This window comes from Streptomyces sp. AN091965 (genome assembly GCF_022698285.1).
Lineage (GTDB): Bacteria > Actinomycetota > Actinomycetes > Streptomycetales > Streptomycetaceae > Streptomyces.
The window spans coordinates 55,971-113,641 of the sequence record NZ_JALDMY010000001.1 but is presented as its reverse complement, the minus strand read 5'-3'; the positions used below and the strand labels follow the sequence as shown (position 1 = coordinate 113,641).

The window sequence follows — 57,671 nt, the reverse complement described above, 5'->3', positions numbered from 1 at the left end:
CCGGTCGGCGACCGGCAGCAGCGGCTTGGGCAGGTCCGAGGTCATCGGCCTCAGCCGTGAGCCCTCGCCGCCGGCCATCACAACAGCCTTCATGTCGGAGAATCTCCCTTGGGTAGCGCGGGTGGTGCGGGACGTACAAAAACAGGCACGGGACATACGGCAAAAAAGAGCGGGGGAAGGGGGCTGGGGGTCAGGCGGCGGCGGGCTCGTCGGGCAGGCTCAGCGAGCCCTCGATGAGGGTGACGGCCTGGGCGAAGCCGCTGGCCTGCAGCACGCGCCGGACGCGGTCGCAGGCGCCGTCCACCACGATCTGCGCGCCCGCGGGCAGCTGCTGCTGGGTGCAGCACAGGCAGCGCACCCCGGCCGCGGACAGCGAGGTCAGCCCGTGCATGCGCAGCACCAGCCGGTTCACCGGACGCGACAGCGCCTGGTCGATCAGGGTGCGCACGGCGGGCACCCGTTTGTCGGTCAGATCCCCGCTGAGGTAGATCGTGGCGGTGTCACCGGTGAACCCGAAGTAGGCCTCAAAACTCATCACGTCATCCCTTTGGGGTCGCTCATCGCGGTACGGACGAAATCAGCAGCGGACAAGGCAGGCGGGCGGGGTGTGCAGCGGCGCCCGGCGGCACGGAAAGAGCAGGAAGAACAGCAGGAGGAACAGCAGGAAGAACAGCAGGAAGGACAGCAGGAAGGACAGCGGGGGCGGGGGTCAGGGGCGGGTGGGGCGCAGGCGGACCTGGACGGTCACGCGCCGGCTGCGCCGGGGCAGGCGCACGGTCATCTCGGCGGCGTCGAAGCCGTCAAAGGGCGCGCCGTCGATCAGGACGTGCTCGATCTCGGCGCGCCCGGGCGGCAGCAGGTCGGGGGCCACCCGCAGCAGGCCGTCGGGGAAGTCGGCGTCGGCGTGCGGCTTGAACCACAAGTCCAGCGGCTCGCCGCGCACCAGCAGCCGGGTGTAGACCTCGGCGAGGTAGCACAGTTCGGCCTTGTGGTACATCGCCATGGCGTGGCTGCCCTTGAGGCGTTCGTTGCCCAGCAGGTAGGGGATGCCGCTGGCCAGGACGGTGAAGTGGACGCCGCCTTCGTCGTGGTCGAGGAAGAAGGCGTTGTAGAAGGCGGCCGCCTCGTCCGCGTGGCGGGTGTAGGTGTCCTGGCCGGTGGCGCCGGCCAGGACGAGGTAGGCGAGGATGGCCTGCTCCTGCTGCCACCAGGTCTTGCGGTCGTGCCAGGCGAAGGCGTGCCGGCCGTCCTCGGCCTCGCGTTCCAGGACGTCGTACCAGCCCCCGCGCTGCCCGTCGCGGCCCACCGGCGGCAACGCGGCGGCCAGCTGCTCGGCGAGCTGGCGGTATTCGCGTTTGGGCAGGGCGGCGTGCATCCGCATCAGGTTCCACACGATCTTCAGGTTGTGGCCGACGACCGCGCGGTTCTGCTGCCAGCCCCAGTCGTGGTCGGGGGTCCAGTCGGCGTGGAAGCGCTCGTTGACGAAGACGCTCGGGTCGCGGGAGCGGTCGGGCAGATGGGTGACGATCATGTCGAAGGTGTGCTCGAGCATGCGCCGGTAGCGTTCCTCGCCGGTGGCCAGGTACAGGTTGATCAGGTAGGCGGGGGCGTGGTCGCCCACCGAGTTCCAGTTCTTGCGCGAGCGGTTGGGGCCCAGGCTGTCGTGGTGGGGGCTGAGGGTGACCGGGTCGATGTGGGAGAAGTAGCCGCCCAGGCGCGGGTCGGCGAAGGCGGTGTCGAAGAGCTTGACGGTCCCCTCGATGTCCTGCTTGATCAGCGCGTCACCGGTGATGCGGTAGGTCTGGGTCAGCCCGACCAGCGCGTAGATCTGCTCGTAGGCGGGCAGGGCGCGGTAGTCGTCGCCGAACTCCGAGGCGAACAGCTTGCGTTCCACCGGCCCGGCCACGTCCACGCCGTGGTACCAGTACACGATGCCCTCGTCCGCGTCGTGAAAGCGCAGGTGCTCGTGCAGATAGCGCGAGCCGCGCTCGGCGACGTCCAGGAAGTCCTCGTTGCCGGTGAGCAGGTAGGCGCTGGCCATGCCGTAGACCAGGCGGGAGAGGGTGTCGGTCTCCTGGATGTGCTGGGTGGTCTTGTGGCCGCTGCCGTGGATCTCGGTGCGGTACTCGGCGAAGTCCACCGCGCCCGCGCCGAACTGCGAGCGCCGGTAGAAGCAGGCCAGCTCCGTGAGCTGGCGCGTCCACCAGCCGCGCTGCTGCCAGGGCGGCACCGCGCCCGCCCCGCCGGCGATGACCACCCGGTCGGCCTGGAAGAACAGGCCCGCCTCCGTGGGGTAGATAGGCCCGTAGACGAACACGTAGGTGCCCGGGGTGAGCAGCTCGGCCAGCTGCCCGCTCACGTCCTGGTAGGGCTCGCCGAGGTTGCGCAGGCGCTGGCCGGTGGTGGCCGCGCTCAGATGGATCAGCACCTCGCGGCCGTCGGGGGTGGTGAGCGTGAAGCGGTTGGCGAGCCGGCCGGTGACGTAGCCGGTGCTCAGGTCGGAGAAGGAGAACGGCAGGGCGGGCGCGCTCATGCGGCCGCCCTTGCCGGGATGTCCAGGCGCTCGATGACGGTGCGGGCCAGCAGATGGCAGTGCTCGACCGTGCGCGAGGTGATCAGGTCGCGGTCCACGACCAGGTCCTGGTTGAGGTAGACCGCGCCCATGTTGCGCACATCGCCGGCCACGTTGTTGTGGCAGGTCACCGGCCGGTCGCGGAGCAGCTCGGGGGCGGCCGAGAGCAGTTGCAGACCGTGGCAGGAGAACGCCTTGAGGACACTGGGCACCCGAAAGGCGCGGCGCAGCAGCTCCAGGGCGGGCGAGATCTGCTCCACGTCCTCGCTGTAGCGCAGCCGCTCGGCGACCAGCCCCGAGGGCACGATCAGCGCCGAGTACTGCAGCAGTTCGTGGAAGTCGACCGCCTCCAGGTCGCCCTCGACGGTGAGCGGCGCCTGGTGGCCCTGGCCGGTGAAGGTGATCGACGACAGTCCCCACAGCCGGGTCAGCAGCGTCACCTCGGCCCCGTCCTCGGCGAAGCGGCGCTGGTAGTAGGCGATCTCCTCCTCGACGTAGCCGCTTTCCAGCAGGATGCCAAGGCGCTTGCCGGCGAGCCGGCCGGTGGGCAGGGGTTTGACGATTCCCATGTGGACGATCCCGAAGTCATAGGGGGCGTGGCAACGACACGAAAGTGGGGCCGCGGCCCGGGGGCCGGGCGCGGTTACAGCGCCGGCGAGCCGGGCATCGGGGCCAGCGCGGTGACGGTGTAGGTGCGGATGCGCCAGCGGGCGCCGTCGTGGGCCACCGTCCAGCGCTGGTGGGCATCGAAACCCAGCCAGGTGCTGCGCGCGGCGGGCGCCTGCCACACCTTGGTCTGCCAGTTGACGACGAGGTCCACCTCCGCGCAGGGGCCCGCGGCCGGGCGCACCTCCAGCGAGGTGAGGGTGTGCTCCTCGTCGAAGAAGCGGTGGGTGACGGCCTCGTACCACTGGGCCAGGCCGCTGTGGCCGTGCACCGCGCCCTCGGGCAGGTGCAGGACCACGTCGTCGGTGACCAGCGCGGTCAGCACCGGCAGCGGATCGTGCCGGTCCAGCGCCCGGTACCAGTCGCTGGCCAGCTGGCCGATCGCCGCGCGGGCGGTGTGCTCGGCGGGAGGGGTCCGCACAAGGGACATGGGCAGGCTCCTTGGGCTCCACTAGGACTTGCCGCCCCCACCCCCCTCTTTGCCGGGGGTGCGCACGCGGGCGCGTGACGGACCGCAAGCAGGGGGCGGGGGCAGGAGAGGGAGGGGGGCTAGGCGGTGTTGAGGTCCACCAGGTACGGGCCCCGGTGGGCGAGCAGGGCGCGCACGGCGCCGGGCACCTGGCCGGGCTTGTCCACCCGCCGCCCCGGCACGCCCAGGGCGCCGGCCAGGGCGGTGAAGTCGATGTCCGGCCCGGACAGGTCGAAGGCCTCGGGGTGGGCGTGCGGGGCGATGCCCAGCTCGGCCCAGTAGCGCTCGATGTTGTCGTCCAGCAGCTGGTAGCGGCGGTTGTTGCAGATCACGAACGCGGCGCCGATGCGGTAGCGGGCCGCGCTCCACAGCGCCTGGATGGTGTACATGCTCGCCCCGTCGCCGGTGAAGGCCACCACCGGCAGCTCGGGGCGGGCCAGTTTGACGCCCAGCGCGCCGGGGATGCCCACCCCCAGCGAGCCGCCGCGGGTCTGGAAGTAGCAGCCCGCCCGCCGCGGCGGCAGATGGCGCAGCAGCGGGGCGCAGGCGGTCAGCGCCTCGTCGAACACCACCAGGCCGGGCGGGGCCTGGGCGGCCAGTTCCCGGGCGAAGCACTCCATCAACGACCCCTCCCCGCCCGCCTCTTGTGCCGGCCCGGCCCGCCCCGGTCCAGCGGGCCCGGGGGCAGGCGCCCCGGCTGCCGGGCGCTCCGTGGCCGGGGCGGCGGCGGGTGCCTGCGCGGCCTGCGGCTCGCGTGCACCCCCCGCCGTGCCCGCCAGGAGGGCGAGATGCTCGGCGAGGCCCTCCAGGGCCAGGGCCGGGTCGGCGGCAAGCCCCAGATCGACGGGGAAGTTCTTGGCGATCTCATAGGCGTCGGCGTCGATGTGCACGATCGCCGCACCCGGGCCGAAGGGGCTGGCCAGCTGGGGGAAGACCTCGGGGAACACATAGGTGCCCACGATCAGGACCGCATCCGCGCCCGCCACCACCCGCGCACTGTCCGCACCGAACATGTGCCCGAGCAGGCCGGCGAACAGCGGGTGGGTGGCATCGAAGTTGACCTCCGAGGAGTTCACCCCCCACACCGGGGCGCCCAGCATCTCCGCGACCCGGGTCAGGGCCTGCTGGGCGCCGCTGGCGGCCACACCGTCCCCCATCAGGACCAGCGGCCGCCTGCCGCCCGCCAGCAGAGCGGCGGCCCGCGCCAGCGCGGCCGGCTCGGGCACGGCCCGGGTGTGGGGGACCGAGGCGGGCACCACCGGCTCGGCGGTGGGCTGTTCCAGGACGTCGGCGGGCAGCACCACCAGGACCGGGCCGCGCGGCGGCGTCATGGCGATCTTCACCGCGCGGCGCAGCTCCCGCAGCACCGAGGAGGCGTCAAGGACCCGGGCCGCGTACTTGGTCACCGGCCCTGCGATGGCCACCAGATCGGCGGCCATCTGCGCGTCCAGCGCCGCATAACGCACCCCAGCCTCCCCGGCGAGGACCACCAGCGGCGAGGCGCCGCGCTTCGCCTGGTACAGCATGCCGATCGCGTTGCCCAGGCCGACCGCGCTGTGCAGCTGGACGACCCCGGGGCGCTGGGCGGCGCGTGCGTAGCCGTCGGCCATGGCCACCGCGACGCTCTCGTGCAGGGCCAGCACATAGCCGACCTCGCTGTCACCGGCGAGGTCCAGCAGGCCCTGCTCGACCGTGCCGGGATTGCCGAACAGATGCCGCACACCCTCGGCGGCCAGCTGCTCGAACACCGCGGCCTTGGCGGGCCTGGCGGACATGGGCCTCTCCTCCTTCACCATCGCCGGGGGCGCTCACCAGCCGTAGCGGCGCAGGCCGTTCTCCAGGACCTCGATGAGCATCTCCCCGGCCGTCACCGAGTCCGGCGTGGAACGCGCGGTGATGAACGGGAAGTCCACGACCACCGAGACCTCCTTGCCCACGTTGCCGTGGAAGGCGCCCTCGGGGCCGGTGGCATCGCGCAGGATGTACTCCAGCGGGTAGGGCGGCGGCCCCATGTTGAAGTCCACGCCCACGAACCCGGTGCCGTCCTTGTAGTCGTACTCCTTGGGGTGACCGGTGACGTGCTTGCCCCACAGCAGGCTGGCCCGCGCGTCCCAGTCCCGGGCGAAGGCGAGCGCGGCCACGCCGTAGCACTCGGCCAGGATCGGCTTGTCGGCCCGGGCGAAGGCCAGGACCAGCTCGTGCAGCCGCTCGTTGTTGGCCAGGTCCACGATCGGGCCGCTGCCGCCGACGATGACCAGCGCGTCGAAACCGCCCAGCAGCTCCTGCACGGCCGCCGCCAGGTTGCTGTGGTAACTCTCCAGCTCCCGCAGGTGGTTCAGCGCGCTGTAGTACGGGCGCTCGGGGATCATCTCCGCCAGGCTCAGGGGATTGTCCAGACGGCTGGAGTCATCCAGCGCCCTCGCGCGGCGGGCCATGTCCCGCGAGGTGACCGCACGGCCCAGCGGTGGGTCGATGTACTCGGAATCGAGGCTGGGCGGCAGGGCCTGCGCCCGCTTGCCGTGCGGTGTCATGAACGTGGTGCGATACCCGCGTGCGTCGAAAGCCTCGATTGGGCCCACGAGTTCCTCGCCCCAGTAGCCGTATTCGGAAAGCACGACCAGGATGCGTTTGGACACGAGGTCTCCCTGTCGTCGGATGAGATCCGTCCCCGCGAGAGAAGAAATAGCCCGGCCGATGGCCGAAATCAGGGACATTCGGAGTCAACCCGCTGTTCGCGCAAGGGGGCAATAAACGGCGGCGCGCATCGGGAGACTCGGCCAACTTGCCCCAGTCGTAACGGAGTCACCAAATCCATACGAGGGTGCGGCGAATTCACTGGTCACCTGTGAAGAGAACACCCCCCATTCCCGCCCACCCTGCCTCCCGCGCCCCGGCCCCCTTTCAACCGCCCCGCCCCCCGGCCCCGCCCCGCGATCAGCGCCGCCCCCCGGCCCCGCCCCGCGATCAGCGCCGCCCCCCGGCCCCGCCCCGCGATCAGCGCCGCCCCGCGCACCGCCCGGCCCGCCCGTGCCCGCCGCCCCACGCCCCGCCGAGGCCCCCGTGCCCGCCCGCCCCGTGCCCCGCCCAGCCCCTGCCGCGCACACCGCCCCGCCCCCCCCGGGCCGAGGCCCCCGTGCCCTGCCCCGCCCCGCGCAACCGCCGCCCCCGGCCGTACGCGACCCCACGCCCCGCCCCGCCGTGCCCCGCGCACCACCCCGGACCGGGGGAGGCCTCCGGCGGCGGCGCGGACCGGAGCAGCCGCGCCCGGCCGCCCGGCCCCGCGCGCGGCCGGGCGCGCCCCGTGCCGTGACCGCCCAGGAGTGTTCTTCCATGGCCGCCGCCGTCGCTGTCGTCCGCCCGCACCGCCTGCCCTCCCTGACCGGCATGCGCTTCGCCGCCGCCGCCTCGGTGTTCGCCTTCCACGCCTCCTTCGCGGGCTTCTTCGCCGACACCTCCACCCAGCACCGCCTGGCCGAGGTCCTGTCCAAGGCGGGCTGGGTGGGGGTGTCGTTCTTCTTCGTGCTCAGCGGCTTCGTGCTGACCTGGTCGGCCCGCCCCGCCGACGGCGCGCGCCGCTTCTGGCGCCGCCGCCTGGCCAAGATCTACCCCAGCCACCTGGTGTGCGCCCTGGCCGCCTTCGCCCTGCTCGCCGCCACCGGATCCGCCCTCGACCCCGGCGCGGTGGCGGTCAACGTGACGCTGCTGCAGTCGTTCTTCCCCCAGCCCCACCTGTACGTCAGCGGCAACCCGGTCAGCTGGTCGCTCTCCTGCGAGCTGCTGTTCTACCTGGCCTTCCCGCTGCTGTGGCGGGCTCTGCGCGCGCTGCCCGCCCGCGCCCTGGCACCGGTGGCCGCGGGCCTGGCGGGGGTGGTGACGGCCCTGCCCGCCGCCGTCGCGCTGCTGCCCGACACCCCGGCCCTGGTCCTGCCCGACGGCACCACCGGCCAGTGGCAGTACTGGCTGCTGTACGTCTTCCCGCCGGTGCGCGCGGCGGAGTTCGCGCTGGGCATGGTCGTGGCCCGGATCGTGCGCGAGGGCCGCTTCAGGGGCCCGCGCCCGCTGCCCGCGGCCCTGCTGCTCGGCGCCGGCTACGTGCTGGCCACCCAGCTGCCCTACCTGGCCAGTCTGGTGGCCGCCACCGTCGTGCCGATCGCCCTGCTGATCGGCGCCCTGGCCCACGCCGACGCCACCGGGCGCCCCACCCGGGCGGCCGGGCCCGCCTGGGTGCGCCTGGGCGAGCTGTCCTTCGCGCTGTACCTGGTGCACCGCCTGGTCCTCATCCACGGCCACCAGGCGCTGGGACGGCCCGCGTTCAGCACCCCCATCGCCCTGCTCGTGCTGGCCGGCGCCTTCGCGGTGAGCCTGCTGCTTGCCGCGCTGCTCCACCACGCGGTGGAAAAGCCCGCGATGCGCCTGCTCGCGGTGTCCGCGAAACACCGCGAACACGCCCCGGCAATTCCTCCAGGCAATACCCGACTTGGGCAACTTGCCGGGATGAAAGGCCATTCCTTGCCCGCGCCGGAAGGCCTCAGAATGCTGAAACCCTTGCCAGGTCAACGACGACCGCCCAAAGGGGGTGGACGATGAGCGGCCCCGCCGCCCCTGACCGCGCCCCGCCCCCCGGCCCCGCCCGCCCCCTGGCGCCCCGCCCCCTGGCGCCCCGCGCCCTGGCAGGCGGCCCCCGCACCGCCCGCGCCGCCCCGGCCCCCGGCCCCCGCTGAGCCCCCTGCCGCGCCGCCCCACCCCCCCCCACGCGCCCGCCACCACCCCCGCGTACACGAGGTGAAAAACCGGGGGCGCCGCGCGCGGCACACCCGCTCAGCGACGCCCCCTCTTTTTTCGAACCGCCCGGAGCACTCCGGGACCCGCATCGTCACCTGGAGGAACCCTTGAGCACCGACCAGGCCGAAGCCACCACCGCCCGGCGCGCGCCCGTGCCCGTCACCCCGTCCACCAAAGCGGTGACCGACACCCCCGACTGGTACAAGCGGGCCGTCTTCTACGAGGTGCTGGTCCGCTCCTTCAAGGACAGCGACGGCGACGGCGTCGGCGACCTGAAGGGACTCACCTCCCAGCTGGACTATCTGCAGTGGCTGGGCGTGGACTGCCTGTGGCTGCCGCCGTTCTTCCAGTCGCCGCTGCGCGACGGCGGCTACGACGTGTCCGACTACCGCGCGGTGCAGCCCGAGTTCGGCACCCTGGAGGACTTCCGCGCCCTGCTTGAGGCCGCCCACGCGCGCGGCCTGCGCATCATCACCGACTTCGTGATGAACCACACCAGCGACCAGCACGCCTGGTTCAAGGCCTCGCGCGCCGACCCCCAGGGCCCCTACGGCGACTACTACGTGTGGGCCGACGACGACGAGAAGTACCCCGACGCCCGCATCATCTTCGTCGACACCGAAACCTCCAACTGGACCTTCGACCCGGTGCGCAAGCAGTACTACTGGCACCGCTTCTTCTCCCACCAGCCCGATCTGAACTTCGACAACCCGGCCGTCCAGGACGAGATCATCTCCGCCCTGCGCTTCTGGCTGGACATGGGCATCGACGGCTTCCGCCTGGACGCCGTGCCCTACCTGTACGCGGCCGAGGGCACCAACTGCGAGAACCTGCCCGAGACCCACGCCTTCCTGCGCCGGGTGCGCGAGGTCATCGACACCCACTACCCCGGCCGGATCCTGCTGGCCGAGGCCAACCAGTGGCCCGAGGACGTCGTGGACTACTTCGGCGACTACGAACGCGGCGGCGACGAATGCCACATGGCCTTCCACTTCCCGCTCATGCCGCGCCTGTTCATGGCCGTGCGCAAGGAATCGAAGTTCCCCGTCTCCGAGATCCTCGCCAAGACCCCCAAACTCCCCGCCGCCTGCCAGTGGGGCCTGTTCCTGCGCAACCACGACGAGCTGACCCTGGAGACGGTCACCGACGAGGAACGCGACTACATGTACGCGGAGTACGCCAAGGACCCGCGCATGCGCGCCAACATCGGCATCCGCCGGCGCCTGGCGCCGCTGCTGGAGAACGACCGCGACCAGATCGAGCTGTTCACCGCGCTGCTGCTGTCCCTGCCCGGCTCGCCGATCCTCTACTACGGCGACGAGATCGGCATGGGCGACAACATCTGGCTCGGCGACCGCGACGCGGTGCGCACCCCCATGCAGTGGACACCCGACCGCAACGCCGGGTTCTCCGAGGGCGACCCGGCCAGCCTGACCCTGCCCACCAACCTGGGCCCCGTCTACGGCTACCCGGCCGTCAACGTGGAGAGCCAGCGCGACAACCGCGCCTCCCTGCTGCGCTGGACGCGCCGCATGCTGGCCGCCCGGCGCCGCCACCACAAGGCCTTCGGCCTGGGCGACTTCGAGGAGATACCCACCTCCAACGCCGCCGTGCTTGCCTATGTGCGCCGCCACTTCGACGAGGACGGCCACCCCACCGAGATGCTGTGCGTCAACAACCTCTCGCGCCACCCCCAGCCGGTCGAACTCGACCTGCGCGCCTACAACGGCGTCGTCCCGGTGGAGGTCACCGGCCAGACCACCTTCCCCCCGATCGGCCCGCGCCCCTATCAGCTGAGCCTGACCGGCCACAGCTTCTACTGGTTCTGCGTGTGCCGCCACGGAGCGACCCGGTGACCTGCACCGCCCTGGCCATCCCCTTCGACCGCCTCGAACGCGCCCTGGCCGCCTGGCTCCCCGCCCAGGCGCCCGGGCGGGCACTGGAGCGCGTGAGCATCGAGGAACTCGCCCTGGCCGCGCCCGGCCCCCGGCCCGCCGGGCAGGCCCTGGGCCTGCTCCTGGGCCTGCGCACCCACCACGCCGACGCCACCACCGAAACCTGCCGCCTGGCCATCGCCATCCACCCCCTCACCGACCTGGCCGGCCTCACCGCGGCCGGGGCTGCGGGCGCGCTGCCGCGTCTCATCGCCGTCCTCGACGACGTCGTCATCTGCCGGCCCCCCGCCCCGGCCGGGGCCGCCCCGCACCCCGCCTGAGACCACCCCCGCCCCCTCATATCCCCCTCCCGCCCACCCCCCTCTCGTGCGACAACAGCCTCCCGCCACACCGCACTTTCGTCGCCCCGCCCCGCGGCACCCGCCACCTCGCTCTTCTTCCGGCACCCGGGCCGCGGGCCGTGGCACCCGGCACCGGCTTGCCCCCGGGGCGCCGCCGCAGCCCGCGGCGCCGCCCCGGGGAAACCGGGACGCCCCTCCTGCTTTTGTTTTTGTGTAAGGAGTCCTGATGTCCCTCACCATCGACGTCTGGTTCGACTATCTGTGCCCCTTCTCCGTCATGACGGGCAAAGTGATCGCCGATACCGGCCTCGCCCAGGACCACGCCGTGCGCTGGCGCCCCTACGAACTGCACCCCGGGGGCATACCGGCCGGCGGCAAGAAGGACTATCCGCAAGGCGTCTGGGAGAACTCCGTGGTGCCCATGGCCGACCGGCTCGGCGTGCCCTTCACCACCGCCCCCTCCAGGCCGCTGCCGCGCACCGACCTGGCCATGCACGGGCACACCTTCGCCTGGCGCCACGGCGCCGGACACGCCTACGACACGGCCGTCTTCGACGCCTACTTCCACCACGACCAGGACATCGCCGACCTGGACACCCTGGCCGCCCTGGCCGGCGAGAGCGGCCTGGACCCCTGGCGGTTCACGTCCTGGACCGCCTCTTCGGAGGCGGCCGAACACCACCGCGCCACCCAGGAGGAGGCCCGGCGCACCCACCGGATCCACACCGTGCCGACCCTGGTCATCGGCTCCTGGCGCACCGAGGGCGTCCCCGACGCCGCCCGCCTGGTGCGCGCGGTCTCCACCCTGCACGCCCGCAGCCGCGTACCGGCCTGAACGCCGGGTGTTATTCGGGGGCTTCGAGGACCTCGGCGGCCTGGGCGAGCAGCGCCGACAGCGCGTCCACCGCGCCCGGCGGCAGCAGCGCAAGACGGCGCTCCTGCACGGCCGCGACCCCGTCCTGGATCCGCGAAGTGATCAGCAGGCCCTCCTCGGTCAGCTGGGCCCAGGCGCTGCGCCCGTCGGCCAGGTCGGCCTCGCGCACCACATAGCCCGACTCCGACATCCGGCGCAGCACATTGCTGGTGCCGCCCGAGGAGAGCCGGCAGCGCACCGCCAGCTCGGTGGGCTTGAGCCGCAGCTCACCGCCCGCGCCGCGCAGCGCGGCCAGCACGTCGTAGTCCGCCCGGGTCAGCCCGTGCTGGGCCACCCTGCTGTTGGTGGCGGCATCCAGCGCGGCACACAGCCGCGCCGCGAGCTGCGCCAGCTCCAGGGAGGGCACCTGCTGCCCGCCGCGCCGCCCGGCCGTTTCAGCCCTCACGTCGTACCCGCTCCCGCACTCGTGCCCGCCCGCCGGCATTCCCCTTCAGCAGCGCAGTCTAGACGGGCCGGGAGAACACCCACCACAACAGCGCCCCGCACAATTGCCGAAGTCGCCGCCCCGCGCCCCCTATTGCTTCCGCGCCCGGTAAGGCGCCCCTAGCGTGAATCCCATGAATGTCGCGTCTGTCGGTATTACCAAGGCAGTTGTTCCCGTCGCGGGCCTGGGCACCCGATTCCTCCCGGCGACCAAGGCCACGCCCAAGGAAATGCTTCCGGTCGTGGACAAACCCGCTATCCAATACGTCGTCGAGGAAGCGGTGTCCGCAGGAATGTCCGACATCCTCATGGTGACCGGGCGCAACAAGCGGCCGCTGGAGGACCATTTCGACCGCAATCACGAGCTGGAGGAAACCCTGCGCCGCAAGGGCGACGCCGACCGCCTGCAGCGGGTCAGCGCCCCCACGGACCTCGCCGACATCCACTACATCCGCCAGGGCGACCCGCGCGGCCTGGGCCACGCCGTGCTGTGCGCGGCCCGGCACGTGGGCGCCGAGCCCTTCGCGGTCCTCCTCGGCGATGACCTCATCGACCCGCGCGACCCCCTGCTCGCCCAGATGGCCCAGGTCCAGGCCCAGCACGGCGGCAGCGTGGTGGCCCTGATGGAGGTCGACCCCGCCCAGACCCACCTGTACGGCTGCGCCCGCCTGCACCCCGGCGCCCGCGGCGACGTGGTGGCCATCGCCGACCTGGTGGAAAAACCGGAGCCGGGCACCGCCCCCAGCAACTACGCGGTCATCGGCCGCTACGTCCTGGCCCCGGAGATCTTCCCGGCCCTGCGCACCACCGACCCCGGCCGCGGCGGCGAGATCCAGCTCACCGACGCCCTGCGCACCCTGGCCGCGACCGCATCGGCCGGCCCCGTGCACGGCGTGGTCTTCCGCGGCCGTCGCTACGACACCGGCGACCGCTCGGACTACCTGCGCGCCACCGTGCGCCTGGCCTGGGAGCGCGAGGACCTGGGCCCGGAATTCCGCGCCTGGCTGCGCGACTTCGTGGCCCAGCACTCGCTGGCCTCCGCGGCCTGACCCCCCGCGCCAGGCCGGGCCCCCGGGCCGCACCCGGGGGCCGCCCCCGCCCGGGGTGTGCAACCGCGGAAACTCCCCGGTTGCACACCCCGGCCCCGCCCCGGCCGCGGGACTTGCCCATATCGCGCCGCGGCACCCGCAGGCGGCGGAAGAACCGAACGACAGCTATGTACGGTCAGGGGGTGCTGGCCGGGGCATCCCCCGCGCCGGCGGCGGGCCGCCTCGCGCGCACCGCCGACGCCGGTTTCGACCCCCTTGTGGAGGAGGTGCACCGAGCATGGGCGTCAACCCCCCAGAACACCCCGGCTTCGGCCACCGGTCAAACCTGCTGGAGCCGCCGGACCCGCCCGGCGCGGCGGCCCCCGGTGTCGAGGCGGCCCTGGACCGGTCCGTGCACCAGGTGCCCATCGGCATCCTGCGCCCGGCCGACTCACCGCGCATCGGGGAGAACCTCCAGCACGCGCGGACCCTGGGCGCCTGCGGCGCGGTGCTGCCGCCGATCCTGGTGCACCGCGAGACGATGCGGGTCATCGACGGCATGCACCGGCTGCGCGCGGCACTGATGCAGCAGCGCGACCTGGTGGAGGTCACCTACTTCGACGGCAGCACCGAAGACGCCTTCGTCCTCGCCGTGGAGAGCAACATCGCCCACGGCATGCCGCTGACCCTGGCCGAACGCGCCGCGGCCGCCGCCCGCATCATCATCACGCACGCCCAGTGGTCGGACCGGGCCATCGCCGCGGTCGCGGGCCTGGACCCCAAAACGGTCGCCGCCCTGCGCCGGCGCGGCATGCCGCCCGAGGCGGCCCCCCAGGTGCGCGTGGGCCAGGACGGCAAGTTCCGCCCCGTGGACCCGGTGGCCGGACGCCGGGCGGCCAGCCGCCTCATCAGCGCCGAACCGCAGGCCTCGCTGCGCCACATCGCGCGCCGCGCGGGCATCTCCCCGGGCACCGTGCGCGATGTCCGCGCCCGCCTCGAGCGCGGCGAGGACCCCCTGCCCCCGGCCCTGCGCACCCCCGAACCCGCCGCACCCGCCGCATCCGCCGCCCCCGAGCCCGCACCCGGCCCGGCCGGCCCGGTGCCCGGCGGGCGCGAACGCAGCGCACCGCACGTGCCGGTGCGCCCGCAGCCCGCAGTGCGCACCGCGGGCTCCGGGCCGGGCCTGGAGCGGGTCTTCACCAGCCTGTGCAAGGACCCCTCGCTGCGCCAGAGCGAGACGGGACGGCTGCTGCTGCGCCTGCTGGAGATGCATCTGCCCGCCCAGTTCAGACGCATCACCGCCTGTGTGCCGTCCTACCGGGCGGGCATGGTCGCGGCGGCCGCCGCCGAATGCGCCAGAGCCTGGCAGCACGTCGCCGACACCATCGAGCACGGCCACCCCCAGTAGCGGCCCCCGGCCCGCCGCCCCCCTCCCGCACCGCCACCCCCGCACGCGGGGGAGCGGACAAGGGCGGGGGAGTGCGCGCCGTGGCCCGCCGCGGGACACCAGACCGGCGGTGCGTCCTGAGTCTCCCCCGCCGGGGACGCACCGCCCCCTCTCCCTCTCCTGCGCCCGTCCTTCGCCTCTTCTTCCAGCAGTCGCCCCTTTGCCCCCGTACCGAAGGAAACGCCCCATGGAACCGCAGCCCGCGTCCGCCGCGGCCCGCAGCGGCACCAGCACCCTGTCCAGCCCGAGCCGCCCCGCGGGGCCGCCGGGCCCTTGGTATGCGGTGCGGGCGGCGAAGGCCCCGCCCAGCCCCAGCCCCGGCCTCGCAGCGCCGGGGGCGGAGACGGCCGAGCAGCGCACGGCCCGCTTCGAACGCGACGCGCTGGCCCACCGGGCCCGCCTGTACGCCTACGCGCTGCGGCTGACCCGCAACCGGGCCGATGCCGAGGACCTGGTGCAGGAGACCTACACCCGCGCCTACCGCGGGTTCCACCAGTTCCGCCCCGGCACGAGCCTGGGGGCCTGGCTGTCGCGCATCCTGACCAACGCCTTCCTCACCTCCTACCGGCGCCAGAAGAGCAGGCCGCACTTCGCGCCGGTGCCCGACATCGAGGACTGGCAGCAGGCGGGCGCCGCCTCCCACACCTCCGCCGGGCTCGCCTCGGTGGAGGCCCAGGTCGTCGACCGCATCCCGGATGCGGCGATCAGCCAGGCGATGCGCTCCCTGCCCGCCGCGCTGCGGATCGTGGTCTACCTCGCCGATGTCGAGGGCCTGCGCTACGAGGAGATCGCCGCGGCCGTCGGCATTCCCTCCGGCACCGTCAACTCCCGGCTGCACCGCGGCCGCAGACGCCTGCGGGCCCTGCTCGAGGACCACCCGGGACGCGGTGTGCGCACCCACACCTGGCACCACCACGACAAGGAGAGTTAGAAGATGCCCATCGCCCTTTTGGCGCTGGCTTTAGGCGCCTTCGGCATCGGCACCACGGAGTTCGTGATCGTGGGCCTGCTGGAGGAGGTCGCCGACGACCTCAGCGTCTCGATCCCCTCCGCCGGCCTGCTGGTGACCGGCTACGCGCTCGGTGTGGTCGTCGGGGCCCCGCTGATGACCGCCGCCGGGACCCGGCTGCCGCGCAAGACCATGCTGGCCGTGCTGATGGCCGTGTTCATCCTGGGCAACCTGCTGTGCGCGGTCGCCGGCAGCTACGCCCTGCTGATGACGGGCCGTCTGGTGGCGGCCCTGACCCACGGCGCGTTCTTCGGCATCGGCTCGGTGGTCGCCGCCAACCTGGTCGCGCCCGAACGCAAGGCCCGCGCGATCTCCCTGATGTTCATCGGCCTGACCGTCGCCAACGTCCTGGGCGTGCCGATGGGCACCTTCCTGGGCCAGCACTTCGGATGGCGCTCCACCTTCTGGGTGGTCACCGGCCTGGGCGTGGTGGGCCTGCTCGGCATCCTGGCCCTGGTGCCGCCCCAGCCGCGCGAGGACTCCGGCGGGCTGCGCAGCGAGATCGCCGTCTTCCGCCGCGGCCAGGTGTGGCTGGCCCTGGCGGTCACCGCGCTCGGCTTCGGCGCGGTCTTCGCCTCCTTCACCTACATCGCCCCGATGATGACCAAGGTCGCCGGGTTCTCCGACGGCGCGGTCAGCTGGCTGCTCGTCATCTTCGGCGTCGGCCTGTGCGCGGGCAACGTGCTCGGCGGCCGCCTGGCCGACCGCGCCCTGATGCGCACCCTGTCGATCGCCCTTGCCGCCCTCAGCGCCGTCCTGGTGATCTTTGTGTTCACCGCGCACGCCCAGGTGCCCGCGGCCATCACCCTGGGCCTGTTCGGCGCCGCGGGCTTCGCCACCGTGCCCGCACTGCAGATGCGGGTGCTGCAGAAGGCCGACGGCGCCCCGGCCCTTGCCTCGGCGGCCAACATCGCCGCCTTCAACCTGGGCAACGCTGTGGGCGCCTGGCTGGGCGGCTTCGCCATCGACCACGACCTGGGCTACACCGCGCCGAACTGGATCGGCGCGATCCTGGCGGCCGGCGCCCTGGCGGTGGCCGCGTACTCGGTGCGCCTGGACCGCCGCGAGCGCCGGCGGCCCGGGGACGGCGGGCCCGCCGCGCAGGCCGGTGACACCCAGCCCGAGGAGACCGGCACGGCCCCCGCCCAGGCCCCCGCCTGACCCCCCCCTTTCCCCCTCCAACCCCCCTTCTTTTGTTCCGCCGCCCGCTTGGGGTGAAGTGCTCCGGCCCGGCATCCGCCGGGCCGGTCCGCTCCCGGGCCCCGCCCTTGCGGCGCGGGCCCGGGACGAGCTGTCGAAAGACGAGGTAGCTGACGATGAACGATGTCGATCGCCGCACGCTCATAGGGCGCGGCGCCGCGGTCGCGGGGGCCGCGGTCGCCGCCACAGCCGGTGCCCCCGCCCTGCTGAGCACCCCCGCCGCCGCGGCCCCGGCCGCGCGTGCGCCGCGGGCGGCCGGAGCCCTCATCGGCCCCGACGACCCCCGCTACCCGCTGCTGACCACCGGCAACAACCAGCGTTTCGTGGCCAGACCCGACTACATCAAAATGATCACGTCGGCGGCGGACGCCGAACAGGCCCTGCAGCAGGCCGTCAAGGACAACAAGCGGATCTCGGTGCGCAGCGGCGGCCACTGCTTCGCCGACTTCGCCGCCCACCCCGACACCCAGGTCATCCTGGACTTCTCCCCGATGACGGCCGTCGGCTACGACGAGCGGATGCGGGCCTTCACCGTCGAGCCCGGCGCCCGCCTGCTCAATGTCTACGAAACCCTCTACAAGGGCTGGGGCGTGGCCGTGCCCGGCGGCATCTGCTACAGCGTCGGCGCCGGCGGGCACATCAGCGGCGGCGGCTACGGCCTGCTCTCGCGCGCCCACGGCCTGGTCTCCGACCACCTGTACGCGGTCGAGGTCGTCGTCATCGACGCCAAGGGCAAGGCCCGCACCGTGCTGGCCACCCGGGAGAAGGACGACCCCCACCGGGAGCTGTGGTGGGCCCACACCGGGGGCGGCGGCGGCAACTTCGGCCTCATCACCCGCTACTACTTCCGCTCACCCGAGGCACACGGCACCGAGCCGGGCGACCAGCTGATCAAGCCGCCCTCCACCGTCCTGGTCAGCGCCATCGACCTGCCCTGGGAGCAGCTGAACGAGACCCGCTTCACCCGGCTGCTGAAGAACTGGGGCGCCTGGCACGAGGAGCACAGCGCCCCGGCCTCGCCCTACCGGCATCTGAGCAGCCTGTTCAACGTCAGCGCCAAGGCCCACGGCAGCCTGGGCATGTTCACCCAGGTCGACGCGGGCGTCGAGGGCGCCGAAGGACTGCTGCAGTCCTTCCTGGACGCGGTCCTGGCCGGCACCGGCCTGCGCCCGGGGACCCTGGCCCGGGGCAACGGCGAACTGCCCGCCATGCCCGGCCTGCACACCCCCCGGCGCATGCCCTGGCTGCAGGCCACCCGCCTGGTCGGCACCGACAACCCCACCATCACCAACCCCACCTCGCGCGGCGCCCACAAGTCCGGCTACATGCGCAAGAACTTCACCGACCACCAGGTCGCCGCCCTGTACAAGCACATGACCCGCGCCGACTTCCACAACCCCGACACCATGCTGGTGCTGTTCTCCTTCGGCGGCCAGGTCAACGCCCTGGCCCCGGACTCCACCGCCAACGCCCAGCGCAGCTCCGCGTTCAAGATGTGCTTCCAGACCTTCTGGGCCGAGAAGAAGGACGACGACTTCTACCTGGGCTGGGTGCGCGAGCTGTACGAGGACTTCTTCGCCAAGACCGGGGGAGTGCCCGTCCTGGACGAGCGCACCGACGGCTGCTACATCAACTACCCCGACCGGGACGTGGCTGACCCCAAGCGCAACACCTCCGGCGTGCCCTGGCAGCGGCTCTACTACAAGGACAACTACCCGCGTCTGCAGCAGGTCAAAAAGCGCTACGACCCCGCCGACGTCTTCCGCCACTCCCTGTCGGTGGAACTGCCCCGCCGCTAGGGACCGCACCGCCCCGCCCCCCCCTTTCGCCCCCCCGGGGGCGGGGGCACCCGCCGCCGGGCGCGCCGCCGCACCCCCCCTCGCGGAGCGCGCGCCCGGCGTCGTGCTGCCCCCGGCACACCCCCCCCCGGGGCCCCGGGACAACTCCCCTTCGCCCGGCCCCTCTTGCCCGGCCCTCGCGCACAGCGCCCCGCGCACGGACCCCTTTGCGTTCCCGTTCTGCCCGCACGTCCCCTCGAACCGGAGGCACCCCCTTGTCCCTCACCTCGGACCACACCGCGCACCAGTGCGCCACCACTGCCGCCACCTCCGTCGCCGCACGCGCCGCCGCGGCCGGCGGCGCCGATCTCTCGGGCCTGGTCAAGGCCTACGACATCCGCGGGATCGTCCCCGAGCAGTGGGACGCCTCCCTGGCCGAGCTCTTCGGCGCCGCCTTCGCGCGGGTGACGGGCGCGGCCGCGATCGTCGTCGGGCACGACATGCGGCCCACCTCGCCCGCCCTGGCCCTGGCCTTCTCCCAGGGCGCGGCCCTGGGCGGCTGCGCGGTCACCCAGATCGGCCTGTGCTCCACCGACCAGCTCTATTACGCCTCGGGCGCCCTGGACCTGCCGGGGGCGATGTTCACCGCCTCGCACAACCCGGCACAGTACAACGGCATCAAGATGTGCCGCGCGGGCGCCGCCCCGGTCGGCCAGGACACCGGCCTGGCCGACGTCCGCGCCCTGGTGGAGCGCTGGCTGGCCGAGGGCGCGCCGCCCTCGCTGACCGCGGCGGGCGCGCTCACCCGCCGCGACACCCTGGGCGACTACGCGGCGCATCTGCGGTCCCTGGTCGACCTCTCGGCGATCCGGCCGCTGAAGGTGGTCGTGGACGCGGGCAACGGCATGGGCGGCCACACCGTGCCCACCGTCTTCGAAGGCCTGCCCCTGACGCTGGTGCCGATGTACTTCGAGCTGGACGGCACCTTCCCCAACCACGAGGCCAACCCGCTGGACCCGGCGAACATCGTCGACCTCCAGCAGCGCGTGCGTGAGGAAGGCGCCGACATCGGCATCGCCTTCGACGGCGACGCCGACCGCTGCTTCGTCGTCGACGAGAGGGGTGAGCCGGTCTCCCCGTCGGCGATCACCGCCCTGGTCGCCGCCCGTGAACTGGCCCGCAACGGCGGCTCCGGCACCGTCATCCACAACCTGATCACCTCCTGGACCGTCCCCGAAGTCGTACGCGAGAACGGCGGCACCCCGGTGCGCACCCGCGTGGGCCACTCCTTCATCAAGCAGGAAATGGCCGCCACCGGCGCGATCTTCGGCGGCGAGCACTCCGCGCACTACTACTTCCGCGACTTCTGGAACGCCGACACCGGCATGCTGGCCGCCCTGCACGTCCTGGCCGCCCTCGGCGGCCAGGAGGGCCCCCTGTCGGGCCTGGTGGCCGCCTACGACCGCTACGCGGGCTCCGGCGAGCTCAACTCCACGGTGGCCGACCAGAAGGACCGCCTGGCGGCCCTGCACGCCGCCTACCGCGCACGCCCGGGCGTGCGCGTGGACGAACTCGACGGGCTCACCGTCAGCGGCGCCGACTGGTGGTTCAACGTGCGCGCCTCCAACACCGAACCGGTGCTGCGCCTGAACGTCGAGGCCCGCGAGCAGGCGGTGATGGCCCGCGTCCGCGACGAGGTGCTGGCCATCGTCCGCGCCTGAGGAGCCCGCGCGCACAGCCGCGCACCGGGCGCCGCACGGCGCCCCCGAGCCCGGGAAACCCCCGTGCCCGCTCTGCGGGCACGGGGGTTTTCGCATGTCCGCGCCCCCTTTCCGCACGAAAAGGGGGCGCGGTGTCCAACTCCTGTGCAACCGGCGGGAGAAAGCTCAATTGACGCGGAACTAGCTCACAGGAAAGATATCTAGTGCCAGCAGGGAAACCGGAAGGAATCCCCAAGGCGGGAAACACCGCAAGCGCCGCCCCGGAATTCAAACGGGCCGGCCCCCCTGAGCCCGGCGCGAAGAGCACCCCGACATCCGGTGCCGCGCCTTCCGTAAAGCCCTTCATGAGCCTTTCCCTCCCTCCCCCTTGACACAGAAAAGGAATAAAAGCCATGCGTTCCGTAGCCGTTGTCCTCGGTACCCGCCCCGAAGCCATCAAGTTCGCCCCCGTCATCCGCGCCCTGAAGGACGACCCGCGCTTCGCCCCGACCGTCATCTCCACCGGCCAGCACCGCCAGATGCTCGACGAGACCCTGGACGCCTTCGGCCTCAAGCCCGACATCGACCTGGAGATCATGGCGCCGCGCCAGACCCTGTCCCAGGTGACCTCCCGCTCCCTGCAGGGCCTGGGCGAGGTCTTCAAGGACCTGCAGACCGAGGCCGTCCTCGTGCACGGCGACACCGCCACCACCCTGGCCGGCGCCCTGTCCGGCTTCCACCACCAGATCCCCGTCATCCACGTCGAGGCCGGCCTGCGCAGCGGCCACCTCAACTCCCCCTTCCCTGAGGAGGGCAACCGCCGCCTGGTCGCCCAGGTCTCCGCCCTGCACCTGGCCCCCACCCCCGGCAACCGCGCCAACCTGCTGCGCGAGGGCATCGCCGACGACACCATCGTCGTCACCGGCAACACCGTCATCGACGCCCTGCGCTGGGCCAGCGACCGCGCCGAGGACTACGGCTCGGACGCCATCGAGGACCTCGACAGCGACAACCGCCGCGTGGTCCTGGCCTCCGCCCACCGCCGCGAGGCCTGGCCGGACCTGCCGCAGATCGCCGAGGCCTTCGCCTCCATCGCCGACGAGCCCGACGTACGCGTGGTCATCCCGCTGCACCGCAACCCCGTCGTGCGCGACGCACTGCTGCCCCGCATCGGCAACCACCCCAACATCACGATCGTCGACCCGCTGTCCTACCTGTGCTTCAGCAAGCTGATGCGCCGCGCCGACCTCATCGTCTCCGACAGCAGCGGCGCCCAGGAGGAAGGCCCCGCCCTCGGCAAGCCGACCCTGGTGCTCGGCAGCGTCACCGAGCGCTCCGAGGCCGTCGTCGCCGGCACCGCCCGCCTGGTCGGCACCAAGACGCCCGGCATCGTCCAGGCCGCCTGCGAACTCCTGCGCGACCCCGGCGCCTACGACCGCATGGCCAACGCCACCAACCCCTACGGCGACGGCCGCGCCACCGAGCGCACCGTCGACGCCATCGCCCACTACTTCGGCGACAGCCCCGCCCCCGACCAGTTCACCCCGGCCATCGCCATCGACGAGCTGTCCGCGGAACTGGCCCGCACCGCCACCTTCGCCCGCGCCTGACCGCTCACCCCCACCCGGCAAGGACCGACGACCCGGCAGGAGGCACCGCCATGACCACCACCCGCCAGCAGACCAACACCACCACCGAGCTCAACTTCTCCGGGCCGCACGTCAAGGCCACCCTCATCACCCACGCCCGCGACTACGCCGTGAACGGCACCGCCCTCGTCGTCAACCCCCAGCCCCGCCGGATCACCGTCAGCGAGCACCCCCGCAAGGGCATCCCGCCCCTGTCCTCCACCATCCTGCGCGACACCCGCATCCAGGAGGCCGACACCCTCATCCTGCTGCGCACCGACCTCGACACCCCCATCAACGCCATCACCGGCGAGCCGGGCTGGCAGCACCTGGCCGACCTGCTTGCCGACGAGGCCGCCTTCCCCCGCACCACCCCCCTGTTCAAAAGCCCCCAGGACGACGCGGGCACCGCCCGCTTCGACCCCGCCCACCTGCTGGGACAGAGCACCGCCCCCGCCCGCGCCCAGGACTTCCAGATCAAGGCCAACCTCTGGTTCGCCCCGGCCGGCACCGACTGCCACATCCACAACCGCCACGACTTCATCGAAGTCCACACCCAAGTCCACGGCCTGGGCCGCATGCAGAAGTTCACCGCACCCGACCACACCCGCCTCTACGAAGACCTGCGCATGAGCCCCGGCTACACCACCCCCGACCCCTTCTGCACCATCGGCCCCGACGGCTCCTACCACTACCCCTGGCACCAGTACTACGCCGACACCGACTGCGTCTGGCTCGCCGTCGAATACCACCGCCTCACCCCCTGACCCCTGACCCCTGACCCCTGCCCCCGCACCCCTTCCCTCCGGCCGCCGCGCCCCACGAGACCCCAAGGAGAACCACCATGACCGCCGACGCCCTGTCCGCCTTCCGCGCCCCGAAGTTCACCGCCGAGCTCGTCGCCGACCAGCTGCGCGACGGATACTGGCTGGAGGCCCCGGACCTCAACAGCGACAACAAGCCCGACCTGTTCGGCTACGGCCTGCGCCTGGGCGAGATCTACTGGTACCAGAACGACGAGAAGTGGACCCGCCGCCTGGTCGCCGACAAGATCAAGATGCCGGTCGGCGCCGACTACGCCGACGTCAACGGCAACGGCCGCCCCGACATCATCCTCTGCTACGACCTCTACGGCCCCATCGGCACCATCCAGGACGCCAACACCGAGGGCGGCAAGATCGACTGGCTGGAGAACCCCGGCAGCCCCGACAAGGACGAGTCCCGCTGGAAGAGGCACTACGTGGGCCGCGCCACCGGCATGCACCGCCTGCGGGCCGGCTACTTCACCCAGACCGAGCGCCTGGAGATCATCGGCCTGCCCATCGTCGCCAAGGAAGACGTCCACGCCGTCCTGCCGGTGGTGATGTTCACCCAGCCCGACGACGTGCAGACGGCCGAGGAGTGGCCGATGACGGTCATCGACGACTGCCACTACCGGATGATCCACGGCGCGGAGAAGAAGCAGGGCCTCATCCCCGGCTCGGACCGCGAGTCCCTCCTGCTGGCCTCCGACGAGGGCGTCACCTGGATGTTCTACGACGAGAACAAGAAGGAGTGGGTCCGCAAGCTCATCGGCACCGGCGAACTGACCCAGTTCGAGCAGACCGGCTTCCGCGGCAGCGGCGACCTGAACGTCGGCCGCATGGGCGAGGACGCGATGGGCTACGTCGCCGCCGTCGAGCCCTTCCACGGCAACACCGTCGCCGTCTACACCAAGGCCACCGACGGCCGGCCCGAGGACGTCGAGTGGAACCGCGTCCTGCTGGACGTCTACGGCGACCCGAACGAGAACGGCGAGGGCCCCGGCCACCAGATCGTCACCGCCGACTTCGACGGCGACGGCGAGGACGAGTTCCTGGTCGCCCTGCGCGGCCCGTGGCCCTGGCAGGGCGTCATGTACTACAAGGCCATCGACCTGAAGAACGGCGTCTGGGCCAAGTGGCGGGTCTCCGACGAGTCCGTGGCCCGCATCGCCACCGCCGACTTCAACGGCGACGGCCGCCTGGACTTCGCCACCATCGCCTACTCGGTGCAGAACTACTACGTGGCCAAGGACGCCAAGCTCATGGTCTACCGCAACGAGATCGACGCCCAGTAACCCCCAAACCCCCAACTCCCAATCTCCCAGCCCCCGACCACCAGCCCCCGACCCTCCGACCCCCAACCCCCGACCCTTCGACCCCCGACCCCCGTCCCTTCGACCCCCGTCCCTGTCCCTTCGACCCCTGACCCCCCGTCCCTTCGACCCCGACCGTCCCCGATCCCCGACAGCGACCCCCAGCGGCAGAACAACTCCAGAACGAGCGAAGAAGAAAGGAGGAGGCAGATGACAGCCCCCGGCGAGAGGAGCACGCGATAGCCGCACGCCGGACCAGACGCATCCACCGCAGGACAGGCCACAACAGCAGACAGGAGGACCCAGACCCCCCGGGGCGGCCGTTATCCCAACGGCCGCCCCGCTTCCATGCGCGCACACGTCTTCCCCAAAGGGCCCCGGCTGGGGCACAGACCCGGAGGACAGCCCAGGGGGGCAGCCCTGGGGGGAGCCCTGGGGGGAGCCCTGGGGGGACAGCAGAAGCGGGAGAGCCCTGTCCGGGCTCTCCCGCTTCTGTCCGCGCGCGGGGCGCTGTCCCTCTCGCGCCCCCTAGACGGGGACGGCGTCGGGCGAAGGGGCCGTCAGCTGGAAGGCCTGGGCGAGCAGTTGGTAGGAGCGCACCCGGTCGGCGGGGTCGGCCGTCAGGGTGTTCACCAGGAGCTCGTCGGTGCCGTGGTCGGCGGCGAGCGCGCTCAGGCGGGCGTGGACCTGTTCGGGGGTGCCCGCCACCAGGGTGCGGCGCAGTACCGCGGCCCGTTCCGTCTCCAGCGAACTCCACCGGTGGGCGCGCACGCTGGCGGGCGAGGGCAGGGGCAGGTCCTGGCCCAGGTCCTTGCGGCTGCGCCACAGCAGCACGCTCTGGGCGAGCTCCTCGGCCTTGGCCGCGGTGTCCGCGGTCACCGCGCGCACGGCCACCACGCCGCGCCGGGGCGCCTGCCCGGCGCTCTTGAGGGCGGCGCGGTAGGCGTCAAGGACCGGCCCGCCCGGCTTGTGGGTCAGGAAGTAGGCGTAGGCGAAGGAGGCGCCCAGCTGCCCGGCGTGGCGGGCGGAGTTGGCGCCCGCGCCAAGCAGCCACAGCTGCGGGGGCACCGGCGCGCTCTGGTCGGTCTCGGGGCGCCGCCCCTGGATGAGGCCCAGGTGCAGGCGCACCTCCTCCACCTGGGCGGGGAAGCGGTCGGCGGGGCCGCCCGCGCGCCCCACCCCCAGGTCGACCCGGCCCGGGTGCAGGGCGGCCAGGACGTTGAAGACCTCGGCGACCTTCGCCGCCCGGTAGCGGGGCAGCAGTACGCCGCCGGTGCCGACGCGCAGGTGGCGGGTGCGGGCCAGGAGCTGTCCGGCCAGGATTTCGGGGGCGGTGCCGGCGAAGCCGGGGGAGTTGTGGTGTTCGGCCACCCAGTAGCGGGTGTAGCCCAGGGTGTCCACGCTCTGGGCGAGGTCGGCGGAGGCGCGCAGGGCCTCGGCGGCCGACTGGTCCTCGCCGATGGGGGACTGGTCCAGTACCGACAGGCGCAGCATCAGGCCTCCTGGCGTGCGGCGCTTGTGGGGGAGCGGTGCGGGTCGGTGATGGCGGGCACGATGCGGAAGTCGCGCTGGAAGACCAGGTTGTGCAGGTCGGCGGTGGCGATCGCGCGCAGGGTGGGCACCTCGGCGGCGGCCTGCGCGTCGCTGAAGACGTTCAGCGGCCACTCCGCGACGGTGGCGCCGCGCAGGTGCGGGTGGTGAAAGCCGCGCCCGTAGTGCGCCACCAGACTGATCGGGTCGATGCCCTCACCGCGCTGCTGGGGCCAGGTCAGCGCCCAGGTGGCCGCCAGACCGCCGTCCCTGGCCCGCGTGCAGCCGCTCACGCGCACCTGGCCCGCCCTGTTGAGCAGATGGGTGTTGAACTCCTCCAGGACCTGGCGGGCGTAGGGGTCCAGCAGCGCGACGGCCTGCTCGAACAGCTCCTCCTTGGCCGCGCGCGAGACGGCTCCGTCGCCGTGGGTGCCATCGCGAAGATCTCCGAAGTGCCGCAGCAGCGCCCCGATATGGGCGTCGGGGCGCGTCACGCTGGTGTTCATCCAGTGCCTCCTAGGCGGTGCGGGAATAGCCGGGCGTGCCAGGAGCGCGGCCCGGCCCCTTTTTGGGGGGCCACATGGCCGCGCATCACCGGGCTCAACGCCCGGGCCTCCGCCGGGCCCTCCCGCCGTGACCCGCCTGCGGCCCACTTGGCCAAGTCCGCTGCCCGGCCCGCCCCGTGGGGCGGCCCCCGCCGGTGCGGGCAGGTGCCGAAGTCGCGCCGCGGCCTTTGTGGCCCGCCGCGGGAGCAGGCCACCATGAAGGGCAGGAAGCCGGGCACCACACCGGTACGCCCCGCCGCTCACGCGCCCGGCTTCCTTCTTCTTCCCCCCTCTTCACCCCTTTTCCGTGGGCCGCCCGCCCCGCGCGCGGGGCGGAAGAGGGGGGTTTCAGCGTTTGGGGGCGGGCCGCGGGGCCCGCACGATCCTGCGGGCCCGCCCGGCAGCCGCTGCCCCGGCGCCCGCCCGCGCCGCCCCGGCGCCCGCCCGCGGGGCAGGGGCCTGCTCCAGAGCGGCGGCCACCAGGGAGATCAGCCCGGACAGGGCTTCCACCGCGCCGCCGGGCAGCGGCCGCAGCAGCGCGTCGTAGACGGAGTCCGCGGCCCGGCGCACCGCGTCCACCACACGCCGTCCCTCCTCGGTCAGCTGCGCCCACGAGCCGCGCCCGTCGTGCAGGTCGGCCTCGCGGACCACATAGCCGGACTCGGCCATCCTGCGGATGATGTTGCTGGTGCCGCCGGAGGACAGGTGGCAGCGCTCGGCGAGTTCACCGGGCCGCAGCCGGTAGCCGAGCGCCGCGCCGGCGCCGCGCAGGGCGGCCAGGACCTCGAAGTCGGCGCGGGTCAGGCCCCGCTGGGCGGCTTCGGCGTCGGTGACGGCGTCCATGGCGGCCGCCAGGCGGGTGGCCTGGGCGGCCAGGTGCGCCGGGGTGCACGGTGGCGGGGGTGTCTGGGCCATCAGTACCTCTTCCTGTGCCGGCCACCCGGTGGCGCAGGCGCGGCACCGGGCGGCAGCGCAGTGTAGACAATGCGGGGGCGGGAGCGGGCAGGCGGCTACTCGCGGCCGGTGGCGGCGGCCATCACGGGCGAGACGCTCTCGGCGGCCGGCCGGGGAGCGCGCCCGGTGAGCGCGGCGCCGTAGCCGGGGGGCGTGCTGTGCGCGGGCAGCGCCAGCAGGCTGCGGGCGATGGCGTCGGCGTCGCCCAGGATGACGGAGTCCACCCCCGGGCGGATGCCCGCCGCGGTCGCCCAGTGCACCGCCTCGGTCGGCACGCCGTAGGCGAAGCGGCGCGGGTGGGCACGCCCCGCGGCGTCGATGAGGTGGTAGGGGCGGGCGGTGACGGCCAGGCCGCCGGTCTCGTAGTCGCCGTGCGGGCCGGGCAGGGTGTGCAGGCGCCCCTGCCCGCTGGCCAGCAGGTGGCGAAGGAGGGGGTCGGCGGTACGGTGCAGGTCGCCGTCGGGCAGCCGGGCCTCGATGAGGGTGCGCGCGGTCACCGGCGGGCCGGGCACGGCCGCGGAGGTGGCCGCGAACACGGGACCGTCGGGGCCCTGGGCCGGGCGGATGTCCACCTCGGGGCCGAGCACGTCCAGGACGCCGGCCTCGATCAGCGCGGCCATCTCCTCGATGCGCGAGGCGGGCGGGCCGATGGACAGGTAGGCGTTGAGCGGGGTGTACCAGCGTTCGAGGTCCTCGCGGTGGGAGTCGGCGCTCAGCCCGCTGTGGTCGACGACCTGGCGGATCTCGTTGCGTAAGTCGCGCAGGACGTCCAGGGCGGCCTTGACCGGCCCGCTGAGGTTGCCCTGGCGGGCCTGGTCCAGGTCGCGCCGCAGATGCTCCAGGAGCCAGGCGGTGAAGTCGCCGGGGCCGGTGAAGGAGGTCTCCTTGTAGGGCTTGGCGATCTGCTCCCAGTCCCAGCGCTGGCCGGCGGCCACGTGGTGGGCGTCCAGCAGGGAGGCGCGGGCCTGGGGGGAGGGGGCGGCCAGGTAGCGCTCGGCCAGGTCGTGGCCCGCGCGCGGGCGGCCGCTCGCGGCCAGCAGGGTGCGGTAGTAGACGGCCTCCACCTCGGTGGCGATCAGCGGCCACAGCTGGGCGGCGAAGTCCAGGGGCCGCTGCTGCTGCAGGCGGGCGATGCGCTCGGCGGTCAGCAGCCTGGGGGTGTGGCGGCCGAAGGCGCCCTTCTCGTTCTCGCCGCGCGCGTGGTAGGGCACGCCGCGCCGGGAGCCGGCCACCAGGTGCGGTTCGCGGCCCGAGGGCCGGTAGGTCAGGCGGCCCTGGCGGCGGTGGAAGGTGCCGCCGCGGCCGAGGGTGAACAGGGCCATGTGGTCGAAGAAGTTCAGGCCCAGGCCGCGCAGCAGCACCCGCTCGCCCGGGGCGATGGCGGACAGGTCCAGGTCGGCGGGGTTGGCGGGGGCGATGTAGCGCAGCCGGTGGCGGGCGGCGTGGGCGGCCAGGCCGCTTTCGGCGGCGGTGGGGCGCACCGGGGTGTGGCCCTGGGCGAGGACCACCGCGTCCAGGCCGGTCAGGACGGTGCCGTCGGCCAGGCGCAGGGTCTGCGGGCCGTGCGGGTGCGGCCCGCAGTTCTCCAGGGCGGTGGCGCGGGTGGCGTGGGTGCGCACGCAGGTGTGGGCGGGGGCGCGGGAGACGATGTGGGCGAACGCCCAGCGCAGGTAGTGGCCGTAGAAGGCGCGGGTGGGGTAGGCGTCGGGGCGCAGGGTGCGGGCCTGGGCCAGCACCCAGGCCGGGTGGACGGTGCGCGAGCGCGGCAGGGAGCGCGCCCACTGGTACAGGCTCGGGCCGTGCACCAGCGGCCCCTTCATGCGCACCGAGGCGTCGGTGAAGACGGTCACCTGGGAGGCGACGGTGTTCATCAGCAGGTGGGCGGGCTGGTCGGTGCGCCACACGGCGCCCGCGCCGGGCGGGAAGGGGTCGATGACGTGCACGGTCAGCGGGCGGGTGACCAGGGTGCGGGCGCCGGCGAGGGTCCGCTCCAGGACGGACAGGCCTCGGGGGCCGGCGCCGACGATGGCCAGGGTCAGGGGGCGGCTGTTCATGGCAGGGAGCTCTCCTTGGGCGGACGGAAAAAGAGGGCGGCACGGGGGCGGCAAGGGGGCGCGGGGCGGGGGTGGTTCAGGGGCGGGCGGCCGCCTGCGGGGCGGGCAGGGGGCGGGCGGCGTCCTGCCAGGCCTGCTGCCAGAGGGCGGCGCGCGGGGCGGGTCCGGCCCGGTAGGGGGTGTGGGGCCAGGCGGTCACGGGCCGGATCCCGTGCAGGGCGTTGACCAGCCACACCTCGTGGCCGCTCAGGTCGGCCGGGCGGGCCGGGCGCGGGGTGAGGGGCACGCCCAGGCGGGTGGCGCGGGCGGTGATCCAGGCGGCGGTGATGCCGGGCAGGACGGGCAGGTGGGGGGCGGGCAGGCACAGGCGGCCGCCGTCCCACCACAGCAGGGTGGCGGTGGTGGCTTCAACGGCGAGGCCGCCGGGGGCGGTCAGCAGGTAGTCGTCGGCGCCCTCCTGGCGGGCGCGGGCGCGCAGGGCGGCCAGGGCGTCGAGGTCGGGGCCCTTGCGGCGCGGGCAGGTGCGCGGGTCGGGCCCGTACCAGGGCATCAGGCGCACCTGGGCGCGGCGGGCGGGGGCGGGCCGCAGGCGCAGGCCGAGCACCGGCCGGCCGGCGCCGAGCAGTTCGACGCGCGGGAACCAGGCGCCGGTGCGCGGCAGCCGGCCCGCCACCTGGTCCAGGAAGCCCGCCACGTCCAGGCCGGGGCCGGCGCCCGCGGCCCGGCAGGCCGCCTGGAAGCGGGCCCGGTGCCCGGCCAGGAACCGCACCCGGCCGTCCTCGACGAGCCAGGAGTCGGCGGCGAGCAGCGGGGCGCGGGGCGCGTCGGCGGGGGCCAGGTGGGAGCCGGGCCGCCAGGCGAACCAGGCCGGGGGCTGGTGGGGCACGGCGCTTCAGTACTTTCCGTGCACGGCGGTGGCCGGTGCGGTGCGCGGCCCGTAGGGGGCGCGCTCCAGCCACTCGCCCCAGGCGGGCACCAGCGGGGCCATGCGGGCGGAGAACTGCTGCAGCAGCCGGGTCCTGCGGTGGCGCGGGCGCAGGTGGGCCAGGGCGGTGCCGGCCGCGCGGGAGTTGAACAGGGCCGCCTCGCGGCGTGCGTGGGCGAACGCGCCGACGGCGGCGGTGCGCTCGGCGCCGGCCAGGGCCTGGGCGACGGCCTCGGCGGCGGCCACGGAGTCGGCGATGCCGCTGTTCATGCCGCGGGCCCCGAACGGCGGGAACAGGTGCGAGGCCTCGCCCACCAGCAGCACCCGGTGGGCGGGGTCGGTGAAGGAGTCGGCGACGACCTGCAGGAAGTGGTAGCGCGAGACCCACAGCAGCCGTTCGGCGTAGGCGGGGGGCACCACGCGGGCCACCCAGGCGCGGGCGGCCTCCTCGGTGGCCCACTGCTCGGGGTCGTCGCCGTCCTTGCACTGCAGGTCGAGCTGGAAGCCGCCGGCGAAGGGCACCCGCATCACGCTGCGCCCGTCCAGGGCGGGGTGTTCGTAGGTGAACACCCGCTCCAGGGGCAGGGGGTCGGTGGGGTCCTCGGCGACGTCGACGACGACGTGGAAGGCCTTGGAGCGGGTGCCGCTCATGGGGATGCCCAGGGCGTGGCGCACGGCGGAGCGGGCACCGTCGGCGGCGATGACGAACCGGGCGTGGTGGACGGTGCCGTCGGCGGTGAACACCCGTACGCCCTCGGGGCCGGGTTCGGTGCCGGTGACGGGGGCGTCCCACAGGAAGCGGACGCCGGCGTCCTGGCAGGCGCGCAGCAGGTGCTTTTCGGTCTCGACCTGGCGCAGGCTGGTGAAGGGCGGCAGGCCGCCCGCGGCGCCGGTCCGGGCGGGGTAGGTGCGGGTGAAGACGTCGCGGTCGCGGTAGACGGTGCGGCGGGTGGGCCAGATGACGCCGTGGTCGATGAGGGTCTGGTCCAGGCCGGGGCTGATGGTGCCGAGCAGGGCCAGGGAGTCGCGGTGGACGAACAGGGCGCGGCTGCCGGGCCGCCGGCGTTCGGCGGGGTCGGCTTCGATGACGGTGACGGGGATGCGGTGGTGGCGCAGGGCCAGGGCCGCGGTGAGTCCGACCGGGCCCGCGCCGACCACCAGGACGGGGTGGGGTGCGGGCTGGGGCGAGGGGGGTGCCATGGTGGGTCCTTCCACGAACAGGGGCGGGCGGGGGTGAACGGGCGGGGTGTCAGGTGGCGTTGGCGGGGGCGGCGGGGCTCTGGCCGTCGTGGAGCATGCGGGTGATCTCCACGCGGCGGACCTTCCAGGTGGAGGTGCGCGGCACGTCGGCGAAGGGCCAGTGCAGGGGGGCGGCCATGGCGGGCAGGCCGGCGGTGGCGGTGCGCCAGCGCTCCTCGTCCAGGGGGGCGTCGCGGCGGGTGCAGACCACGGGCACGGGGGTGTGGTCGGTGCCGGGCACGATGATGACTTCCAGGAGTTCGTCCAGGCGGGACATCAGGACGTCCTCGAGTTCGAGGTTGCTGTCGATGGTGTCGATCTGGTCGATCTCGCGGTCGATGAGGCGGAGTTTGCCGCCGCGGTGCAGGGAGCCCATGTCGCCCAGGCGCCACCAGCCGTCGTGGCGCTGCTTTTCGTAGCGTTCGTCCTCGCCGAGGTAGGTCATGATCGTGCCGCGGCCGCGCAGTTCGAGGTGGCCGGCCTGGCCGCGCGGGACGCGGCGGCCGTGGTCGTCGACGGCGCGCAGCCGGATGAAGCCGGGCAGGACGAAGCCGACGTCGCGGCCGTCGTTCTTGGCGGCGCTCTTGCGGGTGTACCAGGCGCCGGAGATGGGGCCGGTCTCGCTTTGTCCGTAGAGCTGGACGAGCAGGGGGCGCCGGCGGCGGGAGGCGGCGAGCAGGCGCTGGATGGTGCGCGGGTGGATGGCGTCGAAGGTGCTGCTGTAGTAGCGCACGCTGGACAGCGGGGCGCCGGGGGCATCGGCGAGGTCTTCCCACTGGATGAAGTTGTTGGGGTGGGTTTCGACCAGGCCGGGGCGGGTGCGGGTGAAGATGGGGCCGACGGTGTCGGGGTCGGGGTCGGTGAGGATGACCAGCGGGTTGCCGTAGTTCAAGAAGACGCCCAGGGAGTGGTAGAAGCGGGAGTGCACGTAGCTCATGGCCAGGGCGACGGTCTCCTTCTTGCGGATGGGCCAGGCGATGAGCTGCTGGGGCAGCAGCCGGTGGAAGAGGGCGCGGGCGTTGTGGACCATGAGCTTGTTGACGCCGGTGGTGCCGGAGCTGTGGGTGATCAGGGCGGTCTGGCGGCGGTGCAGGCGGACCGCTTCGCGGCGGGGGGCGTCGGTGATGTCGGCGAGCAGGCGCAAGGAGGCGTGGGCGGTGGTGCCGGCCAGGACGGTGTCGCGCACCAGGCCGGTGAGGTCGGTGCCGCTGAGGGGGCCGGAGAGTTTGGCGGCGTCGCTGATGAGCCAGGGCTGGGCGAGGCGGTTCAGGAGCTGGGTGACGACGTCGGGGCTCAGGGCGGCGGACAGCACGACGGGCACGGCGCCGATGCGGGCGGTGGCGGCGGCCAGCAGGGCGATGTCGAAGTTGTCGTCCTTGTGGATGGCGACGCGTTCGGTGGGGCGGATGCCCACGTGCCACAGCCGGGCGGCGAGGTCGTCGACGAGGTCGGCGACGCTGCGGTAGGTCAGGTCGGTGCCGGCGTGGGGGAAGGTGGCCAGGGGCTGGTCGAGGGTGACGGGCACGTCGCCGTGCTTGTCGGCGGCCTTCTCCCACAGCAGGCCGAGGTAGAAGGCCTTTTCGGGCAGGGTGAGCCTGGGCATGAGGGGTGTCCTTTCGGGGCGGCCGCGGGCGGCCGGCGCGGGGGTGGTCAGCGGGCGGGGGCGGCGGTGCGGATCAAGAAGCGCTGGAGCTTGCCGGTGGCGGTGCGGGGCAGGGAGTCGACGAAGTGCACGCTGCGCGGCACTTTGAAGGGGGCCAGGCGCTCGCGCGCCAGGGCGGTCAGTTCGGCTTCCAGGCCGGGGGTGTGCTCGCCGTGGGCGACGACGAAGGCGCGCAGTTTGGTGGCGCCTTCGGGATTGGGCAGGGAGGCGACGGCGACGTCGCGGACGGCGGGGTGGGCGGCCAGGACTTCTTCGACTTCGGTGGGGGAGATGGTGATGCCGCCGACCATTTCCAGGTCGTCGGCGCGGCCGCGGTGGGTGTAGGTGCCGTCCGCGTTGCGCACGGCGCGGTCGCGGGTGGCAAGCCAGCCGTCGATGAGGGTGCGGGCGGTTTCCTCGGGCCGGCCCAGGTAGTGGGGCATGACGGTGGGTCCGCGTACCCACAGGTCGCCTTCGGTGCCCTCGGGTACGGGGCTCAGGTCGCGGTCGCGCAGCTGGAGTTCGAAGCCGGGGGCGGGGGTGCCGACGGTGCCCGGGGTCTGGCGGGTGAGGCTGTTGGAGGCGAAGGCGTGGCCGGCTTCGGTGGAGCCGAGCTGGTCCAGGACGGGGGCGTCCAGGTGGGCGGTGACGCGGGCGGCCAGGGCGGGGCTGAGGCGTTCGCCGGCGGAGACGGCGGCGCGCAGGGCGGTGAAGGCGGCCGGGTCGCTGTGGGCGGTCAGGGCGGCGTAGGCGGAGGGGACCGCGTGCAGGTGGGTGACGCGGTGGCGGGCGGCCAGCTCGGCGATGGCGGCGGGGCGGGGCGGGCCGGGCAGCAGGACGGCGGAGCCGCCGGAGTACAGGGGGAAGGCCAGGGAGTTGCCCAGGCCGTAGGCGAAGAACAGTTTGGACACCGACAGGTTGACGTCGTTCTCGCCGATGTCCAGGAGCTGGGCGCCGGTGCCGGTGTAGTAGTGGGCGGGGTCGCGGTGGCGGTGCGGGACGCCTTTGGGGGCGCCGGTGGTGCCGGAGGTGTACTGGATGTAGAGGGTGTGGGCGGGGTCGCTCTCGGCGGGCGGTGCGGGTGCCTGGTGGGCGGCGCGCTCAAGGAGCTGATCGCCCGTGAGGTGGGCCAGGGCGGTGAAGCGGGGGGCCAGGGCGGTGGGGGCCAGGGCCAGGCGGGGGCGGGCGTCGCGCACGATGTGGGCGTGCTCGCGGGCGGCCAGGTGGGGGTTGGCCAGGACGGCGACGGCGCCCAGGCGGGCGGTGGCCAGGAACGCGGTGACCCAGGCGATGGTGTCGGGCAGGGCGATCAGGACGCGGGTGCCGGGGCGGGCGCCGGCGTCGGCCAGGACGGTGGCGGCCCGGGCGGCGAGCTGGTGGAGGCGGCCGTGGGTGAGGGTGAGGTCGTTCTCGTGGTAGGCGGGCCGGTCCAGCCATCGGTTGCGGGCGGCCCGGCGGGCGAGGTCTGCGGCCATGTTCATGGCGGGAGGGGGTCCTGTTCTGGGCAAGGGGGGTGGGGGCCAGGGCGCGCGGCGGCGGGGCCGTGGCCCCCCGAGGGGGCGGGCGGGCTCTAGACCGTGGCGGGCACCTCCGCTGCCCGGGCCTCCTGGACGGCGGCGGTGGCGGGGTGCAGGGCGCGCAGCGGGGCGGCGGCCTTCAGGAGCATTTCCTGGTACTCGTCCTCGGCGTCGGAGTCCAGGACGATGGCGCCGCCGGCGCCGATGCGCCACTGGTCGCCGATGCGCACGGCGGTGCGGATGACGATGTTCAGGTCGGCGGTGCCGTTGGTGGACAGCCAGCCGATGGAGCCGGAGTAGACGCCGCGGGCCTCGGTCTCCAGGGACTCGATGATCTCCATGGTGCGGCGCTTGGGGGCGCCGGTCATGGAGCCGCCGGGGAAGCAGGCGCGCACCGCGTCGATGGCGTCGGTGTCCTCGCGCAGGGTGCCGCGGATGGTGGAGACGAGCTGGTGGACGGTGCGGTAGCTCTCGGTGGCCATCAGGCGGGGCACGTGCACGGATCCGACCTTGCTGACCCGGCCGAGGTCGTTGCGGAGCAGGTCGACGATCATCAGGTTCTCGGCGCGGGTCTTGGCGCTGTCGGTCAGCGAGTCGCGCAGCCGCCGGTCCTCGCTCGGGTCCTCGCCGCGCGGGACGGTGCCCTTGATCGGTTTGGTCTCGATGGTGCCGGTGCGGTCGATGGTCAAGAAGCGCTCGGGGGAGGAGCCGGCGATCTCCACGTCGTCGCCCAGGCGCAGATAGGAGGCGTAGGGGGCGGGGTTGACATGGCGCAGGGTGCGGTAGAAGTCCAGGCCGTCGGCGCCGGCGGGGGCCCAGGCGGCGTTGGTGAGGCAGACCTCGTAGCTCTCCCCGGCGCGCAGCTGCTGGTGGATGTCGGCGATGCGGGCGGCGTAGGCGTCGGCGTCGTGGACGAGCCAGGGCTCGACGTCGGCGGTGCTGGGCTCGGCGGTGGTGCGGGCGCGCGGCGGCAGGGCCAGCAGGGCGGCGGCGGTCGACTCTAGCCAGCGCACGGCGTCCTCGGCGCCGCCGGGCCCGGCGGCCTGCCCGGTGCGGCTGAGGGCGGCCAGATAGGTGGTGCCCTCGTGGTGGTCGACGGCGATGAAGCGGTCGGCGAAGAGCCAGACGGCGTCGGGGGTGGGGGCGCGGTGCTTGTTGGTGGCGCCCAGGTCGCCCTTGAGCTCGTAGCCGAAGTAGCCGACGTAGCCGCCGGTGAAGTCGAAGGGCAGGTGGGGGGCGCTGGTCTGACGGTGGCGCAGTTCGTCTTGCAGGTAGTCGAAGACGGTGCCGGGCACCTGCTCGGCCGCCTGGCCGGTGCGGGTGACCTCGACGTGGCCCTGGCCGGTGCGGTAGCGCACGGTCTCCGCCAGCGGCCCGGCGGCGTCGCCGAAGAAGGAGAACCGGGCCCGCCCGGCTTCGGCCAGGGCGCTGTCGAGCCAGAACACCGGGGCCTGGGCGGCGCCGTACAGGTGGGTGAAGGCGGTCTCGGTGTCGATCTCCTTTTCCAGGATGCGCAGGTGCAGCTGGTAGGGCGCCGCGGCGGGGGCGGCGGTCTTGGGGGCGAGGGCGGGGGCCGTGGCGGCCGCCGGGCGGGGGGCTGCGGGCCGCGGCGCGGTCTCGGGGTGCTCGCCCTGGTGGGCCAGGGTCAGGTCGCGGAAGTTGGCGAGCATCTGGTGGCCGTACTGGGTGGAGACCGACTCGGGGTGGAACTGCACGCCCCACAGCGGCCGTTCGCGGTGCCGCACGGCCATGATCACGCCGTCCTCGGCCCAGGCGGTGGCCTCCAGGGCGGCGGGCAGGGGCTCGGCGATGGCCAGGGAGTGGTAGCGCACGGCCGTGAAGTCCTGCGGCAGGTCGGCGAACACCTCCCGTGCGGTGTGGGTGATGCGGCTGAGGTAGCCGTGGCGGGCCTGGGGGGCGCGGGCGATGACCGCGCCCGCGGCGGCGGCGATGCCCTGGTGGCCCAGGCACACGCCGAGCACGGGGATCGTCGCGCGTTCGATGATGCGGGCGCTGGCACCGAAGTCCTCGGCGCGGCCGGGGTGGCCGGGGCCGGGGGAGATCACGACGTTGTCGTAGACGCTGAGATCGAGGTCGGCGGCCCCGGGGGCGTCGTTGGTGACCACGTCGGGCTCCTCGCCGTTGACCTCGGCGATGAGCTGGAAGAGGTTGTAGGTGTACGAGTCGTAGTTGTCGATCAGGAGGGTCTTCATCACGGCTCCGTCGGGCGCGGGCAGAAGGGGGCGGGGGCGGGTCAGCCGCGGGCGATCAGGTCGGCGGCGGTCTGGGCCAGCAGGCGGGCCTGGTCGTCGTTCAGGCGCGGGTCGCACAGGGTGCGGTAGGCGCGGGCCAGGCCCTGCTCGCTGCGCGGGCCGCCGGCGCCCAGGCACTCGGTGACGCGGTCGCCCGCGACCTCCAGGTGCAGGCCGCCGGGCCACTGGCCGGCGCGGTGCAGGATCTCGATGAACGCGCTCGTCTCGGCGACGATGTCGTCCATGTGCCGGGTCTTGTGGCCGGTGGCGGCGGTGAAGGTGTTGCCGTGCATGGGGTCGCACGCCCACACCACCTGGTGGCCGGCCTCGGCGACGGCGCGGATCATCTCCGGCAGCAGCCGGCGCACGTCGGCCGCGCCCAGGCGGACGATGAGGGTCAGCCGGCCGGGGCGGCGGTGCGGGTCCAGGCGGTGGCACAGGGCGATCAGGTCGCCGCGGCTGATGCCGGGGCCGATCTTGACGGCGACGGGGTTGGCGATGTGGGCCAGCAGCGCGATGTGGGCGCCGTCGACCTGGCGGGTGCGGTCGCCCACCCAGGGCAGGTGGGTGGAGAGCAGGTAGTCCTCGCCGGTGCGCGGATCCCGGCGCACGAAGGGCTCCTCGTAGTCGAGCAGCAGGGCCTCGTGGCTGGTCCACAGCCCCGTGCGGCGCCAGCCCTCCTCGGTGCGGTGGGTGCGCCCGTAGTCGTCCAGGACGGCGCGCAGGGTGCCGTCCCAGGAGCGCGGGCGGCGGGTGCTGATGCTGGCGGCCGACAGCGGGGTGAGGTCGGAGGCGGCGCGGTGGGCGATGATGTGCAGCTCGCTGAGCAGGGCGCGGGCGCTGTGGTAGCCGGTCAGCAGGCGCCGCGGGTCGGGGATGCGGGCGGCCGCGTCGGCGTCGGGGGCGTTGACGTTCAGGCCGCGGAAGACGGGCAGGGCGCGGCCGCCGACGATCTCCTCGGGCTTGGAGCGCGGCTTGGCGTACTGTCCGGCGATGCGGCCCACCGTCATGGTGGGCACGTCCAGGCGGTTGCTGATGATCTCGCCCATCTCGCCCAGGACGCGGTGCTTGCCCTGCAGGGCGGCCACGCCCATGGCGCCGGTGGGCTCGGCGCAGTCACCGGCCTGCAGCAAAAAGGCCTGGTGCGCGCTGACGTCGGCCAGGGCCGCGCCGACCTGGCGCACGTCGGCGGCGGCGGTCAGTGCGGGCAGGCGGGCCAGCTCCCCGGCGACGTCGGCGACGGCGGCCGGGTCCGGCCACGGCGGCTGCTGGGCGGCGGGCAGGCCGCGCCAGGGCGGCGCGGTCAAGGTGGCGGTGCGGGCCGGGGGAGCGGGTGCGGTCAGGGGCATGACGGGTCTCTTTCGAAGGCGGGCGGGCACCGGGGTGCGCCGCGGACGGCAGGCGGGTGGGGCGGACAGGACGAACGCGAAACCAGGGGCGGAGCGGGCGGAGCGGGCGGAGCGGGCGGTGCCGGGGCCGGGGCCGGTGCGCCCCCGGGGGCGGGGCGGGCGCACCGGCCGGTGCGGACAGGCGGGCAGGGGTCAGGCGGGGCGGATGAGGGCTTTGGGTTCCAGGAGGAATCCGGCGAGGCTGCCGTCGTGGGGCAGTTCGGGGCGCGAGAGCCAGGGCCGGACGTCCCCGGTGGTGACCTTGCGGACGCTCGGCTCGTGCAGGAGCTGCTCGGCCAGGTGCGTGTGGCGGCCGCTCAGGCTGACCACCAGGGAGTTGCGCAGGGGGGCGGTGCCGTGCGTCTGGTCCCAGGGGGCGACGACGACGAAGGGGAAGGGCAGTTCGGTGCCGACCAGGGGGTGGTGCGGGTCGTCCACGGAGATCACCAGCGGGCGCATCACGACGCTGGTGTCCTCCAGGGCGGTCAGCGGCCCCGTGGGGTAGCGGGCGCTGGAGTGGTCGGTGCCCTGGGCGGCGAGCCCGGCCAGATAGGGGCCAAGGGCCTCGGCGTTGGCCTGGGTGGTGGCGGGCAGCAGGGCCTGCGCCGCGGTGACCGGCAGCGGGGGCAGCGCGGCCAGGCGCTCGGCCAGGGCGTTGGCGAGGGCGCCGACGTCACCGCTGGTCAGGACGGCGGAGATGTTGTTGCAGCGCACCCCGCCGTCGTCGGCGATCCACGACGTGAGGCTCTCGGCCAGGGCGGCGGCGCTGTCGGCGTCCACCAGAGCCTTGCTGCGGCCGGGGCCGCGCACCAGGATGTCGCGCCGGTTGCCGTAGCGGGCGGCCGCGTCCGGGCCGCCGTAGACGATGCCCAGGTCGGCCTGGTCCAGCAGGTGATCGCCCAGGTCGTGGCCGCCGGGCAGGAAGGCGAGCCGGTGCGCGTCCAGCCCGGCCGCCAGCAGCGCAGCGGTCAGCCGGCGGGGGGTGAAGGGGTCCTTGCTGCCGGGGCGCAGCAGCACGCTGTAGCCAAGGGAGAGGGCGCGCACCCAGGTGACGTTGGGCTCGGGGTGGTTGTTGGGCACGACCACGGCCAGGACCTGGCCGCGCGGCACCCAGTGGCGGGCGAAGGCGCCCTCGGCGAAGGGGGCGGGCAGCTCGGCGGCGTTGAGCTCCTCGATGCGGGCCAGGGCGGAGCGGATGCCGGCGGTGGCGCGCTCGACGGTGCCGCGCGGGGAGCCGGTGGCCAGCGCCACCCGCCGCTGGTACTCCCCGGGGCTCTCGCCGTCCAGGGTGGCGGTGGCGAACAGCCGGCCGGCGGCGGCGAACACCTCGGCCCCCGGCGCACCGGTGGCGGCGTGGGCGCGGACCTCGTGCACGGCGGCCTGGGCCAGCAGCCGCGGGGCGAGCCCGATCTCGGCGACCACCTGGCCGTCCACGCCCCTCAGTTCGGCCCGGTCGCGGCTGTCGACCTCCCGCCCGGCGATGACCGGGTTGAGCCGCACCACAGGGACGGGCCGCTCGACGGAGGCGGGCTGCTCGACGGGGGCGGGGGCGCTCATCAGTAGACCCCCTCGATGACACGGGCGCCGCCCTGGGAGGGCAGCGGGGCGATGTCGGCGAGCCCGTCGACGCTGTCGCCGGGCGCCGGGCGCACCCGGATCGCGGTGTCCCGCTCCAGCACGTTGGGCAGGAACATGTCGCGGCTGAGCAGGTGCACGCGCACCTGGCCGCGCTCGCCGTAGGCCACCGGCGCGCCGTGGCCGTCGACGAGCTCGACCACGGACTGGGGGAAGAAGGGGCGGAAGACGGCCGGGTGCACGTCTTCGTCCTGGCGCGGGCGCTGCGGGGCGATGCCCATCAGGGTGTTGCCGTAGATCGCGGCGATCCGCGCCCGCGGGAAGAACGTCTCCTCGATCTGGCGCAGCGACTCCGCGCTGATGCTCGTGCCCGCCCACACGATGCCCTCCAGGCCCGCGGCAAGCCGCTCGTACAGATCACGGCGGCCCACCAGCGCCTCCAGGACCGGCGGGGTGATGAACAAGACCTTGATGTCCTGGGACTGCACGATCAGTTCGACCTGGTCCAGCAGGTAGGAGCGGTACTCGCCGGCCAGGTCGGTGCGGCCCGAGCCCAGCAGGCGCTTGACCCAGCGCGGGTCGAAGTCGACGGTGAAGGCCACCGAGCCGCGGCGCTGCGCCAGATGGCGGATGGTGCGCCCGACCACGTGCGGCCCGGTGGGGCCCACGTGCAGCCAGTTGCCGGTGGCGGGGAAGCCGTGGGCGTCCAGGACGGTGCTGACCCAGTCGACGTTCAGGCCGCGCGAGACGCTGTCGACGACGCGCTTGGGCGCGCCCAGGGTGCCGCCGGACTCGAACACCTCGAAGGGCGCCCCGGTGTGCCCGGCCGGGATCAGGTCCTCCACGGCCACGGTGCGCAGCTGGTCGCTGACGTCGGGGAAGCGGCGCAGGTCGGCCAGGACACGGATGTCACGCACCGGGTCGAAGCCGAGCGTGGGGGCCAGGCGCAGCCAGAACGGCGAGCCGGTCGCGGCATCGAAGTGCCAGCGCAGCGTCCGGCGCAGATGGGCGTCGGCATCGGTGTCCAGAGGAACCAGAGGGGCGTGCGGGAGCAGTTCGGTCATGGTGTGTCAGCCCAATTCGTCAGGGTGAGGTGGAAACGGGGCAGGCCTGAGCCGGTGGCGCGCTCAGGCCTGGGCGGGCATCGCGGGCAGGGAGGTACCGGGCGGGGGAGCACCCATAAATAGCTTTCAGAAAAGCTTTCTTGATGTCAAGAGTCAGCCGCGATGTGCAGCGAATTGGGCATCCTTGAACCCCCAACAACCCCAACAAATACGGAGATTCGTCTACGTGGAGCTAGCGAAGGGTGAGTGGATTTCACGGGTCGAGCTTCTTTCAAGAAAGCTTCTTGGGGTGGGTGGGTGAGGGGCGGCAGCCCAGAGGAGGGCGGGGCTGCGGGTCCGGCGCGGGCGGAGGCGGCGGCCGCGCCCGGACGGAGGCGAGGAGGATGCCCTGCCCCGCCGAGCTGACCTGACGGAGCATCAACAGTGCTGCTGCGGACCGGATACGGAGACCCGCAGGGGGCGGTGGCCCGGCGGCGGCCGGGGTGCAGCGCGACGGCGGCGCCGTAACCGCCCGACAACAGCCGGGCGGAGTACCGGCCGTGGGCCGGACCGGAGCCCGCCGTCCGTCGACGCGGCGACGGCGAGGGCGGCGGCCCGGTGGCGACGGACCCGACGCGGCCGCCGGGCGAGCGGCCGGGGCAAGGTCACGCCCTGGCCACGGCCCCTGGCCCCCGCCAGTGCCCTCCGCATCAGCTCGGCACGAGCGGGGCCACCCCGCCCCCGGCAGCGCCCTGGCCACGGCCCCTGGCCCCCGCCAGTGCCCTCCGCATCAGCTCGGCACGAGCGCGGCCACCCCGCCCCCGGGCAACGCCCTGCCCACGGCCCCCCGACCTCGGCCACAGCCCCCCGACCCCCGGCAGCGCCCCCGCAACAGTCCGGCACCAGCGCGGCCGCACCCCGCCCCCCCGGCCGCCCTCACATGACGAACCGTCACCGCCCCCAGCCAGGGCCCTCCGTCCAAAGCCTTCCAGCCGGGCTCCCGGGCCACGGCACCCCCGGGCCCCCGGTCACGGGCCGCCGGGTTGGGCCCCCGGCCCCGGGTCACACCCCCCCGGTCACGGGCCGCCGGGTCGGGCCCCCGGCCCCGGGCCGCCCCCCGGGCCACGGGCCCCGGCCCCGCTCGCCGGGCCCCCGGCCCCGGGCCCCGCTCGCCGGGCCCCGGCCCCCGGGCCGGATCACAGGCCGCCCCCGGCCAATGGCTGCGACAGTGGGAAGTCGCGCTTCCCCCGCCACCGGAACCCTTCCTACCGTGCAGGGCATGACCACTGCCGAGTCCTTCCCCCGCCTGAAGCTGTCCGAGCTGGCCCCCCAGGTCTACTCCGCCATGGGACGCCTGCACGCCACCGCGGAGAAGGCCGCCCAGGAAGCGGGACTCGAGCACTCCCTGCTCGAACTCGTCAAGATCCGCGCCTCGCAGATCAACGGCTGCGCCTTCTGCATCGACATGCACACCCTGGACGCCCGCGCCGCAGGCGAGCGCGAACAGCGCCTGTACGCCCTCAGCGCCTGGGAGGAGACCCCCTTCTTCACCGCCCGCGAACGCGCCGCCCTGGCCCTGACCGAAGCCGTGACCCTCATCCACACCGGCCACGTGCCCGACGACGTCTACCAGGCGGCCCTCAAGGAGTTCAGCGAGGCCGAAGTCGCCCAGCTCATCTGGGCCGCCGCGGTGATCAACGCCTACAACCGCATCGCCATCTCCACCCGCATGGTGCCCGGCAACTACACCCCCAAGGCCTGACACCCCAAGCCGCGCACCCCCACCGTGCCGCCGGCGCTCCCGGCCCCGGCCTTGGCCGCGCCGGGCGGCACCCGCGCTGAAAAGGGCCGCAGATGACCCGCCGCACCCCCTGCCACCCCGCCGAACAGCCCGCCCTGCTGCGCGCCCAGCAGTTCGCCGACCCCTTCACCCGGCGCCTGCTCACCCACCGCGGCTCCACCACCGCGCTGCTCGAACACCACCTGGGCGCGCCGCTGGCCCTGCGCCTGGTGGCCCAGCGGGTGCGGCGCACCGGCATGGAAGCCGCCCACCTGCTGCCCCTGCTCGGCCTGCGCGCCGACGAGCCCTGGCTGGTGCGCCGCACCGAACTGCGCCACGCCTCCCACGCGGCCGTCTCCCGCAACCTCGTCATGGGCCCCGTTCCCCGCCGCGCCGACCTGTGCACCATCCTCACCAGCACCACCGTCCCGCTGGGACGGGCCCTGGCCGAGCACCGCCTGCCCCAGTGCCGCCGCCTGCTGCGCGTGGGCTGCTCCCCGTGGCGGCCCCTGGCCACCACCGCCGCCTGGCGCGGCTACGTCGTACACGTCGATGACGAACAGCCCTTCTACGTGGAGGAGTTGTTCCACCCCGCCATCGCCCCGGCCCGCCTGCGCCCCGCCGTGCTCCCCGAGCCCGCCGCGGCGGTGCCATGAGCGAGGTCACCGTCGTCGGCGCCGGCCCGGTGGGCCTGGCCGCGGCCCTGGCCGCCCGCCACCACCGCCTGCCCGTCACCGTCCTGGAAGCCCACCCCGAACACCGCCCGCGCCCCGGCAGCCGCGCCATCTTCGTGCACCGCGCCACCCTGGACCTGCTCGATGCGATCGACCCCGGCCTGGGCCGCACCATCGCCCAGGAGGGCCTGACCTGGCGCACCCGGCGCACCCTGTGGCGCGGCCGGCCCGTCTACACGCGCACCTACCACGGCCCCGCCGACCGCATCCCCTTCACCAGCCTGCCCCAGACGGTGGTCGAGGACCTGCTGCGCACCGCCTGCCACCGGGCGGGCGCCGAGATCTGCTGGGACCAGCCCGTCACCGACATCCGCACCACCGCGCGCGCCGCGGAACTCATCACCGCGGGCGGCTACTGCCACCGCACCGGCTACGTCATCGCCGCCGACGGCGCCCGCTCCACCCTGCGCACCCGCCTGGGCATCCCCCTGAGGGGCACGACAGCTCCCACCGGCTTCGCCGTGGCCGACCTGACCGGCGAAGCCGGTGGCCTCACCCCCGCCCGCGTCTTCCACTACCGCCACCCCGCCGCCGGCGGCCGCAACGTACTGCTCGTGCCCTTCGCCGGCGGCTGGCGCGTGGACGTCCAGTGCCGCGACGGCCAGGAAGCCGCGGCATGGGCCGCCACCGCCGCCCGCTGGCTGCCCGACCTGCTCCCCGGCGCCCGCCCCGGCGACCTCTCCTGGTCCTCCGCCTACCGCTTCCACCAGAAGGTCGCCGCCTCCTTCACCGACCCCCACCACCGCGTGCTCCTGGCAGGCGAGGCGGCCCACCTGCTGCCCCCCTTCGGCGCGCGCGGCATGAACTCCGGCATCGCCGACGCCGTCGCCGCCGCCCGGGCCATCGCCGAGGCCACCCCCCAGGCCCTGGCGGGCTGCGCCCGCGCCCGGCGCGCCGCGGCCCAGGCCAACGTCCGCGCCGCCGCCGGCGCCCTGGCCCACCTCCAGGCCGCCCGGCCCCTGCGGCGCACCACCCAGCACGCCGCCGCCCTGCTCGCCCCCCGCGTCGCCCGCGCAGGACGCTGGCTGGACCACGCCCCCTTCGGCCCGCCCCTGCACACCGTCCACTACTGACGCCCCCTCACCACCCGGCCCCAAAAGCCGGGTTGGGCGACTTGCCACAGTAACCCCCTGCGTGTTGCCCCCCACCCGCGAGCACACCACGCTGTGCCGCATCCGACCCGCCAAGGAGAACCCCCGTGCTCCACCGCGCTCTTGGCACCACCGGCCCCCAGGTGTCCGCGCTGGGCCTGGGCTGCATGGGCATGTCCGCCCTCTACGGCCCCGCCGACCGCGACGAGTCCCTGGCCACCGTCCACGCCGCCCTCGACGCGGGCATCACCCTCCTGGACACCGGCGACTTCTACGGCATGGGCCACAACGAACTGCTCATCCGCGACGCCCTGCGCCACCACCGCCGCGACGAGGTCCAGCTGAGCGTGAAGTTCGGTGCCCTGCGCCGCCCCGACGGCACCTTCCTGGGCTACGACGGCCGCCCGGAGGCCGTCCACACCTCCCTGGCCTACTCCCTGCAGCGCCTGGGCACCGACCACATCGACGTCTACCGCATCGCCCGCTGCGACCCTCAGGTCCCCATCGAGGAGACCGTCGGCGCCATCAGCGAAGCCGTGAGCGCCGGATACGTGCGCCACATCGGCCTGTCCGAAGCCGGCTGCCAGAGCATCCGCCGGGCCGCGGCCGTCGCCCCCATCGCCGACCTGCAGATCGAGTACTCCCTGCTCGGCCGCGGCATCGAGGCCCACATCCTGCCGGTCTGCCGCGAACTGGGCATCGCCACCACCGCCTACGGCGTCCTGGCCCGCGGCCTGATCAGCGACAACTGGCCCCGTCACCGCGCCTTCACCCCCGACGACGTGCGCGGCCACACCCCCCGCTACACCGGCGCCAACGCCGAGTACAACCTCGACCTCGTCGACACCGTGCGCGCCCTGGCCAAGCAGCGCGGCGCCACCGTCGCCCAGACCGCCATCGCCTGGGCCCTGGCCAAGGGCCCCGACATCGTGCCCCTGATCGGCGCCCGCACCCGCGAACGCCTCGCCGAGGCCCTCGGCGCCCTGGATGCCCCCCTCAGCCCCGAGGAGCTCACCCGCATCGAGGAGGCCATCCCCGCCGACGCGGCCCGCGGCGACCGCTACCCGGCCGACCAGATGCGCTACCTCGCCCCCCACACCGCCTGACCGACCGCCACCACCCCCACCCCCTACGGACCTTCCGTACGGGCCCGTCACCTCCGCACCCCGCACACCGTCACGAAAGGGAACACCATGCCCACCAGAAGGGCCCTCCTGGGCGCCGGCGCGGGTATCGCCCTCGCCTCCTCCAGCACACTCCTGGTCGGCTCACCCCTGGCCCAGGCACGGCCCCGCCCGCCGCGCGGGCCCCGCACCAACTGGGGACAGCTGTGCGCGGCCCTCCAGGGCGACCTCATCCTGCCCGGCGACAGCCGCTACGACCGCGCCCGGCAGCTGGCCTCCGCCCAGTACGACCACCTGCGCCCGCAGGCCGTCGCCTACTGCGAGAGCGCCACCGACGTGGCCACCTGCATCCGCTTCGCCCAGGACAACGCCATCCACACCGCGATCCGCAGCGGCGGCCACAGCTTCACCGGCTGGTCCACCACCCAGGGCCTGGTCATCAACCTCACCCGCCTCAACTCGGTGCGCACCAGCGGCTCCACCGTCCACGTCGGGCCCGCCACCCAGATGGTCGACGTCGTCGCCCAGCTGGCCACCCACGGCCTGGCCGTGCCCGGCGGCTTCTGCCCCACGGTGTGCCCCGGCGGCTTCGTCACCGGCGGCGGCCACGGCTGGCAGCACCGCAAGTACGGGCCCGCCAGCGACCGCCTGGTCGGCGCCCAGGTCGTCCTGGCCGACGGCCGCATCGTCACCACCTCCGCCAAGCAGAACCCCGACCTGCTGTGGGCCCTGCGCGGGGGAGGCGGCGGCAACTTCGGCGTCATCACCGACTTCGAACTGGCCCCCACCCAGGTGCCCGTGGCCACCACCTTCACCCTCACCTGGGACTGGGCCAAGGCCCAGGACATGCTGGTGGGCTACCAGCAGTGGGCCCGCAACGCCGCTCCTGAGGTGGCCCCCGACGCCGTCCTGCTGCTGCCCGACGCCCGCCCCGGCGCCGTGCCCACCGCCATGGTCACCGGCGCCTACCTGGGCACCGCCGGCCCTCTGAAGGCCTCCCTGGACCAGCTGGTCTCCCTGGTCGGCAGCGCGCCCGCCTCCCGCGTCAGCGAGGAACTGCCCTACGACAAGGCGATGATGCAGCGCTTCGGCTGCTCCACCCTCACCACCCCCCAGTGCCACACCAGCGGCACCGCCCCCGGCGCGAGCCTGCCGCGCACCGCCTACACCAAGAACCGCGGCCGCATGTTCGCCCGCCCGCTGCCCGCCGGCGGCCTGAACGACCTGCTGGGCGCCTTCGAGGCCAACCGCAGCGGCGGACAGACCCGCGTCATCAGCCTGATGGCCCTGGGCGGCAACGCCAACCACGTCGCCTCCGACGCCACCGCCTACGTCCACCGCGACGCGGAGTTCACCTCCGTGTGCGGCATCGACCTGAGCACGCCGCAGCCCACCGCCGCGCAGGAGAAGGCCGCCCAGGACTGGGTCGACGGCTGCTTCGCCGCCATCGACCCGCACTCCAACGGCCGCGCCTACGTCAACTACCCCGACCCCAAGCTGGCCGACTTCGCCCAGGCCTACTACGGCACCAACCTGCCGCGCCTGACCCAGGTCAAGCGCCGCTACGACCCGCACGGCTTCTTCCGCTTCCCCCAGGCCATCACCCCCTGACCCCCGCCCCTGCCGCCCCCGGCCCGGGGGCGGCAGGACCTCCGGGCGCCCGCCCCCGCCGCCGCGGGCGGACGCCCGGCCCCCGCCCCGCCGCCGTTCGCCCCTCCCGCCCAGCGAGGTGCTCCCATGCCCGAACCCAGCGGGCCCGCCCCCGCCGCAGCGCCCCCGGCCCCCGCCCCGGACCCGCCCGGCGCCGCCCCGCCCCCGCCCGCCGAGGACACCGGCCTGCTGGCCCCCGTCCGCGCGGGCGTCCCGGCCGAGGAAGCCGTCACCGACCAGGCCTGGCTGCACGCGATGCTGGCCGCCGAGGCCGCCCTGGCCCGCGCCCAGGCGAGCCTGGGCACCATCCCCGCCCCGGCGGCGGCCGCCATCACCCGGGCCGCGGCCGCCACCCGCATCCAGCCGCGCCTGCTGGCCCTGGCCGCACGCGAGAGCGCCAACCCGGTCGTGCCGCTGGTCAAGGAGTTCACCCGCGAGGTCGCCGCCCTCGACCCCGCCGCCGCCGAACACGTCCACCGCGGCTCCACCAGCCAGGACATCCTCGACACCGCCACCATGCTGGTCACCGCACACGCGCTGCGCCTGATCCGCACCGACCTGCACCGCACCAGCCAGGCCCTGGCCCGCCTGGCCCGCACCCACCGCGACACCCTGGCCACCGCCCGCACCCTGGCCCTGCACGCCCTGCCCACCACCTTCGGCCTGAAGGCCGCCAGCTGGCGCCAGCTCGTCCAGGACGCCCTCACCCGCGTGGACCGCCTCCTGGACGGCGGCCTGCCCGTCTCCCTGGGCGGCGCCGCGGGCACCCTGGCCGGCTACCTCGAACACGCCACCGCCGGCGCCGACCCCGCCACCTACACCGAAGACCTCACCCTGGCCTTCGCCACCGAGACCGGACTTGCCACCCCCGACCTGCCCTGGCACAGCCTGCGCACCCCCATCGCGGACACCGCCTCCGTCCTGGCCTTCACCGCCGGCGCCCTCGGCAAGTTCGCCATCGACGTACAGACCCTCACCCGCACCGAGATCGGCGAGGTCACCGAACCCACCCGGCCCGGCCGCGGCAGCTCCTCGGCGATGCCGCACAAACGCAACCCCGTGCTGTCCACCCTGATCCGCAGCACCGCCCTGCAGGTGCCCGCCCTGGCCGCCACCCTCTTCCACTGCCTGCTCTCGGAGGACGAGCGCTCGGCCGGGGCCTGGCACGCCGAATGGCAGCCGCTGCGCGAGGCGCTGCGCCTGGTGGGCGGCGCCGCCCACACCGCGGCGGCCCTCGCCGAGGGCCTGCGCACCGACCCCGAGCGGATGCGCCACAACACCGGCCTCACCCAGGGCCGCATGCTGGCCGAACGCCTCGCCGCCGCCCTGAGCGCGCCGCTGGGCCGCGCCCGCGCCAAGTCGCTGCTCTCCCAGGCCTGCGACGAGGCCGCCCGCACCGGGCGCCCCCTGGCCGAGGTCCTGGCCGCCCGGCCCGAACTGGCCGCCCACCGCGCCCTGATCGCCCCGCTGCTGGACCCCGCCCACTACACCGGCGCCGCCGCCCCGCTGGTGGACCGGGCACTGCCCCGGCAGACGGACACCTGAGCTACCGACAGGTGATCCACCGACACCCGATCGAGCGCAGTCACCTCCTGCGGGCCCCGCCCGCACCGCCGCGCCCCTAGCCTGAGGTCTCCGCACCGCGCCCGCCCCTCTGCTCCGCCCGGGGGGCGGGCGCGGTGGAACACTCCCTGCCTGATTCAAGGAAGCGGACACCTCTTTCGTGGAACTGCACCTGAAGGACAAGGTCTTCCTGGTCACCGGAGCCTCCGCCGGGATCGGCGAGGCCACCGCCCGGCTGCTGGCCGCCGAGGGCGCGCAGGTCGTCACCGTCGCCCGCACCCCCCACACCCTCACCGGCCCGGGCCCGGCCATCGACTGCCTGAGCGCCGACCTCACCGACCCCGACGCCCCCGCCCGCCTCCTTGAGGCCGTCCTGGAGCGCCACCGGCACCTGGACGGCCTGGTGAACAACGTCGGCGGCCTCACCTCGCGCACCGGCTTCCTGGACGTGAGCGACGAGCAGTGGCTGCACAGCTTCGCGCTGAACTTCCACTCCGCGGTGCGCATGAGCCGGGCCGCCCTGCCCGCCCTGCTGGAGCGCGGGGCGGGCAGCATCGTCCACGTCGCCAGCGAGGCCGCCCGCTTCCCCGACGCCCCCGTCGTCGACTACGCCGCCGCCAAGACCGCGCTGCTGTCGGTCTCCAAGACCCTGGCCGCGGAGTTCGGCCCGCGCGGGGTGCGCTCCAACGTCGTCTCGCCCGGCCCCACCCGCACCGCCCTGTTCGACGCCCCCGGCGGCTTCGCCGACCAGCTCGCCGCCCGCTTCCAGCGCCCCCGCGAGGAAGCCGTCGACCACTTCGTGCGCGAGGTGCGCCGGCTGCCCACCGGCCGCATCGGCACCCCCGACGATGTCGCCCGTGTCATCGCCTACCTCCTCTCGCCGCTGGCCGGGCAGGTCACCGGCGCCGAATGGGCGGTGGACGGCGGCGCACTGCGCCAGCTGTGAACCGGCCCGCCGCGGCGCGGTGTTACTCCCGCCCGGCGGCGGGGGAGGCCGGGGCCCGCCACTGCTGCATCGAGCGGATGATGCTGTGACTGACGTGGTCCAGCAGCAGGCCCATCTCCCGCAGCCGCGTCCCGGCGGGCGTGTCGGCGCCCAGGATGCCCGCGCCCTCGTACGCGGTCTGCGCCAGGGCGGCGTTGCGCCGCAGATTGCCCAGGATGGCGCGGTGCATCACGTCGTCGTCGATCACGTACCGGTCGTGGCGGCGGCCCGCGTCGCGCTCGCGGCGCACGATCTCCTGCTGCTCGAGCTGGCCGATGGCCTTGGAGACCGAGGCCGGGCTCACCTGCAGGCGCCGCGCCAGGTCGGCGGCGGTGACACTGCCGGAGTCGGTGACGCACAGGCAGGCCAGCACGCGCGAGACCATCCCCTGCAGCCCGATGCCGACCAGGAACCGCACCAGCTGCTGCTCGAAGTCGCGCACCGCCTGGACATCGCGGCCATAGCCGTGGTCCTGGGCATCGGGCACCGAGGGCCGCGCCGCGCCCGCCGCGGGGGGCCTGCCGCGCCGCGCCCGGCGCCCGGCCGCGTGGTGGGCGCGGTCGGCCCGGTACTCGCGGGGGCCGCCGTTGCGCATCACCTCCCGGGTCACGGTCGACGTCGGCCGCTTAAGGCGTTTGGCGATCTCGGTGTACGAAAGCCCGTCGGCCATCCCCGCCGCGATGAGCCGGCGGTCCTGCTGCGTCAGTCTGATTCCTGGCATTGGATGGTCACCTCGTGCGCTGGGTGTGCGGTGGCCAGTGTGCGTTCAGATACAGCTCGTTGCAAAGCACGAATCAGCCACCCATTGCATTAACCAGCAGGCCCTTTGCAAGAGTTTCCCCCCGCTGAACTGGGCACCCACCCCCTATGGGCCACCTCATCCGTTGACCCGAAAATGAACGCAACATAGCGTTTTCCCTAGGTTGAAGACCCCCGCGGCGCACCGGCGCGGCCCGGCCCCGCCGGGGGGGGGCGCCGCTCGCCCGGCCGCCGGGATGCGCCCCGCACAAGGAAAGGCCCCCTCCGGGTGGAGGGGGCCTTTCCTGTGGAGCGCCCGGCAGGCCTTGCACCTGCATTTCCCATCGGATGATGGACGTCTTTCCTTGGACCACAGACGCGTGACTCCCGTGCCCTGCACCGGAGTTACGTGAAGATCATACACCGGCCGCGGGCCCGCCCGCGCCACCGCGCCAGGCGCCGGCCGCGGCCTCACATCCGCTCGGCGCCGGCCCGGATCGCCTCGCGGATGCGCACGTACGTACCGCAGCGGCAGATGTTGCGGATGGCGTCCAGGTCGGCGTCGGTGACGGCGCGGCCCTCCTGGGCGAGGCGGCGCACCAGGGCCACGGCGGTCATGATCTGGCCGGGCTGGCAGTAGCCGCACTGGGCCACGTCCTGCTCGAGCCAGGCCTGCTGCATCGGGTGCAGCTCGGCGTCCACGGTGGCGGCCAGGCCCTCGATGGTGGTGACCTCGTCGTCGGGGGTGAGGTCCTTGACCGGGATGGCGCAGGGGTTGGCCGCCTTGCCGTTGAGGTGGCTGGTGCAGGCCTTGCAGACGTTGATGCCGCAGCCGTACTTCGGCCCGGTCACGCCCAGGAGGTCGCGCAGCACCCACAACAGCCGCTCGTCATCGGCGGCTTCGACGGTGACCTGCTCGCCGTTGAGGCGAAACGTGTGCTCAGGCACGACAGACTCCTTGGGGTGGCGGCCCTGTGCGGGCCGGGGGCGGGGCGGGCCGGTTCAGCGGACGTGGTCCAGGCCGTCGGTGGGCGAGGCCGGAACGGGCGGCACGGTCGGCTTGGGGGTGAAGGAGAGCGTGCCGTGGTTGATGGGGAAGCGGGTGGGCATGGTGCCCGTGGCCCGCCCATAAGCGCAGGCGACGGCGGCCATGGAGGCGGCCACGCCCAGCTCCCCGGCGCCGCCCACCTCGCCGCCGGTGGACGGCATGACCAGGACCTTCAGCTCCAGGGGGGTGTTCCACTGCCGGGTGTAGAAGTAGTTGTCCCAGCTCGCCTCGAGGAAGTGCCCCTCGCGCAGGTGCAGGCTGGAGGTCAGCACCTGGGCGATGCCGTCCATGACGCCGCCCATCATCTGTGCTTCCAGGCCGCGCGGGTTGACGGCCAGGCCGACGTCCACGGCGACGACGGCCTTGGTGACGCGCGGCCCGCTCACCCCGTCACGCACGGGCCTGTTGACCGTTTCGGGGCGGCAGTCGATCTCGACGAGGACGGCGCTGGCCGAGCGGTACTCGCTGTGGAAGGCGATGCCCTGCGCGGTGCCGGCGGGCATCGGGCGTCCCCAGCCGCCGGCCTCGGCCGCCTTGGCCAGCACGGCCCTAAAGCGCTTGTCGCGCAGCAGGCCGCGCCGGAAGGCGAAGGGGTCCTGGCGCAGCTTCGCGGCGAGCTCGTCGATGATGAGCTCGCGCGCGCACACGACGTCGGGGGAGTAGACCCCGCGCATGCTGCCGGTGTTGAAGCCCTTGCCCCTCTCGCTCAGCAGCCGGCTGTGCACCCCGACGTCGTAGGGCATGGACTGGGTGAGGTGGAAGAAGGTCTGGGAGAACGCGGCGTCGCCCACCGGCAGCTTCGCGGCCAGGGCGGTGAAGACCTCGCCGAGCCCGTGGCCGAAGTCGGTGGCGACGCTGGTGTGGCGCTGCTGGTAGCTGAGCACCGCGCCGCCGGCGTAGGCGGCCCGCACCCGGGAGGTGGCCATGGGGTGGGTGCGGCCCTGGCGGGCGTCGTCGGCCCGGTGCCACATGAGTTTGACCGGCTTGCCGAAGGCCTGGGAGATCTCGGCGGCTTCCAGCGCGGCGTCCAGGAACAGCTTGCGCCCGAACGACCCGCCGCCCTCGGTGACGTGCACGGTCACGGCGCTGGGGGCGAGCCCCAGGCGGGCCGCGATGGCCTGCTTGGCGACGATCGGCGCTTTGAGGCCCGACCAGATCTCCGCCCGGTCCGGCCGCACGTCGGCGATCGCGCAGTTGGGCTCAAGGGCGCTGTTGCCGCGGAAGTGGAAGGTGAAGCGGGCCTCCACCGTCGGCGTCAGCGCGGGCAGCCCCAGCGGAAGTTCCGCCTCCTTGAGCTCCTGGAGCACCGACTCGTCGGAGGCGCCGTCCACGCTGCCGGGCTTCCACACCACCCGCAGCGCCCGCACGGCCTCGATGCACTGCCCGAAGGTCCGGGCGCGCACCGCGACCCCGGTGGAGATGACGCCGACATCGGTGACACCCGTCATGGCGCGCACCTGTGCGAGGTTGGCCACCGATGCCACGGTGCCGTTGATGGTCGGCGCCCGGCACACCATGGCCGGCTGGGCGCCGGGCACCTTGAGGTCCATCGCGAACTTCTTGCGGCCCGTCACCGCGGCGAGCGCGTCGATGCGGTTGTGCGGCCGGCCGATGACGGTGAAGTCCGCACGGTCCTTGAGGTCCACCCACGCGCGCCGCACCGTGAGGCTCGCCGCCTTGGCCGCGAGCGCGCCGATGCCGATGCCGGTGCCCGCGCCGTCGGTGACGGTGCCCGCCCGCAGGGTGAGACCGGCGAGCGGGGCGCGCAGTTCGGCGGCCGCGGCCCGCAGCAGCCGCTCGCGGGCGACGGCGGCGGCCACCCGGATGGGCAGATAGGTGGAGATGGTGGTGTTGGAGGCGCCGGTGAGCTGGTTGAACACCAGCTCCGGCCGCGCGTCGGCCAGGGTGACGCGCACCCGCTCCAGGGGCACGTCCAGTTCCTCGGCGATCAGCATCGCCGTCGACGTGGTGATGCCCTGGCCGACCTCGGCGCGCGGCAGTGCGAAGGAGACCGTGCCGTCGGCGTGCACCTCGACCGTGATCAGGTTCGAGGTCGGCAGTGCGGCGGTGGTCATCACGTCGTTGAGGTCCACCAGTTCGGTGATGTCCGCCTCGGCCGCGGGCGCCGCCCCCAGCTCGGCGGCGGTCACCAGGGTGGGAGCGGCCAGCACGAACCCCAGAAACCGCCGCCGTCCCACCCCCTGCCCGCCCGCCGGCTCAACTCCCGCCCCGGCCGCGCCTGTTCCCCTCCGGCGTGAACGCATCCCACATCCCCTCCCGGCGCCCGCACAGACCGGCACCCGTGCCCCTCGCGAAGATCAAGGCGAACTCTACGTCGCCCACTCGATCACCGAGCGTGCCCCCACGGCCCACCGGGAACAAGAGCCGCGGCAGCCACTGTTGCGCACGGGCGCGCGGCCCGGAGGCGGCGGGCCGGGGGAGCGGACAGCCGCGAAGCGAACACGCAGGGTAGTGGCATGCTCACCATTTGACATGCAAGGAAATGCTTGCATTACTGGAGGGGTGAACGATGACATGGACAAGGTCTTCAAGGCCCTGTCCGACACGACCCGCCGGCTCCTCCTGGACCGCCTGCACGAGGACAACGGCCAGAGCCTGGGCGGGCTCTGCGCCGGCCTGGAGATGTCCCGCCAGGCCGCGACCCAGCACCTGGCCCTGCTGGAGGCCGCCAACCTCGTCACCACCGTCAGACGAGGCCGGGAAAAGCTCCACTACCTCAACCCCGTCCCCATCCACGCCCTCCAGGAGCGGTGGATCGACAAGTTCGACCGCCCCCGCCTCGCCGCGCTGGGCGCCCTGAAACAGAAAGCGGAAAGCGCCATGACCACCCCCCACACCGCCAAGCCCGACTTCGTGTACACCACCTACATCGAAGCCACCCCGCAGAAGGTCTGGCAGGCCCTGACCGACGCCGACATCACAGCCGCCTACTGGGGCCACCACAACGTCTCCGACTGGCAGCCCGGCTCCGCTTGGGAACACCGCCGCACCGACGGCAGCGGCGTCGCCGACGTGATCGGCACCGTCGTCGAGGCCACCGCGCCCACCCGCCTGGTCGTCACCTGGGCGAGCCCCGGCGACGAACGCCCCGAGGGACCCTCCACGGTCACCTTCGACCTGAAGCCGCTCGGCGGCACCGTCCAGCTCACCGTGACCCACGAGAACCTGCGCGACGACGCCGAGCGGCGCCAGGCCGCGGGCGGCTGGTCCGCGGTCCTGTCCAACCTCAAGACCTACCTGGAAACCGGCAAACTCCTGCCGCTGCCCGCCTGGTCCTGACCCCCACGGCCTCTCCCGAGATGCCCACGGCGTCCCGCGCGCCCCACGGCCCCCTGAGGCGCCCCCGTGACCCCCGAGCTCCGCATCCGCCCGCAGGCGCCGCACCGTCCCCCGCAGGCGCCGCACCGTCCCCCGGGGCTCCGCACCCGCCCCCGGGCTGCGCCCTCGCCCGGGGGCGCCGCACCCGCTCTGGAACACCCCACCGCTCCCAAGACGGCCCACCGTCCCCGAAGTGCCCCCACCGCCCCCGAGGCCGCGCCCCGCCCTGGGGCGCCCCACCACCCCTGAGGCGGCGCACCGCCCTCCACGTCGCCCCTGCGCCTGGCAACGCCCCTGCACCCCACGGCACTTCCACACCCCGCAGCACCCCCACGCCCTGCGGCCCCCCCGGGGGGCAGCACCCCCACCCAAGGAACACCACCATGTCCCCCTCCGCCCCGGCCACCCGCTTCCGCCGTACCGCCGACGGATTCGCCGCCCGCCTCGCCGCCGTCCCCGCCGACCGCTGGGGCGCGCCCAGCCCCTGCCCCCGGTGGAGCGCCCGCGACGTCGCCGTCCACGTGATCAACGAGTCCCGGCGCATCCTCGCCACCGTCCACGGCGACGAACCTGTGCCCCTGCACGGCGTCGCCGTCGCCGGCATGGGCGGCCTGCCCCGCCTCGCCCCCGACGCCGACCTCCAGGCCGCGTGGAAGGAGATCGCCGACGGCCTCACGGCCGCCATCGACGACCCCGCCTGCCTGCGCGCCCAGATGCCCACCTTCGCCGGCCCGCAGCCCTTCGCCGACATCGTGGAGACCCTGCCGGAAGACGTCCTGATCCACACCTGGGACCTTGCCCGCGCCACCGGCGGCGACGAGCGCCTGGACCCCGACGTCGTCGCCCACGTCCACGCCCACCTCGAGCCGATGGACGAAGCGCTGCGCCAGCCCTGGGCCTTCGGCCCCAAGGTGCCCGTGCCGCCGGGCGCCGACGCGCAGACCGCCTTCCTGTGCTTCGTCGGCCGCCGCCCCTGAACCCCGCCGGCACGGCGCACCGCGGCGGGCTCACCCCAGGCACTCCTCGGCGAGCCCGCCGCCGAACACCCGGCGCGCGTGGGTCCGCATCCGCGGGCCGTACGCCCGGTCGTCGCCCGGCGCCGAACAGCCGCGCCCCGCGCGGGTGATGAGCCCGGCCGTGTCCGCCAGATGCACATCCAGGCCCGGGTACATCGGCTCAATGCGGGGGAGGCCGCCGATGCCGAGCGCGAACACCGGGTACGCGCCGTACTCGTCGACGGCGCCGGTGGCCAGGACCCGGCGGGAGCCGGATCCGCCCGGCAGCAGGAAGCACTCCTCGAAGCGGGCCGGCAGCGGCTCGTAACACGCCGCCCACCCGTCGCCGAACTCCTCGCGCGCGAGGCGGCCGAGCGTGCGCGGCGTGAAGCTGTGCCCGGGCCCGAACCAGCCGAAGCGGCGCAGCAGTTCGCTGTCGAAGGCCAGCCGACGGCGCAGGCCCGGCGCCGTCCGCGACCGGCCGGGCACCCCCAGGCACCGCGCACCCGCCGGGCCCCGGCCCGGCTCAGCCCCCGGTACCCCGCGACGGCAGCGCCGCCTGCGCGCCGTGCAGGCCGCTGCGCCAGGCCCAGGCCGCGATCTCGACGCGGTTGCGGGCGCCGAGCTTGCGCTGGATGTTGCCCAGGTGCGTCTTGACCGTCGACAAGGTGACGTACATCGCCGCGGCCACCTCCTCGTTGGTGCACCCCCGCGCCACCATGGACACCACGTCCTGCTCGCGCGGGGTGAGCGGGCCCTGCGCCCGGTCGGCGGGCCGGGGCAGTGCCGCGGTGCCCGCGGCGGTACCCGGTGCCATCGCCCGCAGCAGGCGGACGGTGACGGAAGGCGATATCAGGGCATCGCCCACCGCGGCCGCGCGCACGGCCTCCACCAGCAGCGCAGGCGAGCAGTCCTTCAGCAGGAAGCCGCAGGCGCCGTAGGACAGGGCCCGGTGGACGTACTCGTCGAGGTCGAAGGTGGTGGCGATGACCACCTTCAGCGGCTCGGCCACCTCCGGCCCCGCCAGCAGCCGGGTGGCCTCCAGACCGTCGGTGCCGGGCATGCGGATGTCCAGGACACACACGTCCGGCCGCAGCCGGCGGGCCTCGGCCACCGCTGACACCCCGTCAGCGGCTTCCCCCACGACCTGGATGTCGGGCTGCGAGTCGAGGATCATGCGGTACGCGGCACGCAGCGTGGCCTGGTCATCGGCCAGCAGGACACGGATGTTCATGCCGCTCATGCTGTCAGGCGTCTCAGCCCGGTCCAGGCGGCGCCACCGCCGCCAGGGGGATCTCGGCGTGCAGCTGCCAGCCCGGGCCCGGCCGCGGCCCGGCCTGCAGCTTCCCGCCCAGGGCCGCCACGCGCTCGCCCAGACCGGTCAGGCCCACGCCCCGGTGCCCGGCGGGCGCCGGACGCCGCCGGGCACCGGGGGCGTCGTCGCTGACGCACACCGCCACCCCCGGGGCGCTGCCGCCGGTGCGGCGCACGTCCACGCTCACCGCCGTGGCCCCGGCCGCGTGCTTGCGGACATTGGTCAGGCTCTCCTGGACGACCCGGTGGACCACGGCCCCCACGTGGTCGGGCGGCGGGTCCACGGCCAGGGTGGGATCCACCGTCAGCGTGACGGCCGGACCCGCCCCGGCCGCCGTGGCCACCAGCGTGCGCAGGTCGTCCAGGCCGTGCACCGGCCGCACCGGCGGACCCTGGTGACGCCGCATCACCCCCACCATCGCGCGCATGGCCCCCAGCGCCTCGGCGCCCGCCGACTCGATCCGGGCAAGGGCCGCATCCAGCTGCCGCGCGCCGGGCGGCTGCCCGGTGGCGGCCAAAAACCGCAGCGCCTTGGTCTGCGCGGCGACCGCCGTGATGTGGTGACCGACGAAGTCGTGCAGCTCACGCGCGTACTCCAGGCGCTGCGCCTGCAGATGGTGCTCCCGCTCCCGCTCCCGCGCACCGTCCAGCAGCCGCA

The 57,671-nt window shown here is 74.1% G+C and carries 48 protein-coding genes (2 of these 48 cut by a window edge); 22 read left to right on the top strand and 26 right to left on the bottom strand.

Going from position 1 to position 57,671, the window contains the following annotated elements:
- The 7 genes from MQV74_RS00535 to MQV74_RS00505 form a co-directional block, all read right to left on the bottom strand.
- Positions 1-93, bottom strand: partial view of a sugar phosphate nucleotidyltransferase gene (locus MQV74_RS00535; protein ID WP_242714006.1) — the beginning only. 2,406 nt of this gene lie to the left of the window's left edge; the window shows 93 of its 2,499 coding nt (coding positions 1-93); it begins with the start codon at positions 91-93; its stop codon lies beyond the left edge, outside the window.
- Positions 94-190: 97 nt separating this feature from the next.
- Entirely contained in the window at positions 191-535 is a 345-nt protein-coding gene (locus tag MQV74_RS00530; RefSeq protein WP_242714005.1) for an STAS domain-containing protein, read from the bottom strand.
- A gap of 174 nt (positions 536-709) precedes the next feature.
- On the bottom strand, positions 710-2,533 hold the full coding sequence (locus MQV74_RS00525; RefSeq protein ID WP_242714004.1) for an AGE family epimerase/isomerase: 1,824 nt from the start codon (positions 2,531-2,533) through the stop codon (positions 710-712).
- Positions 2,530-3,141: a DJ-1/PfpI family protein gene (locus MQV74_RS00520; RefSeq protein ID WP_138957352.1), complete on the bottom strand. Its 612-nt coding sequence runs from the start codon at positions 3,139-3,141 to the stop codon at positions 2,530-2,532. Before MQV74_RS00520 ends, MQV74_RS00525 begins: the two co-directional genes overlap by 4 nt.
- Before the next feature lie 74 nt (positions 3,142-3,215).
- Positions 3,216-3,668: a nuclear transport factor 2 family protein gene (locus tag MQV74_RS00515; RefSeq protein ID WP_242714003.1), complete on the bottom strand. Its 453-nt coding sequence runs from the start codon at positions 3,666-3,668 to the stop codon at positions 3,216-3,218.
- Positions 3,669-3,787: 119 nt separating this feature from the next.
- Positions 3,788-5,482, bottom strand: a complete 1,695-nt coding sequence (locus tag MQV74_RS00510; protein WP_242714002.1) for a thiamine pyrophosphate-binding protein — start codon at positions 5,480-5,482, stop codon at positions 3,788-3,790.
- 33 nt (positions 5,483-5,515) lie between these two features.
- Positions 5,516-6,343, bottom strand: a complete 828-nt coding sequence (locus tag MQV74_RS00505; protein ID WP_242714001.1) for a type 1 glutamine amidotransferase domain-containing protein — start codon at positions 6,341-6,343, stop codon at positions 5,516-5,518.
- Positions 6,344-7,037: 694 nt separating this feature from the next.
- Here MQV74_RS00505 and MQV74_RS00500 point away from each other — a divergent pair.
- The 4 genes from MQV74_RS00500 to MQV74_RS00485 all read left to right on the top strand — a co-directional run bounded on the left by MQV74_RS00500 (position 7,038) and on the right by MQV74_RS00485 (position 11,560).
- The gene (locus MQV74_RS00500; protein WP_242714000.1) at positions 7,038-8,294 is read left to right on the top strand and encodes an acyltransferase family protein; all 1,257 of its coding nucleotides are present in this window, start codon (positions 7,038-7,040) and stop codon (positions 8,292-8,294) included.
- 347 nt (positions 8,295-8,641) lie between these two features.
- Positions 8,642-10,345, top strand: coding sequence for a maltose alpha-D-glucosyltransferase (gene treS / locus MQV74_RS00495; RefSeq protein WP_242728463.1), 1,704 nt, complete (start codon positions 8,642-8,644; stop codon positions 10,343-10,345).
- A complete protein-coding gene (locus MQV74_RS00490; RefSeq protein WP_242713999.1) occupies positions 10,342-10,704 on the top strand; it encodes a hypothetical protein in 363 nt (120 codons plus the stop codon). The genes treS and MQV74_RS00490 overlap by 4 nt, the downstream gene beginning before the upstream one ends.
- A gap of 247 nt (positions 10,705-10,951) precedes the next feature.
- Entirely contained in the window at positions 10,952-11,560 is a 609-nt protein-coding gene (locus tag MQV74_RS00485; RefSeq protein WP_242713998.1) for a DsbA family oxidoreductase, read from the top strand.
- A gap of 10 nt (positions 11,561-11,570) precedes the next feature.
- Here the strand turns inward: MQV74_RS00485 and MQV74_RS00480 are convergent, their stop codons facing one another.
- Positions 11,571-12,044, bottom strand: a complete 474-nt coding sequence (locus MQV74_RS00480) for a MarR family winged helix-turn-helix transcriptional regulator (RefSeq protein WP_242713997.1) — start codon at positions 12,042-12,044, stop codon at positions 11,571-11,573.
- A gap of 172 nt (positions 12,045-12,216) precedes the next feature.
- On the opposite strand from MQV74_RS00480, the gene galU reads away from it, so the two are divergent.
- The 9 genes from galU (at position 12,217) to MQV74_RS00435 (ending at position 23,970) form a co-directional block, all read left to right on the top strand.
- Positions 12,217-13,131 (top strand): UTP--glucose-1-phosphate uridylyltransferase GalU, encoded by a 915-nt coding sequence (gene galU, locus MQV74_RS00475; protein ID WP_242713996.1) that lies wholly within the window; start codon positions 12,217-12,219, stop codon positions 13,129-13,131.
- A gap of 277 nt (positions 13,132-13,408) precedes the next feature.
- Positions 13,409-14,518, top strand: coding sequence for a ParB/RepB/Spo0J family partition protein (locus MQV74_RS00470; RefSeq protein WP_242713995.1), 1,110 nt, complete (start codon positions 13,409-13,411; stop codon positions 14,516-14,518).
- Positions 14,519-14,744: 226 nt separating this feature from the next.
- On the top strand, positions 14,745-15,488 hold the full coding sequence (locus MQV74_RS00465; protein WP_242713994.1) for a sigma-70 family RNA polymerase sigma factor: 744 nt from the start codon (positions 14,745-14,747) through the stop codon (positions 15,486-15,488).
- A 3-nt stretch (positions 15,489-15,491) separates the two neighbouring features.
- Positions 15,492-16,727, top strand: a complete 1,236-nt coding sequence (locus MQV74_RS00460) for an MFS transporter (protein ID WP_242713993.1) — start codon at positions 15,492-15,494, stop codon at positions 16,725-16,727.
- A gap of 155 nt (positions 16,728-16,882) precedes the next feature.
- Positions 16,883-18,565, top strand: a complete 1,683-nt coding sequence (locus MQV74_RS00455; protein ID WP_242713992.1) for an FAD-dependent oxidoreductase — start codon at positions 16,883-16,885, stop codon at positions 18,563-18,565.
- Positions 18,566-18,921: 356 nt separating this feature from the next.
- Entirely contained in the window at positions 18,922-20,265 is a 1,344-nt protein-coding gene (locus tag MQV74_RS00450; RefSeq protein WP_242728462.1) for a phosphomannomutase/phosphoglucomutase, read from the top strand.
- Positions 20,266-20,657: 392 nt separating this feature from the next.
- On the top strand, positions 20,658-21,854 hold the full coding sequence (gene wecB, locus MQV74_RS00445; RefSeq protein WP_242713991.1) for a non-hydrolyzing UDP-N-acetylglucosamine 2-epimerase: 1,197 nt from the start codon (positions 20,658-20,660) through the stop codon (positions 21,852-21,854).
- Between the two features lie 50 nt (positions 21,855-21,904).
- Entirely contained in the window at positions 21,905-22,639 is a 735-nt protein-coding gene (locus MQV74_RS00440; protein ID WP_242713990.1) for a hypothetical protein, read from the top strand.
- Positions 22,640-22,716: 77 nt separating this feature from the next.
- Entirely contained in the window at positions 22,717-23,970 is a 1,254-nt protein-coding gene (locus MQV74_RS00435) for an FG-GAP repeat domain-containing protein (RefSeq protein ID WP_242713989.1), read from the top strand.
- Positions 23,971-24,516: 546 nt separating this feature from the next.
- Here the strand turns inward: MQV74_RS00435 and MQV74_RS00430 are convergent.
- From MQV74_RS00430 to MQV74_RS00370, 12 genes are all read right to left on the bottom strand, one after another.
- On the bottom strand, positions 24,517-25,482 hold the full coding sequence (locus tag MQV74_RS00430) for an MsnO8 family LLM class oxidoreductase (RefSeq protein ID WP_242713988.1): 966 nt from the start codon (positions 25,480-25,482) through the stop codon (positions 24,517-24,519).
- Positions 25,482-26,024: a hypothetical protein gene (locus MQV74_RS00425; RefSeq protein ID WP_242713987.1), complete on the bottom strand. Its 543-nt coding sequence runs from the start codon at positions 26,022-26,024 to the stop codon at positions 25,482-25,484. Before MQV74_RS00425 ends, MQV74_RS00430 begins: the two co-directional genes overlap by 1 nt.
- Positions 26,025-26,411: 387 nt before the next feature.
- The gene (locus MQV74_RS00420; protein WP_242713986.1) at positions 26,412-26,978 is read right to left on the bottom strand and encodes a MarR family winged helix-turn-helix transcriptional regulator; all 567 of its coding nucleotides are present in this window, start codon (positions 26,976-26,978) and stop codon (positions 26,412-26,414) included.
- Between the two features lie 95 nt (positions 26,979-27,073).
- Positions 27,074-29,071 carry an FAD/NAD(P)-binding protein gene (locus MQV74_RS00415; RefSeq protein ID WP_242713985.1) on the bottom strand — a complete coding sequence of 666 codons (1,998 nt, stop codon included), beginning with the start codon at positions 29,069-29,071 and terminating at the stop codon, positions 27,074-27,076.
- 76 nt (positions 29,072-29,147) lie between these two features.
- On the bottom strand, positions 29,148-29,957 hold the full coding sequence (locus MQV74_RS00410; RefSeq protein ID WP_242713984.1) for an aminotransferase class IV: 810 nt from the start codon (positions 29,955-29,957) through the stop codon (positions 29,148-29,150).
- A gap of 6 nt (positions 29,958-29,963) precedes the next feature.
- A complete protein-coding gene (locus tag MQV74_RS00405) occupies positions 29,964-31,196 on the bottom strand; it encodes an FAD-dependent oxidoreductase (protein ID WP_242713983.1) in 1,233 nt (410 codons plus the stop codon).
- 49 nt (positions 31,197-31,245) lie between these two features.
- Positions 31,246-32,838 carry a class I adenylate-forming enzyme family protein gene (locus MQV74_RS00395; RefSeq protein WP_242713982.1) on the bottom strand — a complete coding sequence of 531 codons (1,593 nt, stop codon included), beginning with the start codon at positions 32,836-32,838 and terminating at the stop codon, positions 31,246-31,248.
- Positions 32,839-32,885: 47 nt separating this feature from the next.
- Positions 32,886-34,358 (bottom strand): AMP-binding protein, encoded by a 1,473-nt coding sequence (locus MQV74_RS00390; protein ID WP_242713981.1) that lies wholly within the window; start codon positions 34,356-34,358, stop codon positions 32,886-32,888.
- 89 nt (positions 34,359-34,447) lie between these two features.
- Positions 34,448-36,607: an aminodeoxychorismate synthase component I gene (gene pabB / locus MQV74_RS00385; RefSeq protein WP_242713980.1), complete on the bottom strand. Its 2,160-nt coding sequence runs from the start codon at positions 36,605-36,607 to the stop codon at positions 34,448-34,450.
- A 41-nt stretch (positions 36,608-36,648) separates the two neighbouring features.
- The gene (locus MQV74_RS00380; RefSeq protein ID WP_242713979.1) at positions 36,649-37,995 is read right to left on the bottom strand and encodes a 3-deoxy-7-phosphoheptulonate synthase; all 1,347 of its coding nucleotides are present in this window, start codon (positions 37,993-37,995) and stop codon (positions 36,649-36,651) included.
- Between the two features lie 192 nt (positions 37,996-38,187).
- A complete protein-coding gene (locus tag MQV74_RS00375) occupies positions 38,188-39,591 on the bottom strand; it encodes an aldehyde dehydrogenase family protein (protein WP_242713978.1) in 1,404 nt (467 codons plus the stop codon).
- Positions 39,591-40,673 (bottom strand): phenazine biosynthesis protein, encoded by a 1,083-nt coding sequence (locus MQV74_RS00370; protein WP_242713977.1) that lies wholly within the window; start codon positions 40,671-40,673, stop codon positions 39,591-39,593. The genes MQV74_RS00375 and MQV74_RS00370 overlap by 1 nt, the downstream gene beginning before the upstream one ends.
- A 1,258-nt stretch (positions 40,674-41,931) precedes the next feature.
- Here MQV74_RS00370 and MQV74_RS00365 point away from each other — a divergent pair.
- The 7 genes from MQV74_RS00365 to MQV74_RS00335 all read left to right on the top strand — a co-directional run bounded on the left by MQV74_RS00365 (position 41,932) and on the right by MQV74_RS00335 (position 49,540).
- Positions 41,932-42,414, top strand: a complete 483-nt coding sequence (locus MQV74_RS00365) for a carboxymuconolactone decarboxylase family protein (RefSeq protein WP_242713976.1) — start codon at positions 41,932-41,934, stop codon at positions 42,412-42,414.
- A gap of 92 nt (positions 42,415-42,506) precedes the next feature.
- Entirely contained in the window at positions 42,507-43,088 is a 582-nt protein-coding gene (locus tag MQV74_RS00360) for a hypothetical protein (RefSeq protein ID WP_242713975.1), read from the top strand.
- Complete coding sequence (locus tag MQV74_RS00355; RefSeq protein ID WP_242713974.1) at positions 43,085-44,239, top strand: FAD-dependent monooxygenase; 1,155 nt, start codon at positions 43,085-43,087, stop codon at positions 44,237-44,239. Before MQV74_RS00360 ends, MQV74_RS00355 begins: the two co-directional genes overlap by 4 nt.
- Before the next feature lie 125 nt (positions 44,240-44,364).
- Complete coding sequence (locus MQV74_RS00350) at positions 44,365-45,363, top strand: aldo/keto reductase (RefSeq protein WP_242713973.1); 999 nt, start codon at positions 44,365-44,367, stop codon at positions 45,361-45,363.
- A gap of 87 nt (positions 45,364-45,450) precedes the next feature.
- The gene (locus MQV74_RS00345) at positions 45,451-46,992 is read left to right on the top strand and encodes an FAD-binding oxidoreductase (protein WP_242713972.1); all 1,542 of its coding nucleotides are present in this window, start codon (positions 45,451-45,453) and stop codon (positions 46,990-46,992) included.
- Positions 46,993-47,118: 126 nt separating this feature from the next.
- Positions 47,119-48,576, top strand: a complete 1,458-nt coding sequence (locus tag MQV74_RS00340) for a lyase family protein (RefSeq protein ID WP_242713971.1) — start codon at positions 47,119-47,121, stop codon at positions 48,574-48,576.
- 178 nt (positions 48,577-48,754) lie between these two features.
- Positions 48,755-49,540 (top strand): SDR family NAD(P)-dependent oxidoreductase, encoded by a 786-nt coding sequence (locus MQV74_RS00335; RefSeq protein ID WP_242713970.1) that lies wholly within the window; start codon positions 48,755-48,757, stop codon positions 49,538-49,540.
- 22 nt (positions 49,541-49,562) lie between these two features.
- Here the strand turns inward: MQV74_RS00335 and MQV74_RS00330 are convergent, their stop codons facing one another.
- The 3 genes from MQV74_RS00330 to MQV74_RS00320 all read right to left on the bottom strand — a co-directional run bounded on the left by MQV74_RS00330 (position 49,563) and on the right by MQV74_RS00320 (position 53,536).
- Entirely contained in the window at positions 49,563-50,300 is a 738-nt protein-coding gene (locus MQV74_RS00330) for a GbsR/MarR family transcriptional regulator (RefSeq protein WP_242713969.1), read from the bottom strand.
- 488 nt (positions 50,301-50,788) lie between these two features.
- Positions 50,789-51,265 carry a (2Fe-2S)-binding protein gene (locus MQV74_RS00325; protein WP_242713968.1) on the bottom strand — a complete coding sequence of 159 codons (477 nt, stop codon included), beginning with the start codon at positions 51,263-51,265 and terminating at the stop codon, positions 50,789-50,791.
- Positions 51,266-51,319: 54 nt separating this feature from the next.
- Positions 51,320-53,536, bottom strand: a complete 2,217-nt coding sequence (locus tag MQV74_RS00320; RefSeq protein ID WP_374120561.1) for a molybdopterin cofactor-binding domain-containing protein — start codon at positions 53,534-53,536, stop codon at positions 51,320-51,322.
- Between the two features lie 364 nt (positions 53,537-53,900).
- Here MQV74_RS00320 and MQV74_RS00315 point away from each other — a divergent pair, with 364 nt between their 5' ends.
- Positions 53,901-54,665 (top strand): ArsR/SmtB family transcription factor, encoded by a 765-nt coding sequence (locus MQV74_RS00315; protein ID WP_242728461.1) that lies wholly within the window; start codon positions 53,901-53,903, stop codon positions 54,663-54,665.
- Between the two features lie 422 nt (positions 54,666-55,087).
- Complete coding sequence (locus tag MQV74_RS00310; RefSeq protein ID WP_242713966.1) at positions 55,088-55,681, top strand: TIGR03086 family metal-binding protein; 594 nt, start codon at positions 55,088-55,090, stop codon at positions 55,679-55,681.
- Positions 55,682-55,711: 30 nt separating this feature from the next.
- On the opposite strand, the gene MQV74_RS00305 is transcribed toward MQV74_RS00310, so the two are convergent.
- The 3 genes in view from MQV74_RS00305 to MQV74_RS00295 are tightly spaced (at most 37 nt apart) and all read right to left on the bottom strand, a layout consistent with a single transcriptional unit that may run on beyond the window.
- Positions 55,712-56,188 (bottom strand): hypothetical protein, encoded by a 477-nt coding sequence (locus MQV74_RS00305; protein ID WP_242713965.1) that lies wholly within the window; start codon positions 56,186-56,188, stop codon positions 55,712-55,714.
- Between the two features lie 37 nt (positions 56,189-56,225).
- The gene (locus MQV74_RS00300; protein ID WP_242713964.1) at positions 56,226-56,933 is read right to left on the bottom strand and encodes a response regulator; all 708 of its coding nucleotides are present in this window, start codon (positions 56,931-56,933) and stop codon (positions 56,226-56,228) included.
- 22 nt (positions 56,934-56,955) lie between these two features.
- A protein-coding gene (locus MQV74_RS00295) for a sensor histidine kinase (RefSeq protein WP_242713963.1) crosses the window boundary here: on the bottom strand, positions 56,956-57,671 show its 3' portion. Its footprint extends 499 nt past the window's final position; the window shows 716 of its 1,215 coding nt (coding positions 500-1,215); its start codon lies off the right edge, out of view; it ends in the stop codon at positions 56,956-56,958.

Coding starts and splice junctions, on each gene's coding strand:
- MQV74_RS00435 (WP_242713989.1), top strand. CDS start 22,717: ATGACCGCCGACGCCCTGTCCGCCTTCCGCGCCCCGAAGTTCACCGCC.
- pabB (WP_242713980.1), bottom strand. CDS start 36,607: ATGAAGACCCTCCTGATCGACAACTACGACTCGTACACCTACAACCTC.
- MQV74_RS00440 (WP_242713990.1), top strand. CDS start 21,905: ATGACCACCACCCGCCAGCAGACCAACACCACCACCGAGCTCAACTTC.
- MQV74_RS00355 (WP_242713974.1), top strand. CDS start 43,085: ATGAGCGAGGTCACCGTCGTCGGCGCCGGCCCGGTGGGCCTGGCCGCG.
- MQV74_RS00525 (WP_242714004.1), bottom strand. CDS start 2,533: ATGAGCGCGCCCGCCCTGCCGTTCTCCTTCTCCGACCTGAGCACCGGC.
- MQV74_RS00330 (WP_242713969.1), bottom strand. CDS start 50,300: ATGCCAGGAATCAGACTGACGCAGCAGGACCGCCGGCTCATCGCGGCG.
- MQV74_RS00375 (WP_242713978.1), bottom strand. CDS start 39,591: ATGAGCGCCCCCGCCCCCGTCGAGCAGCCCGCCTCCGTCGAGCGGCCC.
- MQV74_RS00515 (WP_242714003.1), bottom strand. CDS start 3,668: ATGTCCCTTGTGCGGACCCCTCCCGCCGAGCACACCGCCCGCGCGGCG.
- MQV74_RS00465 (WP_242713994.1), top strand. CDS start 14,745: ATGGAACCGCAGCCCGCGTCCGCCGCGGCCCGCAGCGGCACCAGCACC.
- MQV74_RS00360 (WP_242713975.1), top strand. CDS start 42,507: ATGACCCGCCGCACCCCCTGCCACCCCGCCGAACAGCCCGCCCTGCTG.
- MQV74_RS00315 (WP_242728461.1), top strand. CDS start 53,901: ATGGACAAGGTCTTCAAGGCCCTGTCCGACACGACCCGCCGGCTCCTC.
- MQV74_RS00395 (WP_242713982.1), bottom strand. CDS start 32,838: ATGCCCAGGCTCACCCTGCCCGAAAAGGCCTTCTACCTCGGCCTGCTG.
- MQV74_RS00365 (WP_242713976.1), top strand. CDS start 41,932: ATGACCACTGCCGAGTCCTTCCCCCGCCTGAAGCTGTCCGAGCTGGCC.
- MQV74_RS00415 (WP_242713985.1), bottom strand. CDS start 29,071: ATGAACAGCCGCCCCCTGACCCTGGCCATCGTCGGCGCCGGCCCCCGA.
- MQV74_RS00470 (WP_242713995.1), top strand. CDS start 13,409: ATGGGCGTCAACCCCCCAGAACACCCCGGCTTCGGCCACCGGTCAAAC.
- galU (WP_242713996.1), top strand. CDS start 12,217: ATGAATGTCGCGTCTGTCGGTATTACCAAGGCAGTTGTTCCCGTCGCG.
- MQV74_RS00500 (WP_242714000.1), top strand. CDS start 7,038: ATGGCCGCCGCCGTCGCTGTCGTCCGCCCGCACCGCCTGCCCTCCCTG.
- MQV74_RS00425 (WP_242713987.1), bottom strand. CDS start 26,024: ATGAACACCAGCGTGACGCGCCCCGACGCCCATATCGGGGCGCTGCTG.
- MQV74_RS00420 (WP_242713986.1), bottom strand. CDS start 26,978: ATGGCCCAGACACCCCCGCCACCGTGCACCCCGGCGCACCTGGCCGCC.
- wecB (WP_242713991.1), top strand. CDS start 20,658: ATGCGTTCCGTAGCCGTTGTCCTCGGTACCCGCCCCGAAGCCATCAAG.
- MQV74_RS00390 (WP_242713981.1), bottom strand. CDS start 34,358: ATGAACATGGCCGCAGACCTCGCCCGCCGGGCCGCCCGCAACCGATGG.
- MQV74_RS00370 (WP_242713977.1), bottom strand. CDS start 40,673: ATGACCGAACTGCTCCCGCACGCCCCTCTGGTTCCTCTGGACACCGAT.
- MQV74_RS00310 (WP_242713966.1), top strand. CDS start 55,088: ATGTCCCCCTCCGCCCCGGCCACCCGCTTCCGCCGTACCGCCGACGGA.
- MQV74_RS00460 (WP_242713993.1), top strand. CDS start 15,492: ATGCCCATCGCCCTTTTGGCGCTGGCTTTAGGCGCCTTCGGCATCGGC.
- MQV74_RS00510 (WP_242714002.1), bottom strand. CDS start 5,482: ATGTCCGCCAGGCCCGCCAAGGCCGCGGTGTTCGAGCAGCTGGCCGCC.
- MQV74_RS00300 (WP_242713964.1), bottom strand. CDS start 56,933: ATGAACATCCGTGTCCTGCTGGCCGATGACCAGGCCACGCTGCGTGCC.
- MQV74_RS00530 (WP_242714005.1), bottom strand. CDS start 535: ATGAGTTTTGAGGCCTACTTCGGGTTCACCGGTGACACCGCCACGATC.
- MQV74_RS00520 (WP_138957352.1), bottom strand. CDS start 3,141: ATGGGAATCGTCAAACCCCTGCCCACCGGCCGGCTCGCCGGCAAGCGC.
- MQV74_RS00345 (WP_242713972.1), top strand. CDS start 45,451: ATGCCCACCAGAAGGGCCCTCCTGGGCGCCGGCGCGGGTATCGCCCTC.
- MQV74_RS00405 (WP_242713983.1), bottom strand. CDS start 31,196: ATGGCACCCCCCTCGCCCCAGCCCGCACCCCACCCCGTCCTGGTGGTC.
- MQV74_RS00485 (WP_242713998.1), top strand. CDS start 10,952: ATGTCCCTCACCATCGACGTCTGGTTCGACTATCTGTGCCCCTTCTCC.
- MQV74_RS00340 (WP_242713971.1), top strand. CDS start 47,119: ATGCCCGAACCCAGCGGGCCCGCCCCCGCCGCAGCGCCCCCGGCCCCC.
- MQV74_RS00430 (WP_242713988.1), bottom strand. CDS start 25,482: ATGCTGCGCCTGTCGGTACTGGACCAGTCCCCCATCGGCGAGGACCAG.
- MQV74_RS00455 (WP_242713992.1), top strand. CDS start 16,883: ATGAACGATGTCGATCGCCGCACGCTCATAGGGCGCGGCGCCGCGGTC.
- MQV74_RS00380 (WP_242713979.1), bottom strand. CDS start 37,995: ATGCCCCTGACCGCACCCGCTCCCCCGGCCCGCACCGCCACCTTGACC.